Here is a 43,814-nt window from a genome sequence, read left to right as displayed (position 1 = left end):
GTCAATATCACCATTATATCCACAAAGTCGAGAAGCTTATGATCGTGGCAATGGAGCCGTCATTTTACTCTATAATACCAGTGCTCAAACAGTCATATTAACAAGACAATTTCGAATACCAACTTACATCAACGGGAATGAGTCAGGCATGCTTATCGAAGCTTGTGCAGGTCTACTTGATCAAGATTCTCCCCACGACTGTATACGAAGGGAAACAGAAGAAGAAACAGGCTATCAGATCAAGGAAGCAAAAAAGATCTTTGAAGCTTATATGTCTCCAGGTTCTGTAACTGAAATTCTACATTTTTTTATAGCAGAATACACCAATAACATGAAAGTTGGTGATGGCGGTGGTTTAGAAGAAGAGGAAGAGCATATTGAAATTCTAGAAATCAATATTGAAGAAGCACTACATATGATTGATACAGGTGAAATCATAGATGGAAAAACCATTATGCTACTACAATATATTCGATTAAAAAATATACTGTAGACGCCTAATTTAGATGATAAGAGGCTAGTGATTAACTTTCTCAAAGATGAACTTTGGGTCTTGGAAATTGATGGTTGAAGGTATATAATGTGGAATTCCCATATACACTTGCTCCTTACCTGTACCTAAAATATACAGAGACCCTTTTTTTAATAAAGCAAAGGGTCTTCTTTTTTTCTGTCCCCAGCCAAATGGCGTATAATAATAGTCCCCAAGTAAAGTGTCTTTTTGGATATTGCCGCGAATGTCTCCCGAATCAACCTCACCTCCAGGTCTATAAAAGAACAATTTACCATGAAAACGGCTCTCAAAAAGATTAAGATCCAAACGAGCACTGTCACGTTTACTATGAGCCATATAACTCAATACTTTAGTATCTCGCCTCCCCTCTTCACAGCTTATCAACAGCAGAGTCGAAAAAATAAAATAAACAGCAATCGAATATAAACGCATTTTTCTTTTGATCTACGATAATTAATCCCGTCTCAAGATAAACACAAAATTCAACAATATACAAGGAATTTGACATAAGATGCTTTTTCCAAATTTGATTTACTTAGATTCTCTATATAATCAAACTTAATGCGAACTACACTTTATCAAATCTTTTATTTTCTTCCTTCCATTCAACGTAGTTCGCTTTTAAGCAGTGCCCACAAGGGCGATATTGATGTTTTAGCGCTTCTTGCTCAGTGGAAAAAAAGACCCTGTTCTCCCGCTTCATCCGTTTTCCCGAAATACAGCAAAGCAATCCATAAATTTTTAGCTTTTTATTGCCACCAAAGTGAATTTCTCCCGCTCGAATCTTGGCGCGCAATGAAGCATCTGTTATATTTTTATGCCATTCCATTGTGTGGGATTTATTTCTCGGCATCATGAAAAATAATACCCAACGCATGGCGTTCACCGGCTGTGACTTCACTCACCCCATGTTTCATATTAACCCTAAAATAACCCGTTCGTCCTTTCTCAGGCCTAAAATTTGTTGCGAATAAAACGAGATCACCTTTTTTAGGTTTCAAAACAATTGCCTTTGATTGAGCCCGTGGAACTTGTTGTGTTAATACAAATTCTCCGCCCATAAAATCGACTCCTGGCTCATTTAACATCAAAACCACCTGCATCGGAAAGTAAACCGCTCCATACAAGTCTTGATGTAGCGTATTGAAACCTCCTTGACCATATTTCAAAATCAATACTGTTGCTTTTTCTTGTCCTTTCAAACGGCAATCCGTCAAAAGGTCTTCATGTTTCAATGAAAATGATATATCGATTTTCAGCGCACGAAACCAGGCATTAGCAATGACGGTAAGATAGGGATAAAGTTGAGATCGAATCGTTTGAATCAACTCAGGTAGTGGGTAGTCAAAATATTTATACTCCCCTAATCCGAATCGATGCCTTTCCATAACGACAGTTTTACGGTAGAGCGTCGAATCGCTATACCCTTTTTTTAATAGATCGCATTGTAAAGCTGTCAACAGGTTTGGTATAACCACATAACCATGCTTATGCATCTCTTCTGTAATCAAAGGCCAATTTAGATCTTCTATCTTTTGAATGATATTTTCCATACCACGAATCTCCACATTACAGTCGTATGAAAAAATCCGAAATATGCTAATATGATGTATAATAAAAGGAACGAGAACATGTATCGCTCAAGACAATCCATAGCACAAAAAAAGGATTAAATACAGGCAGGTGTATTTAATCCTTTTTTGATTTCATATCGTATAAAAACTAGCTATTCCCAACATTATCCACGATTTTTTCTGCCAAAGCTTTAAGCTGAACCATATCAGTATAGTCGAGCTTAAGGGCTTCAAAAATCTGCATGGGAATACAGCTCGCCTTTTCCTTCAATTGCAATCCTTGTGCTGTAAGCTGTATCTTCACGACGCGTTCATCTTCTTTGCTTCGTGTTCGTGTAAGCAAAACTTTAGCCTCCAAGCGCTTCAATAGTGGTGTAAGCGTTCCATTATCTAGAAATAACTTAGCCCCCAATTGATTTACTGTCTGCTCATCATTCTCCCATAAAGCCATCATCGTGATATACTGTGGATAGGTCAAGTCAATCTCTTCAAGAATAGTTCGATATTGCTGCATAATTTCTCTATGTAGCACATACACGGAAAAACAGAGTTGTTTGTCTAATTTTAATAAATCATCCATCTTGCAAATATATTGAGTTTCTGAGGGATTGAAAAAGTTGTTTGCGGTTTATTTGAATTCAACAACAAACTCTTCCTTAGGAACCCGAACCTTCTTCATCGTCGAAATCCAATCTCTCGAAGAGTCCGCCACGCCAACATACATCAATGAAACGCTTTTTAGTCCATGCTTTTCTAATTGTAGAACCTCATCCACGACTTGGTTATCAAAACCCTCGGCGGGTGTGGAATCGACACGAAGTTCAGCTGCCTGAGCCAACGCCAAACCTAAAGCAATGTAAGTTTGTCTTGCAGTATGTGCAAAATTTCTTTCGGCAGCTTCACTCAAATAAATAGATTTCAACTTGTCCGTATAAGAACCAAAGCGTCCCCTTGGCAAATCCCGCTCATCCGTTGTAAAATCATAAACTTTATCAATACGTTCTTCCGTATAACGATCCCAGGCAGCGAAAACAAGCACATGTGAACATTCACGCATACAGTCTGGATTTAGTGCTCCTTTTGCCAGTTCTTCTTTCAATGCCTGATTTTCAACAATCAATATCTTAAATGGCTGTAAACCCGAAGAAGTAGGTGCAAAGCGTGCAGCCTCAACGATTTTATCTACATTTTCCTGACTAACTTTTTTTGTCGGGTCGTATGCTTTCACAGCATGACGCCATTGTAAATCTTCTATTAATGACATATAATTATAGTTTTATTTTAAGAGAATAACGGATAACAACGCCAACAATGCAGGAACTCCTTGTACAAAAAATATCTTTTTGCTCGCTGTAATTCCGCCAAAAACACCGGCAACAAGGACACATCCTAAAAAGAACAGGCATACATTGTAACTCCAGATGGGGTCATTGATTAAAAAAGACCAGGCTAAACCTGCAACCAGAAAGCCATTGTAGAGCCCTTGATTTGCAGCAAGCCCCTTCGTTGGCTTAAATAATTCTGCCGGAAGAGCCTTTCCAAAACTACGTTTTCCTGCAGTTTCCCAAGCAAACATTTCCATCCATACAATGTATACATGTTCTAAAAGTACGAGTGCTGTAAGCACGTTGGCAATATAATTCATATATTATTCGTTAGTTGATACCGTCAATTTGACATCCATATTACCCCTTGTTGCATTTGAGTAGGGACAAACTTGATGTGCTTTTTCAATCAATTGTTGCGCTAATTCCAGGCTTACACCAGGTATATTTGCATGTAATTCTGCAGCCAAACCAAAACCACCATTATCCAATTGTCCGATACTCACATGGGCTGTTACCGAAGTTTCGCCCGCTTTTACTTTTTCTGATCTAATCACTAAATTCAAGGCACTATCAAAACATGCCGCATAACCAGCCGCAAAAAGCATCTCTGGATTGGCATAATCATCATTGGCCCCGCCTAGACCTTTTGGCATACGAACAGCTAAATCCAATACACCATTTTCGCTTTTTACCTGACCATTTCGTCCTCCCTTGGCTGTCGCACCGATGTTATATAACGTTTTCATATTTTAATTTGTTTTGTTTGTACAAATGTATGGTAAGGATTTATATTGTGCAAAATATAATTTTGCAATTTACATTAAAATGAGAATAGCAAAATCTCAAAAAAAGTACAGTGTTACCGAATGTAATCTAAAAGCACTACATTTGATTATTGCAAATAGGGCTTAAATGAAAACAACTTCCATCGAACAATTTTATCGGGAGATCAATGCGAGTATCCCAAAAGAGATCGCAAGAGAGATTGGTCATTTTAATGTGTTCAGTTATGAGGAACTTGCCGCTAAGTTGAAAGATAAACCGATCATGCCCTACAATAAGCGAACGTATTATAAAATCAGTTTAATCACAGGAAAAAACACGGCCGAATATGCCGACAAAGTAATCGAAATCGATGAATCGGCACTTGTATTTGCTACTCCTAAGGTTCCTTACCATTGGATACCGAAAGATGAGCATCAAAAAGGTTATTTTTGCGTTTTCACCGATGAATTTCTGGCAAGGAATAAAAGTGGTGTGATCATAGATGATTTGCCGATCTTTCAACCAGGCGGCCTTCCGATTTTCCAACTATCAGAAGAACAACGCATTGAAATAGAGGGAATCTTCCTAAAAATGAATAAAGAGCTATCTTCAGATTACGTTTTTAAATACGATCTGTTGCGAAATTATGTGCTTGAAATCGTCCATTATGGCCAAAAGCTGCAACCCAAAAGTATAACAAATCCTACACACAACGCCTCCAATAGGATTACTTCATTATTTGTAGAATTGCTAGAAAGACAATTTCCACTTGAATCTCCGATGCAACGCCTACAACTACGAACAGCTAATGATTTTGCGGAACGACTGGCCATACATGTCAACCACCTGAATAAAATTTTAAAGGAAAATACTGGAAAAACAACCAGCCATGTCATCGCAGCCAGAGTCACACAGGAAGCAAAAATTTTACTGCGACAAACCGATTGGAATATATCTGAGATTGCTTATTCACTTGGCTTTGAGGAGATCGCCCATTTTTCCAATTTTTTCAAAAAGCAAACCAGCTTTGCCCCAAACATTTTTCGTTCCCAAACGTTATAATTTGAATTTCGCAAACATCCATTTGCATTTCGCAAGGAAAGGCTCAACTTTTCGGCGGATCTTTGTGCTATTGAATCTTTAAAACAAATTAAAATGGCTACAAACAAAATAGCATTGGTAACAGGCGGAAGCCGTGGTTTAGGTAGAAACATGGCTGTTAGCCTTGCAAAAAAAGGAATCGATATCATTTTAACCTACAATAGCAATCAGGAGGAAGCGGATCATGTGGTTGCTACGATACAATCTTTAGGGCAACATGCAGCTGCATTCCAATTGGATGCAGGAAATGTGCAGTCCTTTAATGGCTTTATTGAACGGGTTACGCAACATTTGCTACAACAAACGGGAAAGTCTAATTTTGATTTTTTGATCAATAATGCGGGCACTGCCTTATATGCACCCTTTATAGAAACCACAGAAGAACAATTTGATACAGTTTATAATATCCATTATAAAGGGGTATTTTTTCTCACGCAGAAAGCTCTTCCCTATTTGAATGATGGCGGACGTATTATCAATATTTCCTCTGGCCTCGCCCGTTTTGCATTTCCGGGATCATCTGCCTATGGCTCGATGAAAGGGGCAATCGAGGTACTCACGAGGTATCTTGCCAAAGAACTCGGTCCTCGAGGTATTGCAGCAAACGTCGTTGCTCCTGGCGCAATCGAGACTGATTTTGGTGGCGGGCATGTGCGGGATAACAAAGAAACAAATGCGCATATTGCAGCTGTTACAGCTTTAGGACGTGCTGGTGTACCCGATGATATCGGTGGAGTGGTGGCCTTCCTTTGTACAGAAGATGCAAGATGGATCAACGGACAACGCATTGAAGTATCGGGCGGGATGAATCTTTAGTAACGTATCACTTAAATAAGCACATATCTGAGGCTATTCGATATGTGCTTATTTAACAGTATTTCTTCACCAATCCCATCCAGTTCCTCCTCTTTTAGAATAAAAATTATAATGCTATTATCATTTTCTTCTTTACCTCTTAAAGTGTACGTTGACTGACTATCCGAATGATTATGTTTGTAGCATAAGAATATGATACAACTTGCCATAATAAGTGACATTCATGCCAATTTAATTGCATTGGATGCGGTATTAACAGATATCAAAAATAAAGGATTAACACAAATTTACTGCTTAGGTGATCTTGTTGATTTCGCTCCCTGGGGCAATGAAGTCATTGACAGAATACAAGAAAAAAACATTCCATGTCTACTGGGAAACCATGACCAACGAATTGCTTTTGACGAAGCCATTATCCCTTTACCACACCATGATGTAATAGAGACTTCAAATCGAGAAATCGCCATCAAGCTAAGTAAGAAGGAGATATCGGCCCCTCATAAAAAATGGCTAGCAACATTACCCTATACCATTGAACTAACCTTCAAACTTGGAACGAGTTTTAGGAAAATACTTCTTGTCCATGCCAGCCTCCAAAGCAATGACGAATACATCCATGAATCAACCCAAAAATGTGCTCTATCAACTCAATTAAAGCAAAAAGCAATCGATATTCTGGTGATGGGACATACACACCATTCTTATATTCAACAGGATGGAGATGTCTTGTTTATCAATTGTGGTTCCGTCGGACGTAGTAAAGAAAAAGACAGAAAAGCAACTTACACAATAATAACCTTATCTGAAAAAGAAATTAATGCCGAGATCGTTAAAGTAAACTACCCAATAACAGCTGTCGCAAATGCAATTTACGACAGCAATATCCCCGATTTCTACGGAGACTTTTTACTTGCGAATAATACACTTTAATCATTGTCAATTTGCTAGAATAGCTAAATCCCCGACATATACTCTGCATTATTTTCAAAGAGAGGGTCTCCTAAAAAACAATACGGTTGCATCGGGGATTTGTATAGTTATTATTTCAGAAACAGTTTCCGAATAGCTTTATTACCAACATCCAGAAGATAGATATTACCATCTTTATCTACGACTATGTCTTTTATTAGACCAAACCGCGCTGTAGACAAAGTTCCATCCACATATCCATTCGTTCCCTTTATCAAAGTAGTCACTTCCCGTGTTGACATATTGACCTCCCGAATAGCATAGTTGTAGTTATCAGCAACAATCAATCTGTTATTTAATCCTGCTGTGATACCGCCTATTCCGTTGAAATATGTGTTCGTTCCAATCCCATCTTGATAACCTGCATCCGAACCTCCTACCCAACGTTCCCCACGTGTAACACCCGGTCTTACAATTTCAATCCCGTTATTGCTGCTCGTATTCTGATCCGAATAATACAAAACTCCTTGACTATCTACAAAGGGCTTTGCCATTACCCAACTAGGTCCAGGTACCTTAGTATAACCTCCAGCCAGGTTGACTTTGTTTATTCCCTGCGCAAAACCAGCTACTGCCACATATAAATTCCCTGACAGATCTAAACACATTGCACCCGGAGAAAATCCTTTTGCGTGTATAGTGCGTTTGCCCGCAGCTGTAATTTTAAAAATCTGATTTGATCGCTGATCGCTGACATAAATATTATTTTGCGTGTCAACAACTATTCCTGTAGGATAGTCGAATACAGCATTGGCACCATCTACCTGCAAAATAGATACACTTCCAGTCGGAGATACCTTTTTAACTTGTTTATTCTCTGGATCTGCGACATATAAATTTCCCTGCGCATCTATCGCCATTCCAGCTAGGTTATTGCCGAATACCGTACTTCCTGGCCCCCCTACGAATGTCATTACACCTGCGCGACGGAACGGTTGCGGTGCTAAAGCATCCTGACCGCCAACGATTACCTTTACCTCGCCTGTTGCAACACCCTGTGGTGCTTCTATAACCAACTTATTCTCACTAGCACCTGTCACAGGGGCCAAAACACCGTTGAAATAAACCCTATTTTCGGCAGCATTTGTACTAAATCCAGTGCCCAATAACGTTACACTTGTTCCCGCCAAACCATTGTCCGGACTTATAGAACGAATACCAAGCGTCTGATCTTTAAACTGTGGTCCTTCCACGGATTGATCGTTGACTACAACCCTTACCTTTCCAGATCCAGTTCCGCCAGGAATGATCAACTTCAGCTGATTTTCACTACTTGAAGAAATAGCAACTTGCTTCCCATTTATAAAAACCTGATTTTCGCCAAGTTCTTTACTAAATAATAGCCCGCTTATTGTCATTTCAGCCCCTTTAGGCCCACTCAAAGGAGAGACAGCGCCGATTTCAGGCTTGCCTACAACCGTAAATTTCGGACCCGAAATCTTCTGTTCATTGATATTCACGGATAGAGGTCCGGTACTGACGCCAGCTGGAGCCACTACCACAATTTTTTCAGGACTAGACTCCAATACGACCGCAATCTTTCCATTGAAATCAACGATATTCCCCGAACTGACTTTTTCGAAGCCTTCCCCCATTAGGGTAACTTTGGTTCCCGCCCCACCTGTTAATGGTTTAATACTGCGGACGACCTGATAAGTAAAATTCTGTCCTTGAGACTTTTTACCATCCACACGAACTTCTACAGCACCATACCCTGCATCTTCGGGAATTTCTGCAACGATTAATTTATCTGTAACACTCACAACTAAAGCTTTTTTGCCATTAACATAGACTTCTGCAGGTTTATCTGTACTACCAAACCCCTCCCCATCAATCCGTAGCTGGGTGCCGCCTGTACCATTTGTCGGAAAAATTTTTGAGACTGAAAGATCTTGATAGGTATACGTACCGACATCAAAACTATTACTTCCATACTTCAAGACAATTCCGCCACTTTTGTCCCCTTTTGGCACACGTAAAACAACCGATGTTGAAGTAGCGCTAATGACCTCTGCTGCCCCCCCTGCAACTGTTGCAGAAAATTCTGTAATTGCCCCGCTGAAGCCCTGTCCTTCAATCGTAACTAGTGTGCCAGCTTTACCAGAATTGGGGTAATAACTATCCACTTTAGCCGGAATTTTATCGACCAATTCTTCCTTTTTACTGCAACTGATCGTCGCAATAGCCATCCAAATAGATATGATGACTAGATTAATTGTATTTTTCATTGGAATAATTTCTTATAACTATATATCCGCTATCCTTTTAGGTTTTTCCCAAATGACCAAACTAGAATGTATATCGAACCCCACATTGTATTTGTGCTCTTGAGTTAAAATAATCGATGCTATAAGGCTGCCCAGGATCACTAAAGGTAAATACGGGCCAGCTATCAGCATTTTGCCTCGGCGGAAATAATGATGGGGTAAGTCCCACACTACTCGTCGAGTTAAATGTATTGGGCGAGAAATATTGAATACCCCATTTCTTGGAGATTAGATTAGTCAAGTTCATAACATCCACCGAAAATGTTATAAATCGTTTCTTTGACTTCTGAAGAAAGAGATCATGTGCAATTCGTAGATCTGCCTGTACATTCCATGGCGTACGTCCCATATTACGCTCTGTAAAATCTCCTCTACGAGAGCTTAGATAATCATTACCATCAATGAACCGATTAAAAGCATCTGCTTGCTGCTGAGCAGAAAGACCATTTGCAAGATCTTTAAAGTAATGAATTGTTTCCGTCTGTCTTGGAATATAAACCAAACTTACTTGTTGCGGCAAGCCTTGTATGCTATTATTGACGATACCATAGGTAAATGGACTTCCAGATTGCGCACTGATATACAAGGTAAAATTCGTACGTCCTGCATTACGCCAAATTTGTTCGTAATTTATACTCGAAACGATACGGTGACGGATATCGAAATTACTGTAAGCTAACTTTGGATTATTAGGAATAAGTGACTGATTCAGTTGCCAGTTACTTTCCATAGAATTACGTACGCCATTACTTAAATCCTTCGATTCTCCATAGGTATAACTCAGTGTAGCATTCATTTTTTCTTTGATCGTTTTTCCAATGGTCCCTGTTATACTGTAGCGGTAGCCTTGATTGGTATTACTCAGAAGATATACATTCGAGAAACGATTATCCACAGTACCGCTATAAACAGGTTGTTGTTTGTTGACGTCATATCCATACCATAATGGGTTATCCTTGTTGTTCAGCTGCTGAAATAGAACATCTTTAATATTCTTTGTATAAATACCTTCAACCGTAAATTTCCAGCTCTCAACCTTGTAATCTATACCCAAGCTAGACCGCAGCACCTGCGGCAGTACAAAATTGTTATCGACCAGATCAACCTGCGTTTTTCCGGTACTTGGATCATTAATGACAGCGCCATTCTGCGCTATAAACTCACCTATTCCATTCGGACTTGGCTTTATAGGGTCAGACCCAGGTGCAAATGGTTTCTGATCTGCTTTTTGATCGAAAGCGCCGTAACTGTTCCCCGTATTATAGTATGCATAAGCCAGCCAAGCAAATGGTATACGCCCTGTAAACAAACCGGCACCACCCCGGACAGTCAGTTGTTTATCGTCCATTGCCTCCCATCGAAAGCCAATTCTCGGAGACAACTGTATCCTATTTAGAAACTCATTTCTTAACCGATTCGGTGGTGTATAGGTGTAGGTTTTACCAAAAGTGGGGTCAGACCACATGTCATTGACTTTATCACTTCGTGTCGGCATTGTTGGCAAGGCTGCCAAATCCGCACGGAGTCCAGGTATGATTTGGAAACGATCATTTATACGGATTTCATCCTGAATGTAGAGACTATACATATCAACAGAGAAGTTAGCCGCGGGATGATCCAAAATGTAAGAGTGTGAATTATCCTTATAGTTGTAACTTCCTCTTACGCGATACGGAAAATTCGCGACGAAATCTGCAATACTATTGTAATCAACCCGGCCATTCCAGCTGTTAACAAACCCATACCGAATGCGATAAAGCTCATTATGTGTTCCAAATAACAATTTATGCCTGCCTTTTGTCCAATTTAGATTGGCCGTAATCTCCCAGGTACCTTGTCGCATGTTAAATATACTAGCTTCACGATCAGTTCCAAGATAAATTGTTGTGCCCGGTGTACGCCCTTGTATCTGTACCTGAGGTAAGGAAGGATCACTTAACGGGTCACGTCGATCATTTACCTGTGTATATCCCAACACAATATTGGAAGAAAGATTATTACTGAATCTACTTTTCAATTCTGCAACGGTACTTGTTTGGTTGTTTTCTTGTTCAAAGGCCATACTACTGAACCGAAAATCCTGTTGATCCCGATCCATATGAGTTGCCTTACTAAAGATTGTATTGTTACGGATTGCCAACTGATGTTTGGCATTTATATTCCAGTCTAAACGATTGAAAAACTTGGTTGACCGGGACCAATTTGTATAATTACCTGCGGTTCCAATATTAAAAATATCACCATAGCGAGAACGAGCGGCTTCGGCTATTGCTTCTACATCGCGCTGCTCCAAAATATGAGCTGTTTCGATAGTCCCAACACGCAACTGCGTAGGATCTTGGCGCCTGGTAAACTCCTCATTACTGAAAAAGAATAATTTATCTTTTATTAAAGGAAACCCTATTCGGAAACCTGTTTGATAATCATAAAAATCTTTATTCATTTTCCCCAAAGTTCCCACCCGGTCCTTACCCGTTAACGCGGCATTCCGTCCATAGGCGTAAACCGATCCTTCAACTTGGTTTGTACCACTTCGCGTGACAGCATTGACCGAACCGCCTGTAAAATTTCCGATCTTGACATCGTAGGGAGCCAAATATACTTGCATATCCTGGATGGCGTCTATTGATATGGGGTTTGTTCTTGTACTGCTCCCCGCCATTCCTGAGGTCCCCGTTTGTCCGCCAAGAGAGGGGCTAAAACCTATTGCATCATTATTGATGGCACCGTCTATCGTGACATTATTATACCTAAAGTTTGTACCACCGAAACTATTATCGCGACTTCCTTGCGGTGTAAGCCGAGTTACATCCGTAATCGAACGGTTGACTGTAGACATATTCCTTACTTGCGCGCCACTGAAATGATTTCCCGTCCCTACTGTCCCAGCCCTTGTATCAGCTTTCCGACCAGTCACAACGACCTCACTAAGTGTTTCATTACGCTGTTGCATAATAAAATCCGTCTGCAAGGTTTCTCCCAAACGCACAAATATATTTTCTTTACGTTCTGTTTGTAATCCAATGCTACTTACATCAACTGTATATGGACCGCCAATACGAATATTATTTAAAGTAAAACGTCCATCTTTATCGGTCGATTGCACATAACGGGTCCCTGTTGGTGTGTGTATCACAGTAACGGTCGCCTTCTCCACAAGAGTTCCACTGCTACTTTGCACCTTTCCGTTAATTGTACCCGAAGTTTCCTGCGCAAAAGAATTGAGCGCTTGCAAAAGAAACAAAAAGAGTAAAATTAGCTTTAGTATTGACATTATAGGATAGAAAGTCATGGTTGATCTTCCTATGCATATACTGTCATTTTGATATCTATTCATTGCTATGTTTCATTAATTCGTTAGATAAATCTTCTTATTACTGTGTTAGCCGGAGCCCCTGATCAACAATATGTAGTACCCCATCTCCGGTAAGGATATCCTGTTTCTGTAATAAGACATCATTTGTATTCCCCAAACCCCGAAGTGTTATGCCGCTAAAAGAGCCCGGAGAACTGGTATTTGGAACCAACTTAATGTCAACACTGTTACCATCTAGCATGGTTTGCTTAGACATATTTGTATCACCCGTACTCAAGATATAGTCGTAAACAAAACGACGGTCATGGAGAATATGATAGCGGACTATCTTTTTCAGGTCGTCTAAATTGGCCAGCTCCACATCCTGCACGGATTGAAATCCCAGCAGATTCATAGCAGCATTATTCGGTGCAAAAACCGTATAGGCTCCCTGATTTTTTTTTTCGGATAAAATGCCGGTCCTTTTTATAGCACGAGCAAATATGCTGATACTCGCATCTGCGTTGATAGCATCGACAATCTTATCATGTACATAGGGGGTCATAACGCGGTCGAGCACTTGAATCAGTCCATTAGATGCAGGCAAATTTTGTGTCAATATACGTGCTCCATTCAGCGTCAGTACTGTATCGGCTCCTTTTACCCAGTGTGTGGCATAGACCTTACCGCGACGTGTTTTCAATTCTTGATTAAACAGAAAAGGAAGCTTATTGAGCTCATATTTTCCATCCAGTATGTGATAATTAGCGATATTAGAAACTATTGCTGCGCGTTCAGACAGCATGCTCACCACAGTTGGATAACCCGCCTTTCCAAAGGCATTGTCGGATGGAGCAAGCAAAGTATAGGGACCTTCGCCCTTTTGCAGCTCTTTATCCATATTACTGACGCGCAATGCAGCATTAAATACCGATAAATTAAAATTATCGGCAACGACCAAGTTGACCTTATTATTGTCAAAATTCGTCGTGTTTTCTTCCTTTTTACAAGCAAATAATAGATTGATCGTCAGCAAAAATAGGCTACACTTGCTATAACTAAAATTATGTCGTCTCATCTTTTATTTAAGTTTAAATCCTTTTGGAAGCAGTAGGTTATCAACAACGTGGATCGGTCCATTAACCGTATTGATATCTGTCTCAATAATATTGATCGGTGCTTGCTCAGCTTCTTTGATTTTCATTTGGATCTGGTTTCCATTTTTAGAAAAAGCTAAAGGCATCTTATAAGCGTATCGAACCTGACTACTCCCCCCTATATTCACATAATAATCGTTTAACAAGGCAGGATCCAGATCATTACTATAAAAGACTGTATTATTGGACATCGCTATGCCATAAGCAGGATCCTCAGTTGCAAACACTCTGCCCCAATTGCGATGAAAACTGAATAAAGTATCTGTCGGATATGATCCACGTGGTTCAAAATACAAGTCGTCGTATCTTACATCTCCCCGTTTAGCATTAAAAGCTAGAATATCGGCCACGCTATTAAACCCTGCTTTTCGAAAGGCATCATCTGTTGGTGCAAATGTGGCTGTCAGGTTGAGATTAGGTAACTCATTGTAAAATGGATCCCTATCGATATCCCATCCTCGTTGATAGGAAACTCTGGCCTCTGGATAATAGCTCAAAAACTCCTCTTTACTCATACGATATCCCCATAGAGGCTCAATATCATCCAACATTTTTTCATAAAACATTTCCTCGGACAAACGTTGGGATTCCACAAAAAAAGTAAACCTTCCGTCAGCTATTAGCGCCTCCAATATGGTCATAGTAGGCTTTTCGATCACTTTTTCCAACATATAGATACCGCCATTTGTCGCGGGCTCATAAGCTAATTTTCCTTTAGACTTACCATTGACTAGCAAATCGCCATCTTTCACAGCGAGATAATGACGATAAGCATAGATGTCGTAACGTCTGCCGACTGGCTCGGTATTATCATAAAAAGGTACTCGATAATTTTGATTTTTTAACATCGATCGAACCATGAGACTATATTTACCAAGTTTAGTTTGGTTAAGATCTCCTAAAAAACTGTAAAATTGAACGAAATCGGCAGCTTCCTCAGTAGTCATTTTTTGAATAGTCTCTAGTGTTATTCCAACTTGCTTCAACGCATTATCGGTTGGCACCAATACGGTCACTTTTGTATTGACTCCAGCAGCCTTAATCAGTGCTACAATGTTACTTTTCTGCCATGCTGCTAAAAAAACTTTTGCTTCGTTATGCTCTGTCAATAGTTGCGTAACATCCTGTGAAGCTTCGTTTTTATAGGGAACTTCCTCCCCCACAAGCTCCGGCATGAACTCAGTTTTTTGGCAAGATAGCAGTACAAACACAGCAGTAGTACATAACAACAGCATATACCAAACGGCATTTATTGATTTATTTTTCATCTTTTCCTTTTTTTATCGCTTGATCTGGGCTTACCAGCCCTTGATCTAAATCATGTACCAGACCATTACTACACAAATAGTCCATTTTAGCGCCGACAGCATACGTTACATCAGCGAGTATAATCGAATAGAAAGTATCATTGTCACGGAGTCTCATATTATAACTCAATTTCCAAGTCGGATAGACTTCATTGGCAAAATATTCCATATAATGTACCTTATCTTTCAAGTGGTACTTGTAATTACCGTTCGAATTAATGATCGTAAAAACCTGTGAATCCGATATAAAAAAATGTTTATCGTACATGATGTAGGCACCAAACAATACCTCAGGGACGTAATTCTGTGGAACAGCACTATCCAAAAATTCCATCGTAATCCCTCTCTTTTCTAGGGCCTCATTTGTTGGTGCAAATACTGTAAAAGGGCCTTTTCCAGCAAACTGATCCCACAGACCAAATTTCTTCAGTCCAGCCACAAAAACGGTATAGTCTTTCTTGTCACTGAGCCAATCCTGAATATTTTTTTCAAATTGTGGTTTCATAACCTTATCCAGCACATGCAACACCCCGTTGGATAAAACCACGTCTTTGCGGATCGCTTTCGATCCGCTAAAAAACAGCATATTCACGGGATTAGTAGCCCCAGGTGAGACAGAACCGATTGAGGCATACAATTCGGAACCTTCCAGTGTTGCATACCTAAAATCCACTGAGTTACTCGGAATATCGCTCACATAAAGTCGCCTTGGGAGAATATGATAAGAAATCAGTCTCCGCAAGCTATCCTTATTCATTCGATCAAAATCGGTTGGGCGAAACACACCGATCTCATTAAAAGCGAGATCGTTTGGAACGAGAACTGTAAATGGACCTTTGCCATTTAGTTCGACATTCAGACCAGTTCTCTCCAACGCTGCATCAAAGAGGCGCATTTCATAATTATTACGAATAAAATCGGCTGCCGGTCGTACATTTTCATTAGGTTGGGGCACCGTGAGATTATCATGTTTGCAGCCTTGTAGCAACAAAATAAATAAGCACGCAGAAAACCAGCCTGTAGCATGAAGCAGTGAAACCTTCTGTTCTATTTTGCTATTATATTGAATCATTTCTGCTAATTTTAGTAAATAGGTGGAGCATATTTTCGTTGTATGGTCGTTAGGTAGACGCGACCATTGACAATTTCGATCGTATTGACCGTTGCGAAAGTGCGTGGATTATCCTTTCCCGAATGTACGTTGACCAACAAATTTGGAAGCAGTGTTCCGTTTTCATTACTGGTCAATCCTACTTTTCCGTTTAGGAGACAATTAAGTACAGCCCAGTTGCCACCTGTATTTGTCTCACTGTCATAAAATGGATTCGCGACGGGATCCATTCCAGGTGTAAAAAAGTCAAATCGTTGCCAAATAGCTGTGCGGATACCGTTGGATTTACTACTCGCCCATAACGGAAAACTTGCATAGGCGTTCACTTCATTTGAACTTGTATTACGTTTAACGGTCGTCAAAAAACGCCCTTGGTAACCATTTACTTTTGCAGCATAATGGCTGAGCTCTTCCTGACTTTCATAAAGTGACAAAAATACATTCATATCATCCTTAACACCATTTTTGAAGCTTTTCAACCGATAATCATCATCTTTTAAGCTTGCATCGGCTTCCCAGAACCCTTTTGCACTCATATTGTAAAAGTTTACGTACACCAACGAATCTGATAAAGGTAGTTTATAGAAATTTTCATGTCTCAATAAGACTCCATGATCCTTCTTTAAAAAATCCCTTTGCAAAAGATGGAGTGTATAAACTTCTTTGCTTTGAAGATTGATCACCGTGTCAATGAGAATGTCATTTTTCAAACGATCTTCCAATTCGAAGAAGGGTACCGTATTTTTTGGACGATACGCAAATACGACCCTTACTTCGCCTGAAGGCACCTGAGCCCAGCTACTTAGGTCAAATCCGTTTAAAATAGGACCGACTAGGACATTTTCCTTTCCTGGATATTCGGGATTGCTTGGGTCTGTACTGTTCCCGATGTGAGAAGGATATGGGGGAGCATAAGGATCTCGTTTATCCAAGAAATCACCTATAATTTCCGCTCCTGTAAATTTTCCATCAGAACCTATTTTTGGATTGATAAGCATACAGAAATAGGGTACTTTATCATCTTTGCTACCCATAGTCTGTACGTAATTGACATTATTAAAAACACGTAGATAAGCCGGCTCGGCAATCTGTGTATATTCAATTTTCGTACAGGAAGCAAGCAATAGTATAAAAATGGCCAGTAGCCAAATACGACTTGATATATTTTGCTTTTTCATTATTTATTATGTTTGATAATGATCATTCGCGCTTTTTCTTTATCGGACGATCCCGAACCACTTTTTCCAATCAATGCTACAGTATAAATCCCTGGCTCAAATGCTGGCAGAGGCCTTCCAATGGTTGTATACAGCGATTTATTTGCTATAAACTCCGTCGATTGCAATACGTCAATATCGTCGGCCCAGACACCTGGTATTACGTCTGGTTTAGAACGATAAGCCATTATTGCGTAGGGATTCGTCATAATATTTACATTGGTATAAGGCATATTAATCGAAGGGATCCCAGGTTGCAGATTTACATTGCCACTGTTTCCGAAAGGCTGTCCGTTAGGTAGCGTAAAGGTGATATAAGGATTGCTTGCCGATAGATTTAAAAAGCGATTAAAGAAGAAGAATTTAAAAGCTAGCCGGCTGTATGTCCCATCGTCTTCAGCCGGTAAAGGGAGCGTACCACTCAGATCATTGGAAATGAGAAGCAACTGAGCCTTTCCATTTCCATCAGGATAGAGCCATAACGTATAATTTTGATTGCTCCGCAATTCCTGTTTAATCGTCGCAAGTACGTTTCCAGTTGCATCTATAGCCTCAATATCATATTGCTTCTGGGTAAACACACTATAATTACTTCCTTTTCCAAATCCGATACCACTGGCAATAACCTTTCCATCGACCCTAAACCCTATCGATTGATCCTTATATGCATTTACACCTTGTATCCTCAAATAACTTTGATTCGTTGGCGCAGCAATATCTGTAATGATCTGAAACGAATTTTGATAGGCTGAAACTGTCTCATTCAGCTCATTGGAGAAATAATTAAATCGCTGTGGAGTGACTACGATCGTATAAACACCACCAGGTTGAAAATCCTGAATCGGAGCATAAGTAAAATTAGTAGACTTCGCATAATCTTTTGGGATGGTGGAAGTCGGTAAATCAATGAGCCCGTACTCAAACCGACCTGAGCCCAAAGAAGGAAGGGGTCTGCCATCTGCTACCAATATCTTGAATTGATAAGTCCCATAAGGCAACTCGATGTAATCAGAACTAATCTGAGAAGCTGCTATTGCACTGGTTTTTTGATTCACCAATGTACCATCTGCATAGGCTAAAGAAATTGGACCAACGAGATTTTCTTGCGGACCATTCATTCCAATAGCTGGATTTTTAATTGTCCCACCGAGATTAACAATGCGGATTTTAAAATGGTCTGGCTTAGTGGGACTAGTCGTAGCACGCGTTAGTGCTACAACTTCCGGTTGACCATTCACGAATAAGGAAGGAAGCAAAAAATAATCCTTGGGTTGCTCATAACTATTGTCAACCTTGACTTTAAAATCATGGTTCAAACCAAAACCCTGATAAAAGCGAGCTGCAAACTTAAGGTCTGCCTCTTCTTTCTGGTCAAAAAGATCTTGTGGAACTGTCCATATCTTTGTCAAACGTCCGTCTGTTGGGAAATATGAGGTTCCAGGATATTTATGATTCCCCGGATTTAACGGATGCAACACAACAAAACTTGTCAAGCTGTCGCCATTAGCAATAACCTGATTAAAGTCAGATAGATTAACAATTCTAGTATTTGAATTTGGCCGGTTTTCAGTTACAGGACGATTGTCATTAATCACATCCAGTTTTTCCTTTTTACAAGAAACAAAGGATAAAAAACATAAAGCTGTAACAGCAAAAAACCGACAACTCACGCGTTTACACATACTGATTTTCATTGGATTAAAATAAGTTATAGGTAAAACCGATCATAATTTCCGCACCGCGCTTATAACTTCTGTTGATATACTCATTTCCATACCACTTTCCTCCGGTTTGCGGATTCGCATAAACAGTTTTAATAGCAGGATTCATTATATTTTTGGCATAGCCTTTAAACAAGATCCGTTTATTTAGCTTTTGGGAAAAAACAAAATCAAGGTAAGGCACGGGCTGTGTATACAGATCCGGTTCCCCTGTCAGATTAATTTGGACTAAGCGTTCCCCAACCATATTAAAGGTCACAGTGAGATCGGTTCCTGATTTGTCGTTATCATAGTTTAACCAAGCATTAATCGAATAAGGAGCCTGTTCAAACAACGGACTATTTTTTGGGGTATATCTATCCAGTGAACGATTTGCTTCATAACGCTCCGCAGATTTCTTAATTTCACTTTGAGCCAATAAAAGATTGGTACCCAAAAACAAGTTTTTTAAAGGATCATATAATGTTCCCAAATTCTTGACAACTTCAAATTCCAATCCCCATACCTTACCAATATTACCGTCATTCTGAAATTGGATGGTTGGAAATTCAGGATAAGTAGCAGCTAACCCTTGGGTTTTTAGATTAAAGACCTTAACCAATTGATTTTCTATACGCTTTCCAAAAGCCGACACGGCAATAACCTCTCCTTTAGCAGGAAACCATTCCCATCGAAAATCCGCATTTTGGGTATATTGATTTTTCAAATTGGGATTACCAACAACTAAGCCCATTTGAAAGGCATCAAATTCAAATACATTGGTAATCTCACGCAATTCGGGTCTCGCCAGAGTCGTGTTGAAGGCCCCACGAAAATTCATATTGTCATTCAACGTATAGGTTGCATTGACAGAATAGAATGGTTTATATTTTGTTTTATAGACAGAATTGGGATTAATCGGATCCAGAGGAATACGTGTACCATCTGGAGATGTTGCGGTCAGTGCAGGGTCTAAAAATACATTCGCAGTATCCACTGTCGAACCAATATTTGTCATCTCAAACCGAACTCCTCCGGCCATTCGGAATCGTTCAGCAATCTTGAGATCCAGCATACCATATAATGCATTGGTTTCAAAATAACCTTTGTAGTTATTTGGCGATTTTTGGCTATTGTATAGAAAACCACCTACTGGCATCATACCTTCACCCTGCCCCGCTTTTGGTAATACAACACCTACAATTTCATTGCTTACCAAACGGTCTAAATTACCCTGAACATCATATAATGGAATTGATTTATTTCCAGTGAAATTAGACCCTGGCAGAAACAGCTGGTTTTCTGTAAATTTACGATCCCTAAATAAATAATTGAATCCCGTTTTAAACAACTGCTTTTCACTCAATAGCCTGAAAGGAAAACTCAGATCAGCTTTTGCATTAAAATTATCTTCGTTCAAATTTCTCCATCTCCGACCATTAGGTTCAGCTTGAATAATACCATAATTTCCGAATCCGTTTACATAGCCCGATGTAAGTGCATAGAGATGTTCAGAATATACATAGTCATCAAAATGAGCCTGCTCACCTATAATGGGACGCCGATACCATCCTCCACCCCGAGGTTTGTAGTCTACAAGACTAGCAAATCTAAAATCCGGATCATTCTGTGTGGACTTTGAAGTTGCAACATTATAACTCAAACGAGGTGAAAACTCATTTTTCAAAAACTTATGTTCGCCCTGTAGGTTAAAGGTATTCAGATTACGGAAGGTCTGTTTAAGCGAATGAATAGTACTTCTGACTTCGCCAGGCAAGCCCGAATACTCATAGCGTCCATTTAAATTTGTTGCAATAGACTCTCCTCCCCAGCTTCCCAAATATTGCATACTGACCTCATGCTGTGGATTAAAACGGTAGGTGACCCCTACAAGTGTACCATAGTTTAGTGTTTCGGTTCCTGTATTTTCGCTATAAGTTTGATACTTCCCCATAAAAAGACTATTCGGTGTAATATAATTAGGGATATTCCTAAAACTAAAAATATCAGGATTACCAGTCACTACCCCTTGATAGATGCTATACTGGGTCAGTTCGCCCTGATAAATATCAGCGGTTCTTCTATAATAATTTCCTCCGACAATAAGCCCCAGTTTGTGTTTTCCAAAAACATCATAACTATTACCGAATGTTGCCGAGTAAAGCTGATTCATAGGTGCACGGCGGTATCGAGTTGTCATAACAGGATCGAACCCTTTCATAATTTTATTAACCCGGTTTACCTCCTGGTATCCTGAGGGACTATAGTTGCTATTGGCGATCATATCCTGGATGGAACTTAATCCATTGGGATATTGCGTTGCAAGATTTAAAAAATCCGAGGAAAGGTCTTTTTTATTGATTCGTGTCCCCAATAATCCCATCTCACTGTTCCAAAAGCTGTTGTAATTTCCTCCCAAACCGATGTTAGAATTGAGCCCGGTTTGAGCGATAAGCTCAAATGTCATTTTCTCAGGTACAGATTTCGTTTTGAGCTCAACGATACCCGAAGCAGCATCGGCAGGTTTATCTGGTGTTACTGTTTTATAAACGGTAATATTATCCAATAAGGAAGCCGGAACAAGGTCCAATGGGATGGCACTACGGTCAGGATCAGAAGAAGCCAATCTTACGCCGTTCAACTGACCGATCACAGATCGATCACCTAGCCCTCTTACCGCAACATATTTGTCATCAGTCACCGTAACGCCCGTGACGCGTTGCAATGCTTGTGTCGTTGTAATACTTGCGGTACGCTCGATCAATTCGGCCGAAATAGCATCCTGTACAATAGAAGCGCGTTTACGTTCTTCCAGCACGGCCGTTTCAGTGTTCATTTTACGCCTTGCCTGAACGGTGACCTCTTCCAATGCTGTAGCAAGAGGGCTCAATCCAATAACAAGGTTTTCCTTTACATCATTAATTTCAATTTCCTTGGTCTGATAGCCCAGATAGGAAAGAACGAGAACAGTAGGAATTTTAGAAATCGATAGCGAAAAGTTTCCATTTGTATCAGAATTCGTTCCTCCAGATGTCCCTTTAACACGGATAGAAACGCTGGCCAATGTCCTTTTTGTCTGTTGATCAATAACTCGACCAACCAAGCGCTGCTGCAATACATCGGCGGGCTCTTCCAGCACAGTCCGAAGCGCCGTAACAACAACCAGTTTATTTTTCACAACATAACCGAACGGTTGTCCTGCAAAACATATATTCAATGCTTCTTCAACAGTTGCATTGTTTAGATTGACATTAACGGGTTTTGCTCGGTTAAAGAGCCCATTATCGTAAAAAAAGTCATAACCGCTCTGCTGCCTTATTTCTTTTAAAATAGCTGGGATATGACTATTTTGTTTGTTAAGTGTAATACGTTGACCGTAAGTAAACGCACTGACTTTCACCAACAAACAAGTTAAAAATACCATGGTGATTTTCATAACACGCATGCATTGATAAAAACTCATATATTTGTTGTTGTTAATATTATTTGATGATCATTGAATCGCAACATGATCGATAAGCTTAACACATTGACCAAAGGTGTTACCAGCACCTTTGGTTGTTTTTATGCGGCTTATCGTAAAAATTAGATAGGTCAATCTATCACAATAAGCCTCCTTCCATTTAGCGTTAATTTTACTTTTCCTGTTGTTTGCAACATATCAATAATGGTAGATAGCGGCTGAGAACGCGATACCATACCATCAAATTTCAACTTCTCAAGTCGTTCGGGACATGCTACATCCACGTTGTACCACCTTGAAACTTTACGCAGCAGACTTACTAACTCTTCTCCTTTAAAAACAAAGTCACCATTTATCCAAGCTACTTCCTGAGAGATATCGACATTTTCTACACGCAGGGCTTCATTTAACAAGGCCCGCTGCCCTGGTTTTAAGAGCACCGATTCATTTCTTTTTTTCGAACTAACGCGTACAACTCCCTCCAATAAAGTTGTTGTTGTATAAGGTTCGTCATCATATGCGTTCACATTAAAATGCGTACCAAGCACCTCAATTTTTTGATTTGCTGTCTCCACGTAAAAAGGAATTCGCCCTCCCATTCCCGTCTCAATTTTTGCAATTTCAAAGTAAACCTCTCCGGTCATGTGAACATGCCGTTCGTTTTCACTAAATTTCAAAGGATAGGTCAACGTCGAATTTGCATTGAGAAATGCTTTGGATCCGTCGGGCAATATAATTTGATATTGGTTTCCGCGATTGGTCGTTATTTTATTCACAGCAGTGCTGGCTGCTTCCCCTTGTTCAACAGCTTTATAAACCAATTCACCGTCTTTATTCTTTTGTATTTCTACCCCGCCTTGCAGTGCTACCACACTTCCATTTTTTATATCAGCTAATGAAACAACGGAGCCATCTTTTAGTGTTAATAGGGCATCATCCTTTCCTGGAGCACCAATATGCTGCACGTTTTTTGGCTGTTCTTCAGCAAGCTGTTGTTTAAATAGAAACAGTGAGATAGCGCCAACAGCGACTAGGAGCGCCGCAATTTTTAACCAGACAGCCATACCAATTTCTGTAAAGCGGTGTTGGTTAGCGCGCTTTTTTATTTGAGACTGCAAACGATCATAGTTTGTTTGAACGGATAGTTCACCCGCATAATGTCCCATTGCCACAATGGTCTCCTGCAACTCCGCTATGGACGCTTTATGTTCAGGATGTTTTTGTAACCATTTTTCCCATTTTTCGATATCCTCTTTATTCGTTCCCTTGCAATAGTTCACAAAAGATTCGTCCAATAATAACGCTTGCAAATTAAGTTCGTTCATATCACTCTAATCGTAATTTATACAATAGAGTGGTCAGGGTCATTTTTTCACTACTCGTTTTTAAGAAAAAATCAACAAAAATGAAGAAAGTAGCCCTACGGCAACTTTAAGAAAGATTTCTTGTTCACTAGAAAGGTTATTTTTTATTTTTTCTAGGGATTTATAAATGGTATTATAGATCGTATGGATCGAAACCTGATTGGCATCAGCGATTTCCTGATAAGAAAGATCCAAAAAAAATCGTTGGTAAATCACCAGCCGTTGTTTTGTTCCCAATTGCTCCATATGCTCCTCAACCAACTGTGTTACGGTATTTGTTGTTACCGCACGTATATGTTGTTCTTCAACAGAGTGATGGATTGACGGATCATGGATTTCTTCCACAAAATCCAAATCTGTCAGTTGTAGTGTTTCCTTGCGAAAAAGTTTTTGAAAGAAAACCGTAATAATATAATTATGATGATTGCGTATTTTTTGATTGTCAGTCTTCTTTTCCCAAAGGTGTAGAAATACATCATTCACACTATCCTGAATACGCTGTACCGACATTTTCTTTTTCGTTCCCAAATAGGAAAGATAATGGTAATAATGTTTGTATAAAGCATAAAATGAATCTTCACAGTCCTCTTTCACAAATTGGTCCCAAACATTTTTTAGATCTCTTCCGGTTAGTGTAAACATAGTTTCGTGGTAACAATGACTTTATACAAAAAAAGAAAAGTCTTATTAACAAGAGGTTAACTGAAGATGAAGAATCGGAAAATTGTATGTAAATTGGACAGATAGTCGATTATAATTCCTCGACGATGCTGTATAGTGTAAACGTATAATAAAACAAAAGCAGTAGAACAACTGATTATTAGAAAGATAAATTACAAAATGGAAAGACGTATATTTATTGCAGACAGGCTTCGCGAAGTTTTTTTGAATGGACGTTGGATTGCCAACACCAACTATCAGGAACAACTATTGAATACGATCTGGGAACAGGCCATATTCAAAATAAATGATCTGAATTCCATCGCTGCGCTAACCTATCATATCAATTATTACCTAGAAGGTCTATTAGCTGCATTTACGTATGGAAAATTGGAAATTAGTGATAAATACAGCTTTGATATCCCGCCTATCCAATCCAAAGCAGACTGGGATACACTAGTAGATCGATTCCTGAAAAATGCCAAATTATTTTGTGACTGTATCGCATCGTTCGATGAAAACCTCTTCGATCAGCCATTTATTGATAAAAAGTATGGATCTTACCTCAGAAATATCGAAGCTGTAATCGAACATAGCTATTATCACCTTGGTCAGATTTCACTGATCAAAAAGTTAATTCTTCAATCGGAATAAATTGTTATTTCGTTAATGCAGCGAGTTCTTGTTTCACTTTCTCTCGGTATTCCAACCCCCAACTGACCAGTGATTCGGTAACGGGGAATACACTTTTACCATAGGCGGTAATTTTATAGAACACTTTCACGGGGTCTTCACTGGGCTGGCGGGCGACTAACAAGTTTAATTCAAGGTCTCGAAGTTCTTTTGTCAACACTTTTGCAGAAATTCCCTGAATCTCCCGTTCCATTTTTTTGAAATAAATTTCCTGCAACTCCCGATTAGCCAAATAACGCAATATCATCAATTTCCATTTTCCGCCCAAAATATCCAGCGCGTCACGTATAGCGCGCAATTCTTCTGTACAACTCGCCTCCCGCATTTGATTTCCTTCCAAAACTTGTCCCATATTGATTTCCAACGACTAGTTACCACTTGTTAACTACCAACAAATATATAGCAAACGAAAGGTAGATTTGTCATATCAACTATATAAGATGAAAGAATGCTGATATAACATACATTATTTCGGCAGGAATTTTTCATAGGGATGCCATCATTTAAATAAATAGCGATATGAACGCGGTTATACTGGATAAAGACAATCAATTGATAAATGCGGAGGTTGAGCTTCCTCAACTGAAGTCCAACGAAGTGAAAATTAAAATAATAGCTTCAGCACTCAACCCCATAGACTACCAGATGCGTGAAAACGAATTTGAACGACGTTATATATTTTCACCCATACTTGGTAGAGAAGGGGCAGGAATTGTCACAGATAAAGGTTCAGATGTAAGTGAATACGCAATTGGAGATGAAGTATTTTTTGCCTGTGGCAGCATGGGCAGTAACGGAACCTATGCAGCATACATTCAGTTACCAGCCGACCTCGTTGCCCCTAAGCCAAAAAATATTTCGTTTGAGCAAGCAGCAGCACTTCCTACCGCTGGTATCACCGCATTGCAGGTTTTCGACCGAGCAGCAATTAATCCGCAAGATCATATTTTCCTAACCGGAGCGTCTGGAGGCGTGGGTCTTTTTGCATTAAAATTACTCCTGGCTAACGGCATTAAAAATATCGTTGCGACAGCAGGAAGTATGGGCAGTATTGAAAAATTACGCCAACTAGGACTGCAAAAAGACAGTATCATCAATTATCGAAAAGAGAATTTAACGGAAATAATCAAGCTTAAAAGTAATCAGCAAGGTATTGACGTCGCTATTGATGCGGTGGGGCAGCATCTCTCGGAAGTTGCCGCCGCAGTATTAAAACCCTATGGAACTTATATCGACATCACACATTTTACGACCGCGGCAGCAAGAGACCAACTATTTAGTTCGGCCGCACAGATCATTAATATATCCAACTTTATCCACGCCCAAAGACTGAATTATCCCTATTTCAAAAAGGGGTTGGATCGAATCAGACACACTATTGAGCAAGAAATTATTCAACCTGCCCCTATTTATCTTATCGGTAACTTAAGCCCCGAAACAATCGAAAAAGGGCATCTAATGCTCAAAAACAACCAGACTCAAGGCAATAAATTAATTATACAAAATCAATGAGAACTATACCTAGACGAATCGTGACAGGCATACGTGCCGGCAAATCCTTTATCGAAGCGGATGCATTGGTTGATAATGTATCAGAGCACTATCCCAATCTTGTTATTTCCGATATCTGGCAAACCAGCCAAATGCCGGCCAAGTTTGAGAAAGAGCATCCCATAGAAAACAGCGCTATACCCCAAGTCATCAAAAATGGCACGTACTTCCGCTATGTACAGATCCCACCCGATCGGGAACTTGGTATAGAAACGACGATTGGTACCCCTCATCCCCTCATGCATCAGACAGCAAGTTTAGATTACATCGTTATTCTTTCAGGAGAGATTTACTTGATTACAGACACAGAAGAAACGCTTTTACAAGCCGGCGATATTGTCATCCAACGCGGCACCAATCATGCTTGGAGCAATCGCTCCGATCAAATGTGCCTGCAATTGGCCATTCTAATTGATGCGAATTAAAAATCTACCCTGTTGCTCAATCGGCAAACTAAACATTGAACCGATTAAAACACATCGAATTTATCTTGTAGGAACACCGCAATTTTTCTAAGTTTGGACTTCATGATAGCAACATATTTTCGGTCTTTGCGTCTGTTCGACGAAGAAGAGATCAATCAGATTGTTCAGCTTTTTGAATACAGAAAGCTGAACAAAAACGACTTTTTTGTTAAAGAGAATCAACCTTGTCACGAGGTTGCATTTATACAATCAGGGATCTTCCGTTCTTATTATAGCAGTGCAAACAAGGACGATATTACCTATTGTTTCCGCTTTCCAAATACCTGGATAGCGGCCTACTCCTCCTTTATTACAGGCGGGCCAAGTATGGAGACCATGCAGGCCATTACCCCTGCCGAACTGTGGACGATCAAAAAAAATATGATTGATAAGCTTGCTACGAATAGCCTAAAATGGACAAAATACCTTAAAATGATTGCCGAGGAACAATATCTTGAACTTGAAAAACGCGTCTTTCAATTACAAAAAGAAACCGCATCACAACGTTATGCCAATTTACTCAAAGATCATCCTGATTTTATCCAACAGCTTCCTTTACAATACCTCGCTTCCTATTTAGGCATTACACAACGTCATTTAAGTCGTATTCGCAGCGAAATTTCTTTTTAGACATTTGTCCTGTAAAGACGATAAGCGTATCTCTATTTTTGTGATGTAATAAAACATCATGGAGAAAAAAATACTGATTATCAATGGCCACCCGAATCGGGAATCTTTCAATTTTGGCATCGCAAATGCCTATCAAGAAGCTGCGGCAGCGTCCGGAGCTACAGTACGAACAATCCATATTATTGACCTAGATTTCAATCCAAACCTTGAATTTGGTTATCGTAAACGGACAGAACTTGAGCAGGACCTACTTCTTGTCTGGGAAGACATCTTATGGGCCGATCATTTGGTCTGGATACATCCCGTTTGGTGGGGCGGTCTTCCAGCCTTGATGAAGGGCTTTATCGATAGACTTTTTTTACCCGGAAGGGCTTTTCAATATCGCGAAAACTCTCTTTTTTGGGACAAATTACTCAAAGGAAAATCCGCTCGGATCATTACAACACTCGATCAACCAAGTTGGTATTATGCTTTAGTTTACGGCAGACCAAGTATTAATCAATTAAAAAGATCAACCCTCCAATTTTGTGGAATATCGCCTGTGAAAGTCACTTATATCGGTATTATCAAAACTTCCGATCCTATTAAGCGAAATAAATGGATACAAAAAGTACAACAGCTCGGACACAAACAAGCTTAAGCGCAATCCAAACGCATTAAGACTGCTGGCCAAATGATAATGAGAAGCACTTTTTGCCAAATGGCAATTGGCCTCCGCCTTGCAAGCCCTAGCTTTGACAATAATTTCAAGACAAACGCAATATGGACATTCTAATTGGGCTCCAATGGGGAGACGAAGGTAAAGGAAAATTCATTGATCTGATCGGAAGCGACTATGATATTATCGCTCGGTTTAATGGCGGCGCGAATGCCGGACATAGTATTTACTATCAAGGTAACAAAGTTACGCTTAAACTACTCCCATCGGGTATTTTTTCGTCGCATGTCAAAAACATTATTGGCACCGGTGTGGTGGTTGACCCATTAGCATTCAAAACAGAAATCGAAGAACTAGCGCACATTATACCCACCCAGGATCTCTTCAATAGGATTTTGATATCCCAAAAAGCGCATCTCGTTTTACCGACCCATCGTTATTGGGATATCTATATGGAACAGTCCCCACTGTATCGCACGATAGGAACGACCAAAAATGGAATTGCGCCAAGCTATTCCAATAAAATACTCAGACAGAACCTTCGCGTTGGTGATCTTCACTCGGATAGTTTTGATACTGACGTATATCAAATTTTAAACCGCCAATACAAAGAACTACAGTTTTTGGGACAAGAAATGCCTGCATTCGAAGAGCTCTACCACACTTTTATTCAAGGATGCACTTCCTTAAAACAAGTGCCAATTATAGATACCGAAATCTTTTTGAATAAGGCAATCCGAGATGGGAAGAAGGTATTGGCGGAAGGCGCGCAGGCAACTCTGCTTGATATCGACCATGGAAGTTATCCCTATGTGACCTCATCAAATACGATAGCCTCCGCAGCCTGTGTAAGCTTGGGTGTGTCGCCTAAAGTGGTGGACAAAATTTATGGCGTTACAAAAGCCTATTGCACCCGTGTGGGGAATGGCATTTTCCCAACAGAGATCACAGGGCAAGCTGCCAATGATTTACGGGACAAAGGAGCTGAATTCGGTTCCAATACCAAACGTCCCCGTCGTGTCGGCTGGCTGGATCTACCAGCATTAAAATATGCCATCATGTTAAACGGAGTTACGGAACTCGTTCTTACGAAAGCCGACATTTTGAACGAAATGGCTGACATCCCCGTCTGTACCCATTATGAAATAGATGAACAAAAAATTTCGTTAGCATTTCCCCAATCTTCTGAACAAAAAATTAAACCGATCTGGAAATATTTAAAAGGTTGGAATACCGATTTCTCTAATATCAAGCAGGCAGACTTACTTCCAGAAACCTTGGGTACATTTATCTCCTTTTTAGAAGAAGAGTTACAAGTTCCCATAACGTATCTTTCAACAGGACCACAACGTGAAGATTTGATTAACTTAGCGAAGTAATACAAAGGTAACATGGAGCAATTACTGGAATACATCCGAAAATTTGGACAGCTCGATTTGCGTGAAGAGAATTTAATTCGACAGGCATTCGAAAAAAAGAATATTTCAAAGTCAAGCTATTTTGTCGCTTGCGGTAAAGTAAACAATAGCATTGCTTTTGTGGAATCGGGGGTATTCCGTTCGCTCTATTACAACAGTAAAGGCGACGATTTTACGCGTTATTTTATTTATGAAGGTCGTTTTATTGGGGATCTTCAGAGCTTCTTGGATCGAACACCTTCCAACGACTATATAGAATCCCTCACAGATAGCGAAATCTGGAGCCTTGATTTTGAGAATTTTACGCTTCTTGAAAAGGAAATTAAAGTTTGGCCGTTGTTGATGGCCAAACTTTATGCTTTTGTGGTGGAAAGTAAGCTAAAAACGGCAAATACCATGATGAATCTCGATGCCAAAGAACGCTATCTCCTGTTCTTGAAGCTTTACCCGGGTTTAGCCAATCGTGTTCCATTAGCCATGTTAGCGTCCTATTTAGGGATTACCGCATCATCACTGAGCCGGATTCGGAAAAACATCTAAGTGTCGGGAGATCTCTAAATCAAATGGCCTAAACAACCTACTATATTGGTCAAACTAAATATTGATCCTCCCCCTTAACACCGATACTCGCGAAAAAACAGCACTGAGCCAATTTACCAACGATAAAGCAGCCTTGTAGTGAAAACATTATCTTTCAGATCAGCCGAAAAGTTTGGTAAACTTGTGGTTTCGTTCGTTACATGCTCATTATATACAGTCAGTTTTATCCTATTGTTAATCTGATATGCAAGACCATAGCCCAGCGTACTAAACTTAACATCGCCATCGGCCGTAAAATTATCAGGCATGCCGATTGTCGTGCCACTTGCTTTCGTATTTGGATCATATACGTCATACGCTATCAATGCAGTAATACCGGTCTTCGCAATCTCCTGCGTAAACCAAAGATAATATCCATTAAATTTACGTTGATAAAGGTCTGTTGTCGGCTGGGTTGTAAAACTTCTGCTGGCGTAGGGTCCTTTAATATCGACACCACCGGCAACTCCAGGCTGGTCTCCTGCCACATATTCGGTTTTGAAACTGGATTTCCCGAAGCTATTATCAAACTCTACCTGTAAGTTTGCTCCATAATAGTTCCTGCCGATGGCTTTACCTTCATTCTCATCACTGGTATGCGCTGTATAACCATTGCTATTGGGCGTATAGTACGTTTTCGTATCATTACGCACTGAACCTTTATAGAACGAGCCGCCAAAGCCCAAATGAAGTTTTTTATCGGCTAAACTATCAAATTTAAAAGCAAGATTACCGATCAGGTCCTTTTTAGAATCATAGTCCTTAGCGGAGTGACCACTACCGTTCACCAGGGCTAAATCTAAATTTAAGAATTTAACTTTACCCCCAGGATGATAACTTACCATCCCTCCAAGATCACGTTCGCGTGGCATCAACGTCTGGAATACACGTGCCCGTTCCGGAAAGTCACGATAGCCCGATGAGTATACAATGGAATATCCAAAAGGTCTATTGAAAAGTCCCGCAGTTAAACTAAGGCCTTTTTGACTTGGGTGACGCAATTGAATAAAGGCATCCATTAGTTGTACACCGTCTTGAGTAGCATCCAATTGAAAGACAATACTCGAGTAAGTATCCACCCGATCAATTTTAAGACGTCCCCTGCGGATCATAAATCTGTTATCCGAATTCTTTGAAAAATCCCCACCTGAAAAGGACGTAATTCCAGGAGATTGTGCCTTTTGAAACTGTGTTTGAAGATACCCCGTAATCTTGATATCATGTGGATCATAGCTGGAGGGCGCATTATTATTTTGCGCAAGTGCTACAACGGGTCCTATCAGAGCTAAGAGTAAAAGTGCTTTTTTCATGAGAATTTTAAATAAATTATCCTTTTCGCTTGTGGTGATATGATACGAGCAGAATCATTTTTCCTTCTTCTATTCCATCATCTTTCAACGGCGTAAAAATAGATTCTCAATATTAAGTTAATATTAATAAATTGTTAGTCTATTAATTTATATACATAAAATTAACGATTTAGTAATATATCACCTTGGAGGTCGTTTCCAGACATTGAGAACTCATACGATCTCGATTATATTTTAAAATAAAAATGGCCGATACATGAAATTCACGTATCGGCCACCTAACTATTGATTCCTTCTTAAAATTATTCCAACCCCTTATTATAATCGCTTTCACGAAGAGGTATAGCCCAAGTCCATTTATTTTTATCTTCTGGCTTAATTGTAGTAACCAATGAAGTCAAGAAATTACCACCGCTAGCAAAGTCTTTTCTCACGATAGTATCGCCCCAACGTTTCATATCAAACCAATCGAATCCTTCGCCCCATAGTTCAACCGCGCGATAAAGTTTAATTTCATTAAGTAGATCTGTACCTGTTTTTGTACAAACATAATTCACATCCCTTCCTGAAGTAGCGTTTAATGCATTAAGAACACCTTGAACTTCGCTTGCTGCCTTATTTTGGAAAAATTTTGCTTCAGCTTCAATGAGATACATTTCGGAAGCCCTAAAATGATTCACATGGCCGATACCAGGTATATCATTTGCTTTAAACTTGAAATTCATATACGCAAAAGGAACTGCAGTAGCTTGTAAATCTGGAAACAATTTAAATGCCCTTGCTTTCATAGCTGTCCCCGCAACCCCAGTCGCAGTAGTATAAGCTTCGCCCTTTGGATCCAAAAACAAATCTCTACGAACATCAGTCGTCGGGATCTTATCGAACAATTCTCTACTGATACATTTTGGTGTTGTTCTTACGGCACTAGCTGTTGAGTTATAAGCAATGTAAGACTGGAATGAATAGAAGTACAATGTTTCGTCAGAGGCTCCATAACTACTCCATATCCACTCGCCATTTGGAGTAGAAAAACCGTTTTTATAATCAGCGTTACTCATCAATTTATAATTTTTACGAGCAAGAACTGCATATTTTTCTGCATTAACGTAGTCCTGTTTGTTTAGTGCTGCCCTTGCATAAATCGCGTAAGCCACATCCTCATTCACTTGGAAATTTTTATCGGATTCTCTATCCAATTTAGACGATTCATATAGCGCTATCGCGTCATTCAAATCTTTATAAATTAAATCATATGTCTGTCCTAAAGTAGATAAAGGCATGTCTCCTGTTGATACGTCGGTTCTTAGAACTAAGCCTCCAGTTTGACCATTATTGGAATCCTTCCATCTATTTCCGTAAATCTGAGCTAACATCATATAACTATAAGCTCTAAAGGTTAATGCTTGTGCTTTTATGAACTCTTTTTCAACGGCTGGTCCCTCCGCCCCATCAATACTAACGACAATTTGATTTGCATTACCTATAATCTTGTAATAATAATACCAAGGATAATAAAGGTAAATACTCGTTAAATTTTGATTGTAATTTGCATTAATGATGTCAGCCCAACCACTTAAGTTAACAAAAAAGTTATTTCCGGGATAATTCCCGTAATACATTTTGATTGTTCCTTCTCCATTAAAGCCCTGACTTCCCAAATATTGTTGGGTCATCATCTTAGCTAAGCCATTTACAGCTAACTTGGCATTTTTTGTTGTTTCAAATACCGTAGGAGTACTTACAGAGTCTGTAGGAAGTGTCTCTAAATAGTCCTTTTTACAGGAAGCTAGCAACAACACTCCTGCAAATAATACTTTAATATAATTTATATTTTTCATCCTTTTATTTCTTATAGTCCAACTTTTACTCCAAAAGATACAGTACGCGGAGTTACCCAAGCATTTGTACTAGTACCGTTCCATTGCTGTTGCGGGTTCATTCCTTTGCGTTTCGTCATTGTTGCCAAGTTTTCGATCCCCGCAACAATTCTTACTGAAGACAAATCTATTTTACTAACCAATGTTTTTGGCAAACTATAGCCCACCGCAATATTTTTGATAACTAAATAAGAGCCATCCGTTAAAAAACGATCACTTGAATAGTTGTTCATATTGCTCTGTGAAAAGTTAATTGCTGGAATACCATTCGGATCCAATCTATTTATAGAAGTCGCAGTCATACCTTCAGGAATTCCATTCCATGACTTCATAATATCTGTATGCATAGCACTTGGCGTACCAGACATAGACATTAAACCTGCATAAGACGAATCAAATACTTTACCTCCGATAGCGTAAGTAAATAAAGCCGAAAAACTAAAATTCTTATATTCAAAGTTGGTATTGAAACTTCCATTCATCTTAGGAATAACAGATCCCGACCAATCCCTTACACCATAATTGGATGGATTGGTAACATAATATTTTCCGTTAATCTCGATTAATTCAGCAGCTGGTATAGCTGCCTTTTCAGGAGCTGAACCATTTACATTAAATCTTTGTGTATCTGGAAGATACAGAGAACGCCCGGTCATTTGATCTACACCTGCAAATTTAAACATCCAGAAATCATATCTTCCACGTCCTTCCATCCATTTAAAATTACCAGTGATAATACCATTTTCTCTATTCTCTTCTGGTAATGCTAATATTTTGTTGGTCAACCATGTTGCATTCGCCCCAATATTCCATTTCCATCCATCACCTTTCAAAACATCGACATCAAATGTTAGCTCAAAACCGCGATTTGACATTGAACCGATATTACGTGTAATTGTGGAAACAGCAGAAGAAGTAGATGTCGCACCGGCAGATAGCGGCAAATTAACGTCAAATATCAGATTTTGTGACTGCTTATTAAAGTATTCAAAGCTTAAATTTGCACGCTGAAATAAACGTGTCTCAATAGCTGCAGAAAAAGAACTTGAAGTTTCCCAAATCAGATCCGGCGACGCATTTTGTTTTTTATAAAGAGCCGCCATATTTGCATTTTGATCTATATCATACAAAGCTAAGTGCGCATATTTATTAGCACTTTCATCATTTCCAACTTCTCCATAAGATGCTCTTACTTTCAAATCATTGACGATATGAAGTGCATCTTTGAAAAAGTCTTCTTTGGAAACTATCCAACTTCCACCTAATGACCAAAAGTTACCCCAACGATTTTCAGGACTGAATCTAGAAGATCCGTCTCTTCTAAAGGAGGCCTCAGCAAAATACTTACCATCATAATTATAGCGAGCGCGAGACAAGAAACTTTCGACGCGATAGTCTTCTTGGTAATCATACAAAGAAGTAATCTTGGTAAAGTTAACCATGTCAGTTTTTCCCGCAAACGTCTCATCTGTTTTATAACCATACAAGTAGCTCCAATTATCGGAATAATTTTCATGGCCCGCTAAAACATCAACGTGATGCTTTCCAAAGTCCTTATTCCAACTTAACAGTTGTTGTAGCGTATAATTTTTGTACCGATAAATATTTCTAGCAGCGCGACCTTGTCCATTACCATCTCCTATCACTGCATTATTATAGGTACGGCGTTCCGAATTACGAAGATTCAAATCACCATTTAGCGTGAACGTAAAATCTTTCAGGAATTTAAATTCGAGGAATCCTCGACCGTTTACAGTATTTCTAATCGTTTGATCGCTGTTCAATTCATTTTCCCAAATAGTATGCCTTCCAACATATTGTAATCTTGTGGATTCACCATTATCGAATTGTTTATCTCCTAAAGCATCTAATGCATAGGTACCATCAGGATTATGTAAATGAATCGGATAAATTGGTGCAATTGAGCGTGCATAATTAAAAGGATTTGTGAAAGAACCAGCATCATCCGTGGAACCGCTTATTCTATCTGAAATTTGGTGTGATCCTGCTAAATTGAAGCCGTATTTAAACCAATTTTTAGCTTGCAATTCCGCATTTAAACGACCTGTAAACCTCTTTAAACCTGAATTTTTAATATAGCCCTTTTCGTCCAAATATCCAGTAGAATAAAAGACTTTTGCTTTATCCGTGGCTGTATTCCCATCAATATTATAATTTTGACGATGTCCTATACGATCTACTTCACTAAACCAATCCAAGTCATCTCGATATCCACTTTTAATTTGCGCATCGGAAACTAGCTTACCATTCGCGTCAAATAATTTATCATCATCTTTATCATAAATGTTTAGTTTAAGATAGTTACTTACCAATGACTTTGAAGCCTCATCATTTGCAGATTGGGTTGTCGGATATTTGGTTGAGCTACTTGTCAATAAGTTATTTCGATACCCCATCCACATAGCCTCCATGAATTGTCTATCATTCACTCGGCTATATTCTGCAATACCTCTTGAATAAAACCCTTGATCAGTGGAAACATTCACTTGTGAGCGTCCAGCTTTTCCTTTCTTTGTTGTAATAATAATAACACCATTACTTGCCCTACTACCATACAAAGCTGAAGAAGAAGCATCTTTCAATACCGATATACTTTCTACGTCATTCGGATTTATATCGGAGATATTACCACCAAAAGGAACACCATCGACAACATAAAGAGGGTCATTCGAACCATTTAGTGATGAAAATCCACGAATCCTTATACTAGGTTCTGCACCTGGCATACCAGAAGTATTGTTCAGTTGAATACCAGCAGCAGATCCCTCTAAAGCTGCAAATGCATTGGTAACTGGTCTCTTTTCGATATCTTTAGCAGAGACGGAGGTTACGGATCCAGTCACAGATTCTTTTTTGGCAGTACCATAAGCGACTACGACAACCTCATCTAATGCTGTATTCTGATCCTCTAGTGACACGTTGAATAATGACTGTCCATCTTTAACGATTATAGTCTTATCAGAATGACCGACATACCTGAAAACCATTACTTTACCAACAGGAACTGATAAAGAATATTTTCCATTTGCATCTGTTTGAGTAGCAATGTTTGATCCTTGAACAGCAATTGTAACTCCTACCAACGGTTTCCCGTCAGCGCCAGTTACACGACCGCTTACTTTCTTCTCTTGCGCAAAAGCAACAGAAGAAAGGATCATACTCCCCACGAAAAAACTGAGTAGTTTGTGTTTCATATGTTTATGTTTGTTTAAATAAGTAGTTTATCTAACTAAATACGATAAAAGCACCGAAGAAACTTTTAATATATGTTTTTCAAAAGTGATGAGCCCAACAGGCTAATACAGTTAGTGTACAAAACCAAACATGAAATGTTAAGGTTTTGTTAAAAGCAAAGATAAAACAATCTTTTAAAGATGCAACAAGAAGTTATAAATAGAATTAAAAAACTGGAAAACAAACGATATAAATCATAGTATTTCACACAAAAAAATAACACACAAAAACACTAAATACCAAACAATTACACAAACAACACACCTTAATCTAAAAAAGTAGCTATTTTTTTTATGAAGTAACAATAAATACTGTAATATTTTGTATTTTTCATCATAAAACTACCCTTACAATCGATAATAATAAAAAAACACACGTAACTGCTATCAAAAAGACAAAACAATAGTTCGAACCAATAAAAGGCAAAAAAAAGATGAACTACAAAAGCTTAAATCCAATATTATATACAAAAAGCTTAGATCAAACTATTCAGTTCTATACTGAAAAACTCGGGTTTACATGTGTTGAAAAAAACGAAGCATTGAACTGGGCTCTACTGCGAAGTGGAACCATCGAAATCATGTTTTCGCATCCTGTTGAAAGCATTGCTTTTGAAACAGCACAATTTACCGGGTCCCTTTATTTTAACATAGCTGATGTTGATAATTTATTGGAAAGTTTGAAAGATAATGTCAAAATATGTTATGAAATAGAAACTTTCGAATAGGGCATGCTTGAGTTTGCTATTTATGATAATAATGGATATGTGCTTCAGTTTGGTGAAAAAATATAGAGGTAGCAAAATACTTGCTACCTCTATATTACATAAAAATTCCTTTTTGATCTAATTAAATATGTGTTCTGAATTCTTTCAAATTCAATTTGAATGGAACAACAACAGAAGACTTTACAGCCTCCCCGTTTTGGGTTGCTGGTTTCCATTTACCTGCTCTGTTAAGTGCACGTTGCGCACTCGTCAATACGCCATAACCAGGATCATCTTTTAATTTAACACCAGTAATTTTCCCATCTTCTTTCACAATAAAATTTAACTCATAATCACCAGACAAGCCTGCTTTCAGTGCTTCAGGTGGATATTGGAAATTTTTATAGAATTTTTCAATGAAAGTAGACATGCCTTCAATTGGTTCTGCCTTTACTAGCAGCGACGAACTAGCAGATTCTCTCAAGCTTAATACTTTGTAAGGAAAACGAACCCACGAAGCTACTGGTGATCCATTCTTCTTAGCAGGTTCCCAATCCCCCGATCGTTTAAGAATATCGATCAAGCGGAGTGAAATTTTATCGCCCAAATCCCGAACGATATCAATTGAATCAATTTTCCCATGTTCGTTGACACGAAAATCAAGAACTACTTCGCCCGAAATATCACGTTGTATTTCGGAATTCGATAATTTTAATTGCTTATTCAATTTCGCTGCGAACTGCTCATCGCCCTCTTTAGGACGGGCTGGGTTATTCTGGCCATATAGACTTATGGACAAAGCCAGAAAGCATAAGGTACCTAATAATTTCATAATATAAGTTCTAGAGATTGTTAACTAAATATAGGTAATTATTACATAAAAACATAGACTAAGGCACCACTAAAGAAAATAATTTCACATAGAAAAGGTCGTCTTTTCAGACGACCTTTTCTATGTGAAATTTGTAGCACTATGGTCTAGGAGAATCAAATTTGATCTGAAGATCAAGAATTTCTCTCTTATTCGTTGTTTGTGCCCAGTCAAAATTTAATGTAAATGTTTTTGTTGCAGGATCATATTTATTGACCTTCCCCGCAATATTTCTTAATGTCGGTGCACCTAAAGCAAACATAGTGACTTCATTAGTAGCAGGGTTAATTGTCGCCCGCAAGTTGTCGATACCAGCAATACCAGAAGTACCACCTGCCCATCTCATATTTGTAATTTCGACAGTGTTTCCATCTATTGATTTAAGCGTAACCTTTGGATTACCAGCCAAACTTCCGTTCAATGCATCACCAATATTTAAAGCACCGCCGGTATAACGTTGTACAAGCCCTTTTTCAACGGTGTAAACACCGTCATATAAGTTTTTCGGTACAACACCTAAGACTATTGCTCCAAAATTACCAGAGATTGTCCCCTCACTTACAGATTTAATTTTTAATCCCAAAGCATAGCTTTCTTTAAAATCGAATTTTTCAGGAAAAAACTTGATGTTTAAGTTTCCAATTTTTTGACCTTTTGGAATTGTAATCTCGTAAGTTGAAACAGTATAATTCGCTGTTTGCAACGGTTGATATTTCGATCCATTCTGTGCATTATAAGCAGTAATTATACTATTATCCAATTCTAGTGTAACTTTAACATCCGCTTTCGGATTATACACCCCTGCTATTTGAACAGGAATTGCAAAATCCGTTGTTGGAACCATATCAAAAGCCTGAATATACAGCGGATATTTACTAGATGTCCCCGAAGATGGCGCTACAAAGTTTTTAAACTCGATGATATTTTCAACATTCCCACCTGCATCGGGACCGATGATTGCATCATCCTTCAAACAACTTGTGAACATAAACGGTAACAACAGTACCGAAATATAATTTATAATCTTTTTCATTTCAAATCAATTTATTTTGCCCAAAACAATTTATCAGTGTATTTATTCACCGTCGGGATATTTGCACCGTTATAACTGAACTCACTTGCTGGATAAGGTAGCCTAGCAAGATTTTTATCAGGAGCGGTCGAGCGTGACTCAGTAGAAATAAAGTTCAACTTACCATTACCAATCACATTTCCACCTGCAATTTTCGGATAACCAATTCTACGGTATTCATTATACGCCTCGTGCCCAAATAAGAAGTTCATTGCTATATATTTCTGTGTCACAATAGCCTCTAATTTTTGGTCTTTTGTTTGTGCTGCAGACCAGTCTGCCAGGTATTTACCTGCATTGGCAGACACGTAACTTGTCAAATAAGTAGCCGCATTTGCACCATTTGATACAACATCGGACTCATTTTTATTTAAATAAGTGAAAGAAGCTTTAATTCCGTTTTCAAAAAATGTTTTCGCATCACCTGAAAGTAATCCTTCAACGACAGCTTCTGCACCAAGAAAATTACCTTCTGCACCAAGCATTAAAGGTTGACCTGCAGATGGTCCTTTAATAACACCATAACCTCTATAGTTTGTTGCACTGATTGTTCCTGAGGCTGGTTTCATAACCCAAGCAGAAGGAGAGATTCCCACTGGCGGATTGTTTGTATTTCCCAACTGGTTTACGTTTGTTGAAATACCATTGGCAAAAAACAAGTTCGCACGTGCTTCATCACTTAATTTAGATCCATCAAAAAAAGCCATTACAAATGGTGTAGGGATAAATTGCGTTCCCCATGTACCTACAGCAGCACCATCAGCACCATATGCCCAGGTATTCCACATTGGATTCTGTTTTCCCGCAATTTTAGTAAATCCAGGTTGTACAATCACATCATCTGTAATTACACCAATAGGATCTATCGTCTTATTTGCAAACGCCGCTTTACTGCCTGCACGCAATACCAACCTTAATTTAATTGTATTAGCAAATTTAGCCCAAGAGGTATTATCTCCTTTGAAAATGATATCCGATTTTTTAAATACATCAGAAGAAGCATTTGCCTTAAAATACGCCACCGCTCCATCGAGCTTTTTAGCCAAATCGACATAAATATCACTTGCTTTATCGTATTTCGGTGTTAAGAATGCTGCTCCTTGCAGTGCTTCAGAATAAGGAATGTCATTGTAGGTATCTACTAAATTAGCATAGTTGTAGGCCATCAACACTACGGCAGCTTGATTTAAATCCTGATAACCCGCGTTTCCGGAGGTATTTTTAACAACATAATCCAAATCCGTAAGTGTATTATAAACCCCGCTCCATAAACCACCGAACGCACTTGTTGCATAATCGTATGTCAGGATATCTCCCCAACCCGAGACCCCACCAGATGTCGCATAGTATCCTACAAAGCGTGCTCCATAGGTATTAAAACCTGGAACTTGCTGAGCTGTAGCGACCATAGCTTGCGGTAACACCAATTCAGGTGTAGAATAAGTCGGTGAATTTGGGTTAGTATTTATATCTAACGCTTTATTACAGGATTGTAAACCTTGTGTACAAAGTGCAGCTACCAATCCCAACATTATATATTTAATATTTCGTTTCATTTGTAGTAAGATTAAAAAGTTAAACTAACAGAGAATCCAAGGTATCTCGATGGTGGCGTTTGGCTCAAACCAGTTAAACCAATCGCATTTCCGTTTGAAGAACCATTTCCGTCAGAGTATTCTGGATCGGTGTAAACGTTCGTTGCTGGAGTCCATAAGAATAAGTTACGACCTTGCGCACTTACTCGAGCTCTTTTAATTACTTTTTGTCCAGCTAACCAACTTTTAGGAATGTTATAGGTTACTGACATTTCACGAATCTTCCAGAAAGCTGCCGAAGTCACATAAGTTTCATCAATATCCCTTCTTCCGGTTCCCATTGTCCAATAATCTGAACCGCCATCATACACTGTTATATTCGTGTTAGCGACATAAGATTGTGTTGCATCATCCCAATAAGATGAATTAGGGATAACAAAACGCTCTCTATCATAACCGACAGTATTGATTCCTGATCCAGAAAAATCAAAAGTGCTTGCTCCTCTATGATAGATATAATTTCCAGTGCGGTATTCAGCACTCGTATAGAACGTCAGGTCTTTCCAAGATAAGCTAAGATTCAACCCAAGTGTATGCGTAGGCATTGCAGGCCCCATATTGATCAAGCTTTCTGTTTTTGTTGGATACCCCGTATTTTTATCTACAATAATCCGTCCTTGAGGGTCTCTGTTATAACCATAACCCATGATCACTGGAAACTTCTCTCCTGCAATTGCGTATGATCCTGTACTTCCTCCATATGTTCCCAAAGCCAATTGTGTTAGACCTGCTCCTACTGCCTCTACTCTATTATCAATATAGGTAAAGTTACCGCCTACCGTTAAATCCCAATCCTGTGTTCTGATCGGTGTAACCGTCAATTTAGATTCAATCCCCTTACCAGTTGTAATACCTGCATTGACCAGGTAATTGCTGTATCCAGTTGCCCATGAGATGATAGCTGGAACGGTATTATCTGTTGTTCTATTGTTAAAATAGGTTGCATTTGCAGTTATCCGATTATTCCACCATTGTGACTCAAAGCCCAACTCAATTGAGCGAGTCATTTCAGGCTTTAATCCAGGCTGAACAATCTGATTTCCGATTGTAAAACCGCCGACGCCATTATATGGATATCCTGAGCCTTGGCTGAAAGTTGGAACAGTTGCATAAGCTCCAAATGTAGAAGTACTACCTACGTTAACTTGTCCCACTTTTGACCAGTTAGCAATCAGCTTCAAGAAATTTAATGGTTCAAAATCTTTCAATCCGTCAATAGCATCAGTCGCTACAAAAGATAATGCTACACCTGGATAAAAGAACGATCTATGATCTGGATCAAGAATAGAAACCCAGTCATTACGTCCAGTCAGACTCAAGTAAAGATAATTTTTGTACGCAACATCCACTTTTCCAGATAAACCAAATGTACGGGCGAGGTATGAAGATTGACCCGCGCTTGGATTGTTCAATGAGTTCCCAAGATTATAAATATCAGGAATGACCAAGCCACTTACAGAGGCGTTCATACCTGAATATTGATTTTGTAAAAATTGGAAGAGTAAAGTATAATCAAACTTGAAATCACCATTGGTATGTGTCGCATGGGAAATAAAGTCTGTTGCTATATTTGTAGTATAGTTAAATGCATCTGTAACATTACCCGTAATATTATTAGCCTTATAGGAACCATGAAGCCCTGCTGCATAAGGTGTAAATGAATATTTACCCGTCGTATATTTATAAGACTGATTGGCAGTTGTCATACCAACACGGCCTGTAAAATCTAACCATTGTAATGGTTTGAAACTTAAGTCAATGTTCCCCATAAAATAGTCATTACGGATATTCTGACGATTATTAGCAGCCACAAAATATGGGTTATTATAATAAGCATTGTAATAACCGCTAGGGTCAGCAAACGGATTATTTTTCCAGTCTTTATAACTTAATAAAGGGATTTGTCCAGGTTGATTCAAAACTGCATCATAAATGGAAGAATTCGCTGATGTCTGATCATATCGATTTTGTGCATAGTAAGAAGAATACGAAATATTCAACTTATCACTTAATTCTCTAGCCCCATTTACGCGAGCTGAAGCTCTTGTGTATTTATCTCCTGGAACCGTACCTGTAGAATTTAAATACTGACCAGAAAAACGGAATGAGCTTTTATCGAGCTTTGATGCAACAGACAAGTTGGTCATATTAGTAACGCCGGTTTCCCAGAATTTATCTTTATCACCGCTATAAGAATATGGTGTATATTGCGTGCTTCCATCTTGGAGCGGATCGCCAATTAACACATTTGAACCGTCAAATTTAGGTCCATATTGTTGGTTTTCATAAGGTGTGTAAATCTGAACATATTTATCCGCACCAGACCCGAATAACTTCTGCATCTTAGGTAAAAAAACCGAATTTTCAAAAGTTGTTGTGTTATCGATTGTCACTTCTAGGCCTTGGGAAGCAGCACCTTTTTTCGTTTTTATGATCAAGGCACCATTTGATGCTTGTGATCCATAAAGCGCAGCAGCAGAAGCACCATTCAGTACGGTGATATCTTCCACATCATCAGGGTTTAGAT

General features: G+C 39.0%; 37 protein-coding genes (1 of these 37 cut by a window edge). 12 read left to right on the top strand and 25 right to left on the bottom strand.

Annotation, left to right across the window (positions count from 1 at the left end; all coding sequences use genetic code 11):
• Positions 1-493 (top strand): NUDIX domain-containing protein (locus tag B2O97_RS05100; protein ID WP_286767054.1); only part of this gene is annotated, 493 nt, incomplete at its 5' end.
• A 24-nt stretch (positions 494-517) separates the two neighbouring features.
• Here B2O97_RS05100 and B2O97_RS05095 read toward each other — a convergent pair.
• From B2O97_RS05095 to B2O97_RS05065, 7 genes are all read right to left on the bottom strand, one after another.
• The gene (locus B2O97_RS05095) at positions 518-850 is read right to left on the bottom strand and encodes a hypothetical protein (RefSeq protein ID WP_147282059.1); all 333 of its coding nucleotides are present in this window, start codon (positions 848-850) and stop codon (positions 518-520) included.
• Between the two features lie 232 nt (positions 851-1,082).
• A complete protein-coding gene (locus B2O97_RS05090) occupies positions 1,083-1,343 on the bottom strand; it encodes an Ada metal-binding domain-containing protein (protein WP_115049755.1) in 261 nt (86 codons plus the stop codon).
• A gap of 10 nt (positions 1,344-1,353) precedes the next feature.
• Positions 1,354-2,067: a 2OG-Fe(II) oxygenase gene (locus B2O97_RS05085; RefSeq protein WP_172462286.1), complete on the bottom strand. Its 714-nt coding sequence runs from the start codon at positions 2,065-2,067 to the stop codon at positions 1,354-1,356.
• Positions 2,068-2,236: 169 nt separating this feature from the next.
• Positions 2,237-2,668 carry a MarR family winged helix-turn-helix transcriptional regulator gene (locus B2O97_RS05080; protein ID WP_112373596.1) on the bottom strand — a complete coding sequence of 144 codons (432 nt, stop codon included), beginning with the start codon at positions 2,666-2,668 and terminating at the stop codon, positions 2,237-2,239.
• A gap of 48 nt (positions 2,669-2,716) precedes the next feature.
• Entirely contained in the window at positions 2,717-3,352 is a 636-nt protein-coding gene (locus B2O97_RS05075) for a nitroreductase family protein (protein WP_046671708.1), read from the bottom strand.
• Between the two features lie 12 nt (positions 3,353-3,364).
• A complete protein-coding gene (locus B2O97_RS05070) occupies positions 3,365-3,733 on the bottom strand; it encodes a DUF1304 domain-containing protein (RefSeq protein ID WP_070565167.1) in 369 nt (122 codons plus the stop codon).
• Positions 3,734-3,736: 3 nt separating this feature from the next.
• Positions 3,737-4,162: an organic hydroperoxide resistance protein gene (locus B2O97_RS05065; RefSeq protein WP_046671710.1), complete on the bottom strand. Its 426-nt coding sequence runs from the start codon at positions 4,160-4,162 to the stop codon at positions 3,737-3,739.
• Between the two features lie 166 nt (positions 4,163-4,328).
• Here B2O97_RS05065 and B2O97_RS05060 point away from each other — a divergent pair, with 166 nt between their 5' ends.
• The 3 genes from B2O97_RS05060 to B2O97_RS05050 all read left to right on the top strand — a co-directional run bounded on the left by B2O97_RS05060 (position 4,329) and on the right by B2O97_RS05050 (position 7,028).
• Positions 4,329-5,243 carry a helix-turn-helix domain-containing protein gene (locus tag B2O97_RS05060; RefSeq protein ID WP_070565164.1) on the top strand — a complete coding sequence of 305 codons (915 nt, stop codon included), beginning with the start codon at positions 4,329-4,331 and terminating at the stop codon, positions 5,241-5,243.
• 93 nt (positions 5,244-5,336) lie between these two features.
• On the top strand, positions 5,337-6,098 hold the full coding sequence (locus B2O97_RS05055) for an SDR family NAD(P)-dependent oxidoreductase (protein ID WP_046671712.1): 762 nt from the start codon (positions 5,337-5,339) through the stop codon (positions 6,096-6,098).
• Between the two features lie 192 nt (positions 6,099-6,290).
• Entirely contained in the window at positions 6,291-7,028 is a 738-nt protein-coding gene (locus tag B2O97_RS05050) for a metallophosphoesterase family protein (protein ID WP_046671713.1), read from the top strand.
• Positions 7,029-7,138: 110 nt separating this feature from the next.
• Here the strand turns inward: B2O97_RS05050 and B2O97_RS05045 are convergent, their stop codons facing one another.
• The 10 genes from B2O97_RS05045 to B2O97_RS05000 form a co-directional block, all read right to left on the bottom strand.
• Positions 7,139-9,295, bottom strand: coding sequence for an IPT/TIG domain-containing protein (locus tag B2O97_RS05045; protein ID WP_115049753.1), 2,157 nt, complete (start codon positions 9,293-9,295; stop codon positions 7,139-7,141).
• Positions 9,296-9,356: 61 nt separating this feature from the next.
• Complete coding sequence (locus B2O97_RS05040) at positions 9,357-12,608, bottom strand: TonB-dependent receptor (protein WP_286767053.1); 3,252 nt, start codon at positions 12,606-12,608, stop codon at positions 9,357-9,359.
• Between the two features lie 100 nt (positions 12,609-12,708).
• Positions 12,709-13,707, bottom strand: a complete 999-nt coding sequence (locus tag B2O97_RS05035) for a fasciclin domain-containing protein (protein ID WP_115049750.1) — start codon at positions 13,705-13,707, stop codon at positions 12,709-12,711.
• Between the two features lie 3 nt (positions 13,708-13,710).
• The gene (locus B2O97_RS05030) at positions 13,711-15,054 is read right to left on the bottom strand and encodes a fasciclin domain-containing protein (protein WP_115049748.1); all 1,344 of its coding nucleotides are present in this window, start codon (positions 15,052-15,054) and stop codon (positions 13,711-13,713) included.
• Positions 15,044-16,165 (bottom strand): fasciclin domain-containing protein, encoded by a 1,122-nt coding sequence (locus B2O97_RS05025; RefSeq protein WP_115049746.1) that lies wholly within the window; start codon positions 16,163-16,165, stop codon positions 15,044-15,046. The genes B2O97_RS05030 and B2O97_RS05025 overlap by 11 nt, the downstream gene beginning before the upstream one ends.
• Positions 16,166-16,176: 11 nt before the next feature.
• The gene (locus B2O97_RS05020) at positions 16,177-17,382 is read right to left on the bottom strand and encodes a hypothetical protein (RefSeq protein WP_115049744.1); all 1,206 of its coding nucleotides are present in this window, start codon (positions 17,380-17,382) and stop codon (positions 16,177-16,179) included.
• Complete coding sequence (locus B2O97_RS05015; protein ID WP_201649453.1) at positions 17,382-19,115, bottom strand: DUF4397 domain-containing protein; 1,734 nt, start codon at positions 19,113-19,115, stop codon at positions 17,382-17,384. Before B2O97_RS05015 ends, B2O97_RS05020 begins: the two co-directional genes overlap by 1 nt.
• A gap of 4 nt (positions 19,116-19,119) precedes the next feature.
• Positions 19,120-22,584: a TonB-dependent receptor gene (locus tag B2O97_RS05010; protein ID WP_236590834.1), complete on the bottom strand. Its 3,465-nt coding sequence runs from the start codon at positions 22,582-22,584 to the stop codon at positions 19,120-19,122.
• Positions 22,585-22,715: 131 nt separating this feature from the next.
• Positions 22,716-23,909, bottom strand: a complete 1,194-nt coding sequence (locus B2O97_RS05005) for a FecR family protein (RefSeq protein WP_112373611.1) — start codon at positions 23,907-23,909, stop codon at positions 22,716-22,718.
• Between the two features lie 60 nt (positions 23,910-23,969).
• The gene (locus tag B2O97_RS05000; protein ID WP_112373612.1) at positions 23,970-24,590 is read right to left on the bottom strand and encodes an RNA polymerase sigma factor; all 621 of its coding nucleotides are present in this window, start codon (positions 24,588-24,590) and stop codon (positions 23,970-23,972) included.
• A 198-nt stretch (positions 24,591-24,788) separates the two neighbouring features.
• Between B2O97_RS05000 and B2O97_RS04995 the strand changes: the two genes are divergently transcribed.
• The gene (locus B2O97_RS04995) at positions 24,789-25,262 is read left to right on the top strand and encodes a DinB family protein (protein WP_115049740.1); all 474 of its coding nucleotides are present in this window, start codon (positions 24,789-24,791) and stop codon (positions 25,260-25,262) included.
• Positions 25,263-25,266: 4 nt separating this feature from the next.
• Here the strand turns inward: B2O97_RS04995 and B2O97_RS04990 are convergent, their stop codons facing one another.
• A complete protein-coding gene (locus B2O97_RS04990) occupies positions 25,267-25,653 on the bottom strand; it encodes a winged helix-turn-helix transcriptional regulator (RefSeq protein ID WP_112374037.1) in 387 nt (128 codons plus the stop codon).
• 167 nt (positions 25,654-25,820) lie between these two features.
• Between B2O97_RS04990 and B2O97_RS04985 the strand changes: the two genes are divergently transcribed.
• The 6 genes from B2O97_RS04985 (at position 25,821) to B2O97_RS04960 (ending at position 30,562) form a co-directional block, all read left to right on the top strand.
• Complete coding sequence (locus B2O97_RS04985; protein WP_115049738.1) at positions 25,821-26,813, top strand: quinone oxidoreductase family protein; 993 nt, start codon at positions 25,821-25,823, stop codon at positions 26,811-26,813.
• Complete coding sequence (locus tag B2O97_RS04980; RefSeq protein ID WP_112373615.1) at positions 26,810-27,277, top strand: cupin domain-containing protein; 468 nt, start codon at positions 26,810-26,812, stop codon at positions 27,275-27,277. Before B2O97_RS04985 ends, B2O97_RS04980 begins: the two co-directional genes overlap by 4 nt.
• A 102-nt stretch (positions 27,278-27,379) precedes the next feature.
• On the top strand, positions 27,380-27,946 hold the full coding sequence (locus B2O97_RS04975; protein ID WP_115049736.1) for a Crp/Fnr family transcriptional regulator: 567 nt from the start codon (positions 27,380-27,382) through the stop codon (positions 27,944-27,946).
• Positions 27,947-28,004: 58 nt separating this feature from the next.
• The gene (locus B2O97_RS04970) at positions 28,005-28,586 is read left to right on the top strand and encodes an NAD(P)H-dependent oxidoreductase (protein ID WP_115049734.1); all 582 of its coding nucleotides are present in this window, start codon (positions 28,005-28,007) and stop codon (positions 28,584-28,586) included.
• Between the two features lie 122 nt (positions 28,587-28,708).
• Positions 28,709-29,983 (top strand): adenylosuccinate synthase, encoded by a 1,275-nt coding sequence (locus B2O97_RS04965; RefSeq protein ID WP_115049732.1) that lies wholly within the window; start codon positions 28,709-28,711, stop codon positions 29,981-29,983.
• Positions 29,984-29,995: 12 nt separating this feature from the next.
• On the top strand, positions 29,996-30,562 hold the full coding sequence (locus B2O97_RS04960; protein ID WP_112373619.1) for a Crp/Fnr family transcriptional regulator: 567 nt from the start codon (positions 29,996-29,998) through the stop codon (positions 30,560-30,562).
• Between the two features lie 113 nt (positions 30,563-30,675).
• On the opposite strand, the gene B2O97_RS04955 is transcribed toward B2O97_RS04960, so the two are convergent.
• From B2O97_RS04955 to B2O97_RS04945, 3 genes are all read right to left on the bottom strand, one after another.
• The gene (locus B2O97_RS04955; RefSeq protein ID WP_112373620.1) at positions 30,676-31,911 is read right to left on the bottom strand and encodes a porin; all 1,236 of its coding nucleotides are present in this window, start codon (positions 31,909-31,911) and stop codon (positions 30,676-30,678) included.
• Between the two features lie 302 nt (positions 31,912-32,213).
• Entirely contained in the window at positions 32,214-33,749 is a 1,536-nt protein-coding gene (locus B2O97_RS04950) for a RagB/SusD family nutrient uptake outer membrane protein (protein ID WP_070565144.1), read from the bottom strand.
• Positions 33,750-33,760: 11 nt separating this feature from the next.
• On the bottom strand, positions 33,761-37,003 hold the full coding sequence (locus B2O97_RS04945) for a SusC/RagA family TonB-linked outer membrane protein (RefSeq protein WP_286767052.1): 3,243 nt from the start codon (positions 37,001-37,003) through the stop codon (positions 33,761-33,763).
• A gap of 473 nt (positions 37,004-37,476) precedes the next feature.
• Between B2O97_RS04945 and B2O97_RS04940 the strand changes: the two genes are divergently transcribed.
• A complete protein-coding gene (locus B2O97_RS04940) occupies positions 37,477-37,770 on the top strand; it encodes a VOC family protein (RefSeq protein WP_286767051.1) in 294 nt (97 codons plus the stop codon).
• 121 nt (positions 37,771-37,891) lie between these two features.
• Here B2O97_RS04940 and B2O97_RS04935 read toward each other — a convergent pair whose 3' ends face one another.
• The 4 genes from B2O97_RS04935 to B2O97_RS04920 form a co-directional block, all read right to left on the bottom strand.
• Complete coding sequence (locus tag B2O97_RS04935; RefSeq protein ID WP_259255184.1) at positions 37,892-38,581, bottom strand: energy transducer TonB; 690 nt, start codon at positions 38,579-38,581, stop codon at positions 37,892-37,894.
• A gap of 139 nt (positions 38,582-38,720) precedes the next feature.
• Positions 38,721-39,653, bottom strand: a complete 933-nt coding sequence (locus B2O97_RS04930) for a DUF1735 domain-containing protein (protein WP_159332777.1) — start codon at positions 39,651-39,653, stop codon at positions 38,721-38,723.
• 11 nt (positions 39,654-39,664) lie between these two features.
• Positions 39,665-41,248: a SusD/RagB family nutrient-binding outer membrane lipoprotein gene (locus tag B2O97_RS04925; protein ID WP_286767050.1), complete on the bottom strand. Its 1,584-nt coding sequence runs from the start codon at positions 41,246-41,248 to the stop codon at positions 39,665-39,667.
• An 11-nt stretch (positions 41,249-41,259) separates the two neighbouring features.
• Positions 41,260-43,814, bottom strand: the 3' portion of a protein-coding gene (locus B2O97_RS04920) for a SusC/RagA family TonB-linked outer membrane protein (protein WP_159332775.1). 583 nt of this gene lie beyond the right edge of the window; only the last 2,555 of its 3,138 coding nucleotides appear in the window; its start codon lies off the right edge, out of view; it ends in the stop codon at positions 41,260-41,262.

This window comes from Sphingobacterium sp. UBA865 (assembly GCF_002295765.1).
In the GTDB taxonomy this organism is placed as follows: Bacteria; Bacteroidota; Bacteroidia; order Sphingobacteriales; family Sphingobacteriaceae; genus Sphingobacterium; species Sphingobacterium multivorum.
This window is presented reverse-complemented; position numbering and strand designations above follow the sequence as displayed.

Bases quoted from the DNA above. Each gene is read 5' to 3' on its own strand.
- B2O97_RS05090 (WP_115049755.1), bottom strand. From the start codon at position 1,343: ATGGAATGGCATAAAAATATAACAGATGCTTCATTGCGCGCCAAGATT.
- B2O97_RS04950 (WP_070565144.1), bottom strand. From the start codon at position 33,749: ATGAAAAATATAAATTATATTAAAGTATTATTTGCAGGAGTGTTGTTG.
- B2O97_RS05070 (WP_070565167.1), bottom strand. From the start codon at position 3,733: ATGAATTATATTGCCAACGTGCTTACAGCACTCGTACTTTTAGAACAT.
- B2O97_RS05095 (WP_147282059.1), bottom strand. From the start codon at position 850: ATGGCTCATAGTAAACGTGACAGTGCTCGTTTGGATCTTAATCTTTTT.
- B2O97_RS05045 (WP_115049753.1), bottom strand. From the start codon at position 9,295: ATGAAAAATACAATTAATCTAGTCATCATATCTATTTGGATGGCTATT.
- B2O97_RS04940 (WP_286767051.1), top strand. From the start codon at position 37,477: ATGAACTACAAAAGCTTAAATCCAATATTATATACAAAAAGCTTAGAT.
- B2O97_RS04970 (WP_115049734.1), top strand. From the start codon at position 28,005: ATGGAGAAAAAAATACTGATTATCAATGGCCACCCGAATCGGGAATCT.
- B2O97_RS04990 (WP_112374037.1), bottom strand. From the start codon at position 25,653: ATGGGACAAGTTTTGGAAGGAAATCAAATGCGGGAGGCGAGTTGTACA.
- B2O97_RS04930 (WP_159332777.1), bottom strand. From the start codon at position 39,653: ATGAAAAAGATTATAAATTATATTTCGGTACTGTTGTTACCGTTTATG.
- B2O97_RS05040 (WP_286767053.1), bottom strand. From the start codon at position 12,608: ATGTCAATACTAAAGCTAATTTTACTCTTTTTGTTTCTTTTGCAAGCG.
- B2O97_RS05010 (WP_236590834.1), bottom strand. From the start codon at position 22,584: ATGAGTTTTTATCAATGCATGCGTGTTATGAAAATCACCATGGTATTT.
- B2O97_RS05020 (WP_115049744.1), bottom strand. From the start codon at position 17,382: ATGAAAAAGCAAAATATATCAAGTCGTATTTGGCTACTGGCCATTTTT.
- B2O97_RS05065 (WP_046671710.1), bottom strand. From the start codon at position 4,162: ATGAAAACGTTATATAACATCGGTGCGACAGCCAAGGGAGGACGAAAT.
- B2O97_RS05060 (WP_070565164.1), top strand. From the start codon at position 4,329: ATGAAAACAACTTCCATCGAACAATTTTATCGGGAGATCAATGCGAGT.
- B2O97_RS05080 (WP_112373596.1), bottom strand. From the start codon at position 2,668: ATGGATGATTTATTAAAATTAGACAAACAACTCTGTTTTTCCGTGTAT.
- B2O97_RS04985 (WP_115049738.1), top strand. From the start codon at position 25,821: ATGAACGCGGTTATACTGGATAAAGACAATCAATTGATAAATGCGGAG.
- B2O97_RS05055 (WP_046671712.1), top strand. From the start codon at position 5,337: ATGGCTACAAACAAAATAGCATTGGTAACAGGCGGAAGCCGTGGTTTA.
- B2O97_RS04965 (WP_115049732.1), top strand. From the start codon at position 28,709: ATGGACATTCTAATTGGGCTCCAATGGGGAGACGAAGGTAAAGGAAAA.
- B2O97_RS04975 (WP_115049736.1), top strand. From the start codon at position 27,380: ATGATAGCAACATATTTTCGGTCTTTGCGTCTGTTCGACGAAGAAGAG.
- B2O97_RS05025 (WP_115049746.1), bottom strand. From the start codon at position 16,165: ATGATTCAATATAATAGCAAAATAGAACAGAAGGTTTCACTGCTTCAT.
- B2O97_RS05000 (WP_112373612.1), bottom strand. From the start codon at position 24,590: ATGTTTACACTAACCGGAAGAGATCTAAAAAATGTTTGGGACCAATTT.
- B2O97_RS05005 (WP_112373611.1), bottom strand. From the start codon at position 23,909: ATGAACGAACTTAATTTGCAAGCGTTATTATTGGACGAATCTTTTGTG.
- B2O97_RS05035 (WP_115049750.1), bottom strand. From the start codon at position 13,707: ATGAGACGACATAATTTTAGTTATAGCAAGTGTAGCCTATTTTTGCTG.
- B2O97_RS05030 (WP_115049748.1), bottom strand. From the start codon at position 15,054: ATGAAAAATAAATCAATAAATGCCGTTTGGTATATGCTGTTGTTATGT.
- B2O97_RS04935 (WP_259255184.1), bottom strand. From the start codon at position 38,581: ATGAAATTATTAGGTACCTTATGCTTTCTGGCTTTGTCCATAAGTCTA.
- B2O97_RS04945 (WP_286767052.1), bottom strand. From the start codon at position 37,003: ATGAAACACAAACTACTCAGTTTTTTCGTGGGGAGTATGATCCTTTCT.
- B2O97_RS05085 (WP_172462286.1), bottom strand. From the start codon at position 2,067: ATGGAAAATATCATTCAAAAGATAGAAGATCTAAATTGGCCTTTGATT.
- B2O97_RS05015 (WP_201649453.1), bottom strand. From the start codon at position 19,115: ATGAAAATCAGTATGTGTAAACGCGTGAGTTGTCGGTTTTTTGCTGTT.
- B2O97_RS04980 (WP_112373615.1), top strand. From the start codon at position 26,810: ATGAGAACTATACCTAGACGAATCGTGACAGGCATACGTGCCGGCAAA.
- B2O97_RS05050 (WP_046671713.1), top strand. From the start codon at position 6,291: ATGATACAACTTGCCATAATAAGTGACATTCATGCCAATTTAATTGCA.
- B2O97_RS04995 (WP_115049740.1), top strand. From the start codon at position 24,789: ATGGAAAGACGTATATTTATTGCAGACAGGCTTCGCGAAGTTTTTTTG.
- B2O97_RS04960 (WP_112373619.1), top strand. From the start codon at position 29,996: ATGGAGCAATTACTGGAATACATCCGAAAATTTGGACAGCTCGATTTG.
- B2O97_RS05075 (WP_046671708.1), bottom strand. From the start codon at position 3,352: ATGTCATTAATAGAAGATTTACAATGGCGTCATGCTGTGAAAGCATAC.
- B2O97_RS04925 (WP_286767050.1), bottom strand. From the start codon at position 41,248: ATGAAACGAAATATTAAATATATAATGTTGGGATTGGTAGCTGCACTT.
- B2O97_RS04955 (WP_112373620.1), bottom strand. From the start codon at position 31,911: ATGAAAAAAGCACTTTTACTCTTAGCTCTGATAGGACCCGTTGTAGCA.